Annotated in this window: 60 protein-coding genes (1 of these 60 only partly in view); 40 read left to right on the plus strand and 20 right to left on the minus strand. The window is 70.8% G+C overall.

What is annotated here, in order from left to right; translation table 11 throughout:
• Positions 1-378: 378 nt before the first annotated feature.
• Positions 379-1,266: a LysR family transcriptional regulator gene (locus VFZ92_RS33850; protein WP_330880698.1), complete on the minus strand. Its 888-nt coding sequence runs from the start codon at positions 1,264-1,266 to the stop codon at positions 379-381.
• A 56-nt stretch (positions 1,267-1,322) separates the two neighbouring features.
• On the opposite strand from VFZ92_RS33850, the gene VFZ92_RS33855 reads away from it, so the two are divergent.
• Complete coding sequence (locus tag VFZ92_RS33855; protein ID WP_330880541.1) at positions 1,323-2,612, plus strand: MFS transporter; 1,290 nt, start codon at positions 1,323-1,325, stop codon at positions 2,610-2,612.
• Between the two features lie 1,382 nt (positions 2,613-3,994).
• On the opposite strand, the gene glgA is transcribed toward VFZ92_RS33855, so the two are convergent.
• Positions 3,995-5,152 (minus strand): glycogen synthase, encoded by a 1,158-nt coding sequence (gene glgA, locus VFZ92_RS33860; protein WP_330880543.1) that lies wholly within the window; start codon positions 5,150-5,152, stop codon positions 3,995-3,997.
• A gap of 113 nt (positions 5,153-5,265) precedes the next feature.
• Between glgA and glgC the strand changes: the two genes are divergently transcribed.
• Positions 5,266-6,480: a glucose-1-phosphate adenylyltransferase gene (glgC, locus tag VFZ92_RS33865; protein ID WP_259625262.1), complete on the plus strand. Its 1,215-nt coding sequence runs from the start codon at positions 5,266-5,268 to the stop codon at positions 6,478-6,480.
• Between the two features lie 130 nt (positions 6,481-6,610).
• Here glgC and VFZ92_RS33870 read toward each other — a convergent pair whose 3' ends face one another.
• Positions 6,611-7,243 carry an O-methyltransferase gene (locus VFZ92_RS33870; RefSeq protein ID WP_330880548.1) on the minus strand — a complete coding sequence of 211 codons (633 nt, stop codon included), beginning with the start codon at positions 7,241-7,243 and terminating at the stop codon, positions 6,611-6,613.
• Between the two features lie 271 nt (positions 7,244-7,514).
• Between VFZ92_RS33870 and sigE the strand changes: the two genes are divergently transcribed.
• The 4 genes from sigE to tatB all read left to right on the plus strand — a co-directional run bounded on the left by sigE (position 7,515) and on the right by tatB (position 10,790).
• Complete coding sequence (sigE, locus tag VFZ92_RS33875) at positions 7,515-8,120, plus strand: RNA polymerase sigma factor SigE (protein ID WP_330880550.1); 606 nt, start codon at positions 7,515-7,517, stop codon at positions 8,118-8,120.
• 20 nt (positions 8,121-8,140) lie between these two features.
• Positions 8,141-8,749, plus strand: coding sequence for an anti-sigma factor family protein (locus VFZ92_RS33880; RefSeq protein WP_414720090.1), 609 nt, complete (start codon positions 8,141-8,143; stop codon positions 8,747-8,749).
• Positions 8,750-8,835: 86 nt separating this feature from the next.
• Positions 8,836-10,371, plus strand: a complete 1,536-nt coding sequence (locus tag VFZ92_RS33885) for a S1C family serine protease (RefSeq protein ID WP_330880554.1) — start codon at positions 8,836-8,838, stop codon at positions 10,369-10,371.
• A gap of 44 nt (positions 10,372-10,415) precedes the next feature.
• Positions 10,416-10,790: a Sec-independent protein translocase protein TatB gene (gene tatB / locus VFZ92_RS33890; protein WP_330880556.1), complete on the plus strand. Its 375-nt coding sequence runs from the start codon at positions 10,416-10,418 to the stop codon at positions 10,788-10,790.
• 225 nt (positions 10,791-11,015) lie between these two features.
• On the opposite strand, the gene VFZ92_RS33895 is transcribed toward tatB, so the two are convergent.
• Positions 11,016-12,161, minus strand: coding sequence for an Mrp/NBP35 family ATP-binding protein (locus VFZ92_RS33895; protein WP_330880558.1), 1,146 nt, complete (start codon positions 12,159-12,161; stop codon positions 11,016-11,018).
• Positions 12,162-12,333: 172 nt separating this feature from the next.
• Here VFZ92_RS33895 and VFZ92_RS33900 point away from each other — a divergent pair, with 172 nt between their 5' ends.
• Together VFZ92_RS33900 and VFZ92_RS33905 are read left to right on the plus strand one after the other, a co-directional pair.
• Positions 12,334-12,795, plus strand: coding sequence for a MarR family winged helix-turn-helix transcriptional regulator (locus tag VFZ92_RS33900; protein WP_330880560.1), 462 nt, complete (start codon positions 12,334-12,336; stop codon positions 12,793-12,795).
• Complete coding sequence (locus tag VFZ92_RS33905) at positions 12,792-13,199, plus strand: NUDIX domain-containing protein (protein WP_330880562.1); 408 nt, start codon at positions 12,792-12,794, stop codon at positions 13,197-13,199. The genes VFZ92_RS33900 and VFZ92_RS33905 overlap by 4 nt, the downstream gene beginning before the upstream one ends.
• On the opposite strand, the gene VFZ92_RS33910 is transcribed toward VFZ92_RS33905, so the two are convergent.
• The 4 genes from VFZ92_RS33910 to VFZ92_RS33925 form a co-directional block, all read right to left on the minus strand.
• Positions 13,194-13,727 carry a DUF1003 domain-containing protein gene (locus VFZ92_RS33910; RefSeq protein ID WP_330880564.1) on the minus strand — a complete coding sequence of 178 codons (534 nt, stop codon included), beginning with the start codon at positions 13,725-13,727 and terminating at the stop codon, positions 13,194-13,196. The genes VFZ92_RS33905 and VFZ92_RS33910 overlap by 6 nt on opposite strands.
• Complete coding sequence (locus VFZ92_RS33915) at positions 13,720-14,973, minus strand: magnesium transporter MgtE N-terminal domain-containing protein (RefSeq protein ID WP_330880566.1); 1,254 nt, start codon at positions 14,971-14,973, stop codon at positions 13,720-13,722. The genes VFZ92_RS33910 and VFZ92_RS33915 overlap by 8 nt, the downstream gene beginning before the upstream one ends.
• 65 nt (positions 14,974-15,038) lie before the next feature.
• Complete coding sequence (locus VFZ92_RS33920; RefSeq protein WP_330880568.1) at positions 15,039-15,899, minus strand: aminoglycoside phosphotransferase family protein; 861 nt, start codon at positions 15,897-15,899, stop codon at positions 15,039-15,041.
• Positions 15,896-16,228 carry a hypothetical protein gene (locus tag VFZ92_RS33925; protein WP_330880570.1) on the minus strand — a complete coding sequence of 111 codons (333 nt, stop codon included), beginning with the start codon at positions 16,226-16,228 and terminating at the stop codon, positions 15,896-15,898. Before VFZ92_RS33925 ends, VFZ92_RS33920 begins: the two co-directional genes overlap by 4 nt.
• 115 nt (positions 16,229-16,343) lie before the next feature.
• Between VFZ92_RS33925 and VFZ92_RS33930 the strand changes: the two genes are divergently transcribed.
• The 10 genes from VFZ92_RS33930 to VFZ92_RS33975 all read left to right on the plus strand — a co-directional run bounded on the left by VFZ92_RS33930 (position 16,344) and on the right by VFZ92_RS33975 (position 26,562).
• Positions 16,344-17,303 (plus strand): CoA ester lyase, encoded by a 960-nt coding sequence (locus tag VFZ92_RS33930; RefSeq protein WP_330880572.1) that lies wholly within the window; start codon positions 16,344-16,346, stop codon positions 17,301-17,303.
• A gap of 184 nt (positions 17,304-17,487) precedes the next feature.
• Positions 17,488-17,661: a hypothetical protein gene (locus VFZ92_RS33935; protein ID WP_330880574.1), complete on the plus strand. Its 174-nt coding sequence runs from the start codon at positions 17,488-17,490 to the stop codon at positions 17,659-17,661.
• A gap of 117 nt (positions 17,662-17,778) precedes the next feature.
• The gene (locus tag VFZ92_RS33940; RefSeq protein WP_330880576.1) at positions 17,779-18,975 is read left to right on the plus strand and encodes an acyl-CoA dehydrogenase family protein; all 1,197 of its coding nucleotides are present in this window, start codon (positions 17,779-17,781) and stop codon (positions 18,973-18,975) included.
• An 86-nt stretch (positions 18,976-19,061) separates the two neighbouring features.
• Positions 19,062-19,604: a general stress protein gene (locus VFZ92_RS33945; protein ID WP_414720091.1), complete on the plus strand. Its 543-nt coding sequence runs from the start codon at positions 19,062-19,064 to the stop codon at positions 19,602-19,604.
• 203 nt (positions 19,605-19,807) lie between these two features.
• Positions 19,808-21,085, plus strand: coding sequence for an ABC transporter substrate-binding protein (locus VFZ92_RS33950; RefSeq protein ID WP_330880580.1), 1,278 nt, complete (start codon positions 19,808-19,810; stop codon positions 21,083-21,085).
• Positions 21,082-22,032 carry a carbohydrate ABC transporter permease gene (locus VFZ92_RS33955; RefSeq protein ID WP_414720092.1) on the plus strand — a complete coding sequence of 317 codons (951 nt, stop codon included), beginning with the start codon at positions 21,082-21,084 and terminating at the stop codon, positions 22,030-22,032. The genes VFZ92_RS33950 and VFZ92_RS33955 overlap by 4 nt, the downstream gene beginning before the upstream one ends.
• Positions 22,032-22,877 carry a carbohydrate ABC transporter permease gene (locus tag VFZ92_RS33960; protein WP_330880582.1) on the plus strand — a complete coding sequence of 282 codons (846 nt, stop codon included), beginning with the start codon at positions 22,032-22,034 and terminating at the stop codon, positions 22,875-22,877. The genes VFZ92_RS33955 and VFZ92_RS33960 overlap by 1 nt, the downstream gene beginning before the upstream one ends.
• Before the next feature lie 7 nt (positions 22,878-22,884).
• Positions 22,885-24,072: a sn-glycerol-3-phosphate ABC transporter ATP-binding protein UgpC gene (locus tag VFZ92_RS33965; protein ID WP_330880584.1), complete on the plus strand. Its 1,188-nt coding sequence runs from the start codon at positions 22,885-22,887 to the stop codon at positions 24,070-24,072.
• 260 nt (positions 24,073-24,332) lie between these two features.
• Complete coding sequence (locus VFZ92_RS33970; RefSeq protein WP_330880586.1) at positions 24,333-25,223, plus strand: SDR family oxidoreductase; 891 nt, start codon at positions 24,333-24,335, stop codon at positions 25,221-25,223.
• Positions 25,224-25,590: 367 nt separating this feature from the next.
• On the plus strand, positions 25,591-26,562 hold the full coding sequence (locus VFZ92_RS33975) for a hypothetical protein (protein WP_330880588.1): 972 nt from the start codon (positions 25,591-25,593) through the stop codon (positions 26,560-26,562).
• On the opposite strand, the gene VFZ92_RS33980 is transcribed toward VFZ92_RS33975, so the two are convergent.
• On the minus strand, positions 26,543-27,340 hold the full coding sequence (locus tag VFZ92_RS33980; RefSeq protein WP_330880701.1) for a chromosome partitioning protein ParB: 798 nt from the start codon (positions 27,338-27,340) through the stop codon (positions 26,543-26,545). The genes VFZ92_RS33975 and VFZ92_RS33980 overlap by 20 nt on opposite strands.
• A gap of 43 nt (positions 27,341-27,383) precedes the next feature.
• A complete protein-coding gene (locus VFZ92_RS33985; protein WP_330880590.1) occupies positions 27,384-28,064 on the minus strand; it encodes a metallophosphoesterase family protein in 681 nt (226 codons plus the stop codon).
• Between the two features lie 98 nt (positions 28,065-28,162).
• Here VFZ92_RS33985 and VFZ92_RS33990 point away from each other — a divergent pair, with 98 nt between their 5' ends.
• The 4 genes from VFZ92_RS33990 to VFZ92_RS34005 are packed head-to-tail and all read left to right on the plus strand — an operon-like array spanning position 28,163 to position 31,681.
• Positions 28,163-29,383: a PPE domain-containing protein gene (locus tag VFZ92_RS33990; protein ID WP_330880592.1), complete on the plus strand. Its 1,221-nt coding sequence runs from the start codon at positions 28,163-28,165 to the stop codon at positions 29,381-29,383.
• Between the two features lie 22 nt (positions 29,384-29,405).
• Positions 29,406-29,750: a hypothetical protein gene (locus VFZ92_RS33995; protein ID WP_330880594.1), complete on the plus strand. Its 345-nt coding sequence runs from the start codon at positions 29,406-29,408 to the stop codon at positions 29,748-29,750.
• Positions 29,747-30,547, plus strand: coding sequence for an ESX secretion-associated protein EspG (locus tag VFZ92_RS34000; protein ID WP_330880596.1), 801 nt, complete (start codon positions 29,747-29,749; stop codon positions 30,545-30,547). Before VFZ92_RS33995 ends, VFZ92_RS34000 begins: the two co-directional genes overlap by 4 nt.
• A gap of 51 nt (positions 30,548-30,598) precedes the next feature.
• Positions 30,599-31,681: a DUF2332 domain-containing protein gene (locus VFZ92_RS34005; RefSeq protein ID WP_330880599.1), complete on the plus strand. Its 1,083-nt coding sequence runs from the start codon at positions 30,599-30,601 to the stop codon at positions 31,679-31,681.
• Positions 31,682-31,834: 153 nt separating this feature from the next.
• On the opposite strand, the gene corA is transcribed toward VFZ92_RS34005, so the two are convergent.
• Positions 31,835-32,920, minus strand: coding sequence for a magnesium/cobalt transporter CorA (corA, locus tag VFZ92_RS34010; RefSeq protein WP_330880601.1), 1,086 nt, complete (start codon positions 32,918-32,920; stop codon positions 31,835-31,837).
• A 338-nt stretch (positions 32,921-33,258) separates the two neighbouring features.
• On the opposite strand from corA, the gene VFZ92_RS34015 reads away from it, so the two are divergent.
• Together VFZ92_RS34015 and VFZ92_RS34020 are read left to right on the plus strand one after the other, a co-directional pair.
• A complete protein-coding gene (locus VFZ92_RS34015) occupies positions 33,259-33,762 on the plus strand; it encodes a MaoC family dehydratase (RefSeq protein ID WP_330880603.1) in 504 nt (167 codons plus the stop codon).
• 1 nt (position 33,763) lies between these two features.
• Positions 33,764-34,873 carry a DUF2332 domain-containing protein gene (locus VFZ92_RS34020; RefSeq protein WP_330880605.1) on the plus strand — a complete coding sequence of 370 codons (1,110 nt, stop codon included), beginning with the start codon at positions 33,764-33,766 and terminating at the stop codon, positions 34,871-34,873.
• Between the two features lie 49 nt (positions 34,874-34,922).
• Here VFZ92_RS34020 and VFZ92_RS34025 read toward each other — a convergent pair whose 3' ends face one another.
• Positions 34,923-35,348 (minus strand): NUDIX hydrolase, encoded by a 426-nt coding sequence (locus tag VFZ92_RS34025; protein WP_330880607.1) that lies wholly within the window; start codon positions 35,346-35,348, stop codon positions 34,923-34,925.
• 144 nt (positions 35,349-35,492) lie between these two features.
• On the opposite strand from VFZ92_RS34025, the gene VFZ92_RS34030 reads away from it, so the two are divergent.
• Genes VFZ92_RS34030 through VFZ92_RS34040 form a run of 3 tightly spaced genes read left to right on the plus strand, consistent with a single transcriptional unit; the run spans position 35,493 to position 37,143 of the window.
• The gene (locus VFZ92_RS34030) at positions 35,493-35,651 is read left to right on the plus strand and encodes a hypothetical protein (RefSeq protein WP_170155688.1); all 159 of its coding nucleotides are present in this window, start codon (positions 35,493-35,495) and stop codon (positions 35,649-35,651) included.
• A gap of 38 nt (positions 35,652-35,689) precedes the next feature.
• Positions 35,690-36,250, plus strand: coding sequence for a PH domain-containing protein (locus VFZ92_RS34035; protein ID WP_330880611.1), 561 nt, complete (start codon positions 35,690-35,692; stop codon positions 36,248-36,250).
• A 35-nt stretch (positions 36,251-36,285) separates the two neighbouring features.
• A complete protein-coding gene (locus VFZ92_RS34040; RefSeq protein ID WP_330880613.1) occupies positions 36,286-37,143 on the plus strand; it encodes a PHP domain-containing protein in 858 nt (285 codons plus the stop codon).
• A gap of 111 nt (positions 37,144-37,254) precedes the next feature.
• Here VFZ92_RS34040 and VFZ92_RS34045 read toward each other — a convergent pair whose 3' ends face one another.
• Entirely contained in the window at positions 37,255-37,596 is a 342-nt protein-coding gene (locus VFZ92_RS34045; RefSeq protein WP_330880615.1) for an ArsC/Spx/MgsR family protein, read from the minus strand.
• 64 nt (positions 37,597-37,660) lie between these two features.
• On the opposite strand from VFZ92_RS34045, the gene VFZ92_RS34050 reads away from it, so the two are divergent.
• Positions 37,661-38,500 (plus strand): PD-(D/E)XK nuclease family protein, encoded by an 840-nt coding sequence (locus VFZ92_RS34050; protein WP_330880617.1) that lies wholly within the window; start codon positions 37,661-37,663, stop codon positions 38,498-38,500.
• A gap of 9 nt (positions 38,501-38,509) precedes the next feature.
• Complete coding sequence (locus VFZ92_RS34055) at positions 38,510-38,842, plus strand: hypothetical protein (protein ID WP_330880620.1); 333 nt, start codon at positions 38,510-38,512, stop codon at positions 38,840-38,842.
• 659 nt (positions 38,843-39,501) lie between these two features.
• Here VFZ92_RS34055 and VFZ92_RS34060 read toward each other — a convergent pair.
• The 3 genes from VFZ92_RS34060 to VFZ92_RS34070 form a co-directional block, all read right to left on the minus strand.
• Positions 39,502-40,377 carry an alpha/beta hydrolase gene (locus VFZ92_RS34060; RefSeq protein ID WP_330880622.1) on the minus strand — a complete coding sequence of 292 codons (876 nt, stop codon included), beginning with the start codon at positions 40,375-40,377 and terminating at the stop codon, positions 39,502-39,504.
• A 50-nt stretch (positions 40,378-40,427) separates the two neighbouring features.
• A complete protein-coding gene (locus tag VFZ92_RS34065) occupies positions 40,428-41,696 on the minus strand; it encodes a hypothetical protein (protein ID WP_330880624.1) in 1,269 nt (422 codons plus the stop codon).
• A 123-nt stretch (positions 41,697-41,819) separates the two neighbouring features.
• Entirely contained in the window at positions 41,820-43,544 is a 1,725-nt protein-coding gene (locus tag VFZ92_RS34070; protein WP_330880626.1) for a DEAD/DEAH box helicase, read from the minus strand.
• A 337-nt stretch (positions 43,545-43,881) separates the two neighbouring features.
• Here VFZ92_RS34070 and VFZ92_RS34075 point away from each other — a divergent pair, with 337 nt between their 5' ends.
• Together VFZ92_RS34075 and VFZ92_RS34080 are read left to right on the plus strand one after the other, a co-directional pair.
• Complete coding sequence (locus VFZ92_RS34075; protein WP_330880628.1) at positions 43,882-44,559, plus strand: ferritin-like fold-containing protein; 678 nt, start codon at positions 43,882-43,884, stop codon at positions 44,557-44,559.
• A 66-nt stretch (positions 44,560-44,625) separates the two neighbouring features.
• Entirely contained in the window at positions 44,626-44,856 is a 231-nt protein-coding gene (locus VFZ92_RS34080; RefSeq protein WP_330880630.1) for a DUF3107 domain-containing protein, read from the plus strand.
• A 260-nt stretch (positions 44,857-45,116) separates the two neighbouring features.
• Here the strand turns inward: VFZ92_RS34080 and VFZ92_RS34085 are convergent, their stop codons facing one another.
• Both VFZ92_RS34085 and VFZ92_RS34090 read right to left on the minus strand, forming a co-directional pair.
• Positions 45,117-45,407: a DUF4873 domain-containing protein gene (locus VFZ92_RS34085; protein ID WP_330880632.1), complete on the minus strand. Its 291-nt coding sequence runs from the start codon at positions 45,405-45,407 to the stop codon at positions 45,117-45,119.
• Complete coding sequence (locus VFZ92_RS34090; protein WP_330880634.1) at positions 45,404-46,126, minus strand: TetR/AcrR family transcriptional regulator; 723 nt, start codon at positions 46,124-46,126, stop codon at positions 45,404-45,406. The genes VFZ92_RS34085 and VFZ92_RS34090 overlap by 4 nt, the downstream gene beginning before the upstream one ends.
• Before the next feature lie 63 nt (positions 46,127-46,189).
• Between VFZ92_RS34090 and VFZ92_RS34095 the strand changes: the two genes are divergently transcribed.
• Complete coding sequence (locus tag VFZ92_RS34095; RefSeq protein ID WP_330880636.1) at positions 46,190-47,089, plus strand: diiron oxygenase; 900 nt, start codon at positions 46,190-46,192, stop codon at positions 47,087-47,089.
• 26 nt (positions 47,090-47,115) lie between these two features.
• Positions 47,116-47,871: an alpha/beta hydrolase gene (locus VFZ92_RS34100; protein ID WP_330880703.1), complete on the plus strand. Its 756-nt coding sequence runs from the start codon at positions 47,116-47,118 to the stop codon at positions 47,869-47,871.
• Between the two features lie 246 nt (positions 47,872-48,117).
• Here the strand turns inward: VFZ92_RS34100 and VFZ92_RS34105 are convergent, their stop codons facing one another.
• Positions 48,118-48,768, minus strand: coding sequence for a TetR/AcrR family transcriptional regulator (locus VFZ92_RS34105; protein ID WP_330880638.1), 651 nt, complete (start codon positions 48,766-48,768; stop codon positions 48,118-48,120).
• A 146-nt stretch (positions 48,769-48,914) separates the two neighbouring features.
• On the opposite strand from VFZ92_RS34105, the gene VFZ92_RS34110 reads away from it, so the two are divergent.
• From VFZ92_RS34110 to VFZ92_RS34125, 4 genes are all read left to right on the plus strand, one after another.
• Complete coding sequence (locus VFZ92_RS34110; protein WP_330880640.1) at positions 48,915-49,898, plus strand: alpha/beta hydrolase; 984 nt, start codon at positions 48,915-48,917, stop codon at positions 49,896-49,898.
• 43 nt (positions 49,899-49,941) lie between these two features.
• Positions 49,942-51,042, plus strand: coding sequence for a DUF3152 domain-containing protein (locus VFZ92_RS34115; protein ID WP_330880642.1), 1,101 nt, complete (start codon positions 49,942-49,944; stop codon positions 51,040-51,042).
• A 97-nt stretch (positions 51,043-51,139) separates the two neighbouring features.
• Positions 51,140-52,312: an adenylyltransferase/sulfurtransferase MoeZ gene (moeZ, locus tag VFZ92_RS34120; RefSeq protein WP_330880644.1), complete on the plus strand. Its 1,173-nt coding sequence runs from the start codon at positions 51,140-51,142 to the stop codon at positions 52,310-52,312.
• 55 nt (positions 52,313-52,367) lie between these two features.
• Complete coding sequence (locus VFZ92_RS34125) at positions 52,368-52,514, plus strand: hypothetical protein (protein WP_330880647.1); 147 nt, start codon at positions 52,368-52,370, stop codon at positions 52,512-52,514.
• A gap of 103 nt (positions 52,515-52,617) precedes the next feature.
• Here the strand turns inward: VFZ92_RS34125 and VFZ92_RS34130 are convergent, their stop codons facing one another.
• Positions 52,618-53,196: a snapalysin family zinc-dependent metalloprotease gene (locus VFZ92_RS34130; RefSeq protein WP_414720093.1), complete on the minus strand. Its 579-nt coding sequence runs from the start codon at positions 53,194-53,196 to the stop codon at positions 52,618-52,620.
• Positions 53,197-53,387: 191 nt separating this feature from the next.
• Between VFZ92_RS34130 and VFZ92_RS34135 the strand changes: the two genes are divergently transcribed.
• From VFZ92_RS34135 to VFZ92_RS34145, 3 genes are all read left to right on the plus strand, one after another.
• Entirely contained in the window at positions 53,388-53,606 is a 219-nt protein-coding gene (locus VFZ92_RS34135; RefSeq protein ID WP_330880649.1) for a hypothetical protein, read from the plus strand.
• Positions 53,607-53,675: 69 nt separating this feature from the next.
• Positions 53,676-54,473: a TIGR02569 family protein gene (locus tag VFZ92_RS34140; protein WP_330880651.1), complete on the plus strand. Its 798-nt coding sequence runs from the start codon at positions 53,676-53,678 to the stop codon at positions 54,471-54,473.
• 137 nt (positions 54,474-54,610) lie between these two features.
• Positions 54,611-55,875, plus strand: partial view of a molybdopterin oxidoreductase family protein gene (locus tag VFZ92_RS34145; protein WP_330880707.1) — the 5' portion only. 718 nt of this gene lie beyond the right edge of the window; the window shows 1,265 of its 1,983 coding nt (coding positions 1-1,265); the start codon lies at positions 54,611-54,613; its stop codon lies off the right edge, out of view.

A 55,875-nucleotide genomic window follows, 5' to 3' on the forward strand; every position in this document is an offset into this window, starting at 1 on the left:
CGGACACCCAGAACGCCGCCGCCCTCTCCGACGGGCAGGCGGCGTTCTGCGCTGCCGGAAAGCCGCAGCACCTCACCACACGGCGCCAACAACCCCCGCCGACCGCCCAACCGACCGGCGTCCCGAGCGGGGCCAACCGACCGGTGTCCCGAGCAGGGCCAACCGACTCGGGCCAAGCCCAGCCCTCTCCCTGCCCCCGATCCGAAGCGCCCTCACGGCCGGCCGTGCCGTGTCAAGGCATCTTTCCAGCCTTGACACGGTGCGTACGGCCATGAAGACAATCACGCGAGCGGGGGGAGGATCGCCCACGCCCACGCCCACGCCCACAGCCGGAGCCGGAGCCGGAGCCGCAGCCGGAGCCGCAGCACCTGCCCTCCATCACCGAGGGATCCGCTCCTCCGCATGTCCCCGAAAGGCCACCACGGCGGGCGGCAGCGGAATCCCGGCCCGCCAGGCCAGCGCGAACGTCCGAGTAGCCCGAGGCGTGATCGGCAGCTCCACCACGTCCGGAGCGGCCACCACCTCCGCCCGCGTCAGCAGCGCCACCCCCAGCCCCGCCCCGACCAACCCGCGCACCGTCTCCATCTCCTGCCCCTCGAACGTCACCCTGGGCACGAACCCGGCCTCCGCGCAGAGGTCGTCCGTGATCTGCCGCAGCCCGTACCCGTGCTCCAGCACCACGAAGTCCTCGTCGGCCAGTTCGGCCAGCCGCACCCCCGCCCGCCCGGCCAGCCGGTGCCCGGCGGGCACGACCAGCACCAGCTCCTGCTCGTGCAGCAGCACGGCCTCGAACTCCGGCGCCACCGGTGGCGGCGCCACCAGTGCGAGGTCGATGTCGCCGCGGGCCAGTGCGTCGAGCACCACCTGCCGCGAGTTCTGCACCAGCCGGAACCGCACGTGCGGGTGGGCGGTCCGGAACCCGCGGACGAGTTCCGGCACCAGCGACCGCCCCAGCATGTGCAGGAACCCCAGCACCACCTGCCCGCGCTCGGGGTCGACCTCCTCGGCGGCCGACCGCCACCCGGCCTCCAGCACGGCCATGGACCGCTCGGCGGCCTCGGCCAGCAGCCGTCCGGCGCGCGTCAGCCGCACCCCGCGCCCGGCCCGCTCCACGATCGGCGCACCCAGCTCGTCCCCGATCGCCGCCAGCCACCGGCTGACGGTCGGCTGCGGCAGTCCCACGACCTCGGCCACGCGGGTCACGTGCTCCTCGTGGGCGAGGGCGCGCAGCACGGCCAACCGGGGAGCCAGCGACATCTCATCCATCACCGTATGGATTTTGGCAGAATTCCGTATTGGACGCATGGGTTAGCGTCGAAGACGTGACACGCAGAAGGCGAATCACGCTCGCCGCGACCGCAGCGGGACTGGGCTCGTTCGCACTCCTCTACGCCCCCCAACCGGTGCTCCCGCAGCTGGCGGCCGAGTTCCACCTGACCCCCGGCGGCGCCTCGCTGGCCATCAGCGCGGCAACGGGCGCGCTCGCCCTCGTCGTGGTCCCGATCGCGATGCTCTCCGAGCGCGTCGGCCGCAGGCGGGTCATCGTGGCCGCCGTGGCCGCGGCTGCCCTGATGGCCCTGCTCCTGCCGTTCGCCCCGACCTTCTCCGCGCTGATCGCCCTGCGGGTCCTCCAGGGGGTCGCCGTGGCGGGGGTGCCCGCGGTGGCGATGGCGTACCTGGCCGACGAGGTGGGTCCGGCCGGGGTGGGAGCGGCCATCGGCGCCCTCATCGCGGGCAACAGCGCGGGCGGCATGATCGGCAGGCTGGTCGCCGGGATCGGCGTCGACTGGCTGGACTGGCGCGGTGCGCTGGCCGCCGTGGCCGGCTTGGGCGTGGTCTGCGCCGCGGTCGTCGCCGCCACCCTCCCGCCGGACAGCCGCAAGCCCACCAGGGTCCCGCGCGGCCTCCGGACGGCGCTGGGCGACCGGGTCCTCCTCTGCCAGTACGCCATCGCGGCGCTCGCCGTGGGCGCGTTCATCTCCCTCTTCAACGTGATCGGCTTCCGCCTGGCCGCTCCGCCGCTGGAACTCCCCGCGCGCTTCGCGGCCCTCGTCTTCCTCGCCTACGCCGCGGGCGGCGTCTGCTCCGCCGTCGCAGGCCGCCTGGCCGACCGGCTGGGCCGGGCACGGGTCGCGCTGGCCGCGCTGGGCGTGGCGGCGGGCGGAGCCCTGCTCACGCTGCCGGACTCGCTGGTCTTCGTCGCCGCGGGCCTGGCCCTGTTCACCGGCGGCTTCTTCGCCGCGCACTCGGTCGCCAGCGGCTGGGTCGGCGCGCGGGCGCCGTCGAACGCGAAGGGGCAGGCCTCCGGTGTGTACCTGTTCGCGTTCTACGTCGGCAGCAGCGCGGGCGGCACGGCGGGCAGCGCCGTGTTCGGCGCGTGGGGCTGGGGTGCGCTGGTGGCCGCCGTCGTGGGCTGGCTGGCCCTGGCGGGCGTGGCCGTGCTGGTCGCTCAGAAGTCCAGCGGCACGGTCACGGGTCCGTCGAGCGGCCGGATCGACGTCGAGCCCGCGATCGGCAGCGCCACGTCGCCCTCGGTCAGCTCGAGGGTCGCGGACTTGAGCTGCGCGGGCACCTCGACGACCAGGGCGACCGGGAAGACGCCGCCGTCGTAGCGGATGCCGACCTGCGGCGCCTCGGAGCCGTCCGGCAGCCGGACCGTGAACATGCCCTTCGTCAGGTCACCGCCGACGGTGTCCGGGAAGCCGTCGCCCCTGGCGCTGATCCGCAGCTCCAGCAGCGCCTTGTCCGGCGCGGACGCGGTGGCCACCTGGTAGTCGCCGTTGACCTTCACCGGGCGCTGGCGGCCGAGCCGCACGCCGAGCACCTTCAGCTCGCCCGCCTTGCCGCCGACCTCGATCCTCTGCTTGCCGTCGACGGACTTCCCCGGCTGGGCGTTCCGGCGCAGCACGGCGGGGATCTCGGTCGTCGCCCGGCCCGACGGCATCTCCACCCGCTGCTCCAGCGACTTCGTGCCGATGGTGTTGAGCGCGAGCACCTCGCCGCCCTGCGTGCCGGTCGCGACGGTGTAGACGACGAACACCGTGTCGTTCTCCGGCAGCCGGTCGGCGGGCAGCTGCTGCCGCCTGCCGGGCAGCTCCAGCGCCAGCTCCGACGGCTGCGGCGTGTAGCCCTGCCACGGGAGCTGGTCGAACGCCGGGTCGGTCGAGAGCAGGCGCTCGACCTTGAGCCGCAGCACCCGCAGCTGGAGACCGGGACCGGGCTTGAGGACGGTCTTGCCCTCCGGGAAGCTCTCCGGCGAGCCCCAGCCGGTCGCGGTCGCGCTGAGGAGGTCGTCGCGCACCTTCAGGTCGTTCGCGTCGGAGAGCCCGAGGTCCTCGTTGGACTTCTCGTGGTCGTCCGGCAGCACGGCCAGGAAGTCCGGACCCGCCTCGGTGCTGGTCGTCTCCTCCTTGTTCGGGTCGGTCTCGGTGCCGTCCGAGCGCACCAGCGAACCGACCGGGGAACTGCGCGTGCCCTGCTCGGGGATCTGCGGCGGCTGCACCTCGAACCGAGCGCCGTCGGACTCCTGCCCGGTCTCCTTGAGCGGGACGGGCACCCAGTCCGCCGACGCCGCGGTGCCCGGCACCTGCACCGGGCCGCACCACAGCCTGGTGTCGACCTCGGTGTCGGCGTTGGTGCGGGCGAACCAGCAGTCGACCGGCTTGCTGCCGGTGCGGGACACGTAGCCGAAGTTGAGGGTGAACGTCAGCTCGGCCTCGGCCTGCGACTGGAGCAGCTCACCGTCCAGCACCGCCTTGCCGCCGATGGTGAGCTTCTCCGGCTCGGGCGCGCTCCGGGCTGGAGGGGTCGCGCAGCCCGCCGCAGCGAGGGCCACGGCGACCAAGCCCAACGAGACGCGTCCGAAACGCACAGCGGGTACCCCCGGTAGATGGGTGAAAGTCCTACTACCGGTTTAAAGGCGGTTACTGGACGTCGCGGTTGCACTCGGACGAGTGTGACTCAGCTCACGTTTTAAAACTCGCTGGTGAGAGGTCTAAATGTGAAGAGCCTCTCGGTAGACCTCTACCGTCTGCTCGGCCACGGTCGACCACGAGAACTCGTCGACCGCCCGCTGCCTGCCCGCCGCGCCGAACGCCGCGGCCCTCGCAGGATCCGCCAGCACCTCGTTGATCGCGTCCGCCAGCTCGGCCCGGTACTTCGACGTGTCCGCCTCGTCGTAGTGCACCAGCAGGCCGGTCCTGCCGTGGTCGACGACCTCCGGGATGCCGCCGACGTCCGACGCGACGACCGCCGTGCCGCACGCCATGGCCTCCAGGTTCACGATCCCGAGCGGCTCGTACACCGACGGGCACACGAACACCGCCGCGTGGCTGAGGATCTGCCGCACCTCGGCGGGCTGGAGCATCTGCTGGATCCAGAACACGCCCGAGCGCACCGCGGCCAGCTCGGCGACCGCGAGCCGGGTCTCCTCGGCGATCTCCGGGGTGTCCGGCGCGCCCGCGCACAGCACGACCTGGGCCTCCGGCGCGATGTGGTGGGCCGCCGCGACCAGGTGGCCGACGCCCTTCTGCCGGGTGATCCTGCCCACGAACGCGACGATCGGCCGGTCCGGGTCGATCCCGTGGCGTTCGAGCGCGTCCGTCTCGGTCACCGGGTGGTAGGCCTCGGTGTCGATGCCGTTGCGCACGACGTGCACGCGGGCCGGGTCGAGGTCCGGGTAGCAGGCGAGCACGTCCAGCCGCATCCCCTCGCTGACCGCGATGATCGCGTCCGCCGCCTCGTACGCGGTCTTCTCCACCCAGGACGAGACCCGGTAGCCGCCGCCGAGCTGCTCGGCCTTCCACGGCCTGCGCGGCTCCAGCGAGTGCGCCGTCACGACGTGCGGCACGCCGTGCAGCAGCTTCGCCAGGTGACCGGCCATGTTCGCGTACCAGGTGTGCGAGTGCACCAGTTCGGCCCCCGCCACCGCCGCGGCCATCTCCAGGTCGACCGACAGGGTCCGCAGCGCCGCGTTCGCGCTGTCCAACCCCTTCGCGGCCTCGTGGGCGTGGGCGTCGGGCCGTGGACCGCCGAAGCAGTGCACGTCGACGTCGATCAGCTCGCGGAGGCGGGGAACCAGGAATCCGACGTGGACTCCGGCTCCGCCGTACACCTCCGGGGGGTACTCCCGTGTCAGCAGTCCTACTCGCACGGGCCTCACCGTAACCCCGGAAGTGGGGCAGCCGGGTGAACGGACCCGGAAAACGTGAGATCCGCCGCGCCGCACCGTTGGTGGCCCCGCTTCCGCACCGTTAGGGTCAGGGCGTGAAAGGGCAGCCGCACGTACTCGGAATTGTCCTGGCAGGCGGGGAAGGGAAGCGGCTCTGGCCGCTGACAGCCGACCGGGCCAAACCCGCGGTGCCGTTCGCGGGCAACTACCGCTTGGTCGACTTCGTGCTGTCCAACCTCGTCAACGCGGGAATGGTCAAGCTCTGCGTGTTGACGCAGTACAAGTCGCACTCGCTCGACAAGCACATCTCCACGACGTGGCGGCTCTCGAACGTCCTGGGCCAGTACGTGACGCCGGTCCCGGCCCAGCAGCGGCTCGGCCCGCGCTGGTACACCGGCAGCGCTGACGCGATTTTCCAGAGCCTCAACCTCGTCCAGGACGAGAAGCCGGACCACATCGCGGTCTTCGGCGCGGACAACGTGTACCGCATGGACCCCGGCCAGATGCTGGAGCAGCACGTCGACAGCGGCGCGGGCGTCACCGTCGCGGGGATGCGCGTGCCGAGGGCCGAGGCGAAGGCGTTCGGCTGCATCGACTCGGACTCCACCGGGCTGATCACCCAGTTCCTGGAGAAGCCGTCCGACCCGCCGCACGTGCCGGACGACCCCGAGGTCACGTTCGCGTCGATGGGCAACTACATCTTCACGACCGAGGCGCTGCTCGACGCGCTGCGGTCCGACGCCGCCAACCCGGACTCCGACCACGACATGGGCGGCGACATCATCCCCATGCTGGTCGACGCGGGGAAGGCGCACGTCTACGACTTCGCGGACAACGTCGTGCCGGGCGAGAGCGAGCGCGACCGCGGCTACTGGCGCGACGTGGGGACCATCGACGCCTACTACGAGGCGCACATGGACCTGGTCTCCGTCCGCCCGGTGTTCAACCTCTACAACCAGGCGTGGCCCATCCGCACCGCCACCCCGCCGCTGCCGCCCGCCAAGTTCATCGCGGGGGGGAGCGCCGAGGACTCCATGGTCGGGCCCGGCTCGATCATCTCCGGGACGATCCACGGGTCGGTGATCAGCTCGGACGTGGTCGTCGAGGTCGGGTCCGTCGTGCAGGGGAGCGTGCTGCTGCCGGGCGTGCGGATCGGCAAGGGCGCGGTGGTCAGGAGGGCCATCCTGGACAAGAACGTCGTCGTCCCGGACGGGGCCCTCATCGGCGTCGACCAGGCGATGGACCGCCAGCGCTACACGATCAGCGCCGGGGGCGTGACGGTCCTGGGCAAGAACGTGAGGGCCGAGTAGGGCCCACCCCCCGCCGATCCACCCGCGAGGGCGCGTCGGCAGGTCGGTCACCACCTCCTCGGCGTCGGCGGCGAAGCCCCCGGCGTCGAGGAGGTCGGGGGGCCGAACCGCCGACTCCGGACGGCCGGTGTCACCGCTTCTTGGCGGCGACCAGCAGACCGTCGCCCAGGGGCAGGAGCACGGGGACGAGCCTGTCGTCCTCCCGGACCGAGCGCGCCACCTCGCGCATGGCCGTCGTGTCCTGGTCCCGGTTGCTCGGGTCCACGACGCGGCCGTCCCACAGGACGTTGTCGAACGCGATCACGCCGCCCGGCCGGAGCAGGCGGACGCCCTCGTCCAGGTAGCGCGGGTACTCGGCCTTCGCGCCGTCGACGAACACCAGGTCGTAGGCGCCGTCGGTCAGCCGCGGCAGCACGTCCAGCGCGTGACCCATGATCAGCCGCGTGCGGCTGACCTGGACCTTCGCCTCGGTGAACGCCTTGCGGGCCGCCCGCTGGTGCTCCGGGTCGACGTCGATCGACGTCAGGACGCCCGCCACGGGCATCCCGCCGAGCAGGTAGAGGCCGCTCACCCCCGCGCCCGTGCCGACCTCGACGACCGCCTTGGCCTGGAGCGCGGCGGCCAGGAACCGCAGGGCCGCCCCGCCGCCGCTGCCGATCGGCACGCAGCCCAGTTCGACACCCCTGCTCCGGGCGGCCGTCAGCACGTCGTCCTCGGGGAGGAAGTGCTCCACGTAGTCCCGAAGCGGCGAATCCGGTGTCACAAGGCAGGAGGTTAGCGCCGCAAGGGGTGAAATCGGGTGAACCCGCCGTGAAGTGCGCCGCCGTTGCGCGCCGGGATCCACCCGCCAGGGTGTCATCCGGAACCCGGATGGGTACATCCCGATTCTCAGCGTGCTCTCAGGGGACTCTCACGATGGTTATAAGCAAGACCGGCACGCTGGTGTCAGATCAGAACACGGGAACACTGGGAACCGAACCTACGTTGACCTGTGCACAGGGCTAGCCAGCCCACTGGAGGTGCTTCACCGCCCGATGCGCACGCAGCCGACTTCGCCGGTGGCGTTGTCCCCCGCCGCCCCCACGCCGACCGTCGCCACCATCGAGTCGGCGGACTGGACGCCGCCCTCATGGGACGAGGTCGTCCGTGAGCACGCCGACCGGGTGTACCGGCTGGCCTACCGGTTGACCGGTAACCAGCACGACGCCGAGGACCTCACCCAGGAGACGTTCATCCGGGTGTTCCGCTCGCTCGCCTCCTACAAGCCGGGCACGTTCGAGGGTTGGCTGCACCGCATCACCACCAACCTCTTCCTCGACATGGCGCGCCGCCGCTCGCGGCTGCGCATGGAGGGGCTGCCCGAGGACACCGACCGGCTCGCGGGCGACGACCCGAGCCCCGAGCAGGTCTACTCCGACACCCACCTCGACCCCGACCTCCAGGCCGCTCTCGACGAGCTGCCGCCGGAGTTCCGCGCCGCCGTGGTCCTGTGCGACGTCGAAGGCCTGTCGTACGAGGAGATCGGTGCCACCCTCGGGGTGAAACTGGGTACCGTGAGGAGTCGGATCCACCGGGGCCGCCAGGCCCTGCGGTCCGCGTTGGAACGCCGTCGGGAGCAAGTGCTGGAGGACTCTGCATGACCGACCTGCGAGGTTGGGGATTGTCGGAGCAACACCTGCTGCCCGACGTGGTGGTGGCCTTCGTCGACGGCGAGCTGTCGTCCACGGCGCACGGCCGGGCCACCGCGCACCTGGCCCGGTGTCCGCTCTGCTCGGCTGAAGCCGCCTACCAGCAGCAGGTCCGCCTCGCGGTCCGCGCCGCCGGGATGCCCAACTGCGCATCGGGGTTCCTCGACCGGCTGCGGGCCATCCCGCAGGAGGTCGACCTGCCCAGCGCCCCGGACGGCCTCGCCGTCACGGAGGACGGGCAGCTCGTGACGGTGCTCCGCCCCGACCGCGTGCCCGCCGGTTTCGGCACCGGTCCCGTGCTCGGCGAGTCGAGGCCGCTCGGCACCGGCTCCTCGGTGCTGGGGCGCTTCGGCGCCCGGCGCGCGCGCAACAGCGCGGGTGCCGTGGTGTCCGGTCTGGTGCTCGGAGCGCTGGTGCTGGTCGCGCCGGTCGGGGAGACCTCACCCGAGGCCCGGCCGACGCCCTCCCTCGATCCGGGGACACCCACCGTCGCGGTGCGGCCCGCGCCCGCCGTGGGGCCGCTCCAGCACGACGAGAACGCCCGCCTTGACCTGCTCCGATCCGTCGCCAACGGGCGTTGAGGACCCGCGTACGCGGACTTCACCGGGCACCAGGCAGGCTTGCCCCCACAGCGTGAGCCAGTCCAGGCGGAACCATTCGGGGAGCGATGAGCCAGCCAGAGCAGGGCAACGGTCGGACGCCCGCGACCCCGGTGTCGGGGGTCGACGACGGGGAACACCGCAGGCTCGCGCCGCGTCCCCTGGACCGCCCCGCCGTCGATCCGTCGCTCACGGCCGCGTTCGGTCGCCCCCAGGGCGTCGACACCGCGTTCGACGCGCGGCGCCCGCCGCTCAACGGCCAGGTGCCCATGGCCCCGCCCCCGCCCGAGGCGCTGTCCACGGCGTTCGGCAGGCCCGTCGGCGGCGACGACCTCAAGCTCCAGCGGCCCCCCGGTGCCGACCACGCGGTCGACCCGGACATCGACCCCGTCTTCTGGGACGGCAAACCCGCCGGCGACCCGTGGCGCGATCCGGGTTCCGGTGCCGTGATCGGACCGCCCGCCGTGGGCGAGAAGTCCTCCGGCCCCTCGTCCGCGAAAGCCGCACCCGGTCCTCAGCTGAGCGTTCCGGAACTGCTGTTCGGCAGGCGGGTCAAGCCCGTCGGCCTCGTCCTGCTGCTGGTGGCCGCCCTCCTGGTCGGCACCGCCGGCGGACTCGTCGGCTGGTTCTTCGGCAGGGCCGGGAACCCGCTGACGGACGGCGGCGTGACGCTGGCCGAGGTGAAGCCCGCCAAGGAGCGGCCGGTCGGGTCGGTCTCGGACATCGCGAACCGGACCACGCCCGGTGTGGTGTCGATCGAGTTCAAGGGGTCCAACGTCGCGGGCGTCGGCTCCGGCGTCGTGATCGACGGCGAGGGCTACATCCTGACCAACGACCACGTCGTCGCCCCCGCCGTGCAGGACGCGTCGGCGAAGCTGACGGTCGTCTTCACCGACGGCAAGAGGGCCGTCGCCCGGATCGTGGGGCGCGACTCGAAGACCGACCTCGCCGTCATCAAGGTCGAGGTGACCAACCCGACGGTGATCCAGTTCGGCAACTCCGACGACCTGGAGGTCGGCGACTCGGTCATCGCGATCGGATCGCCGCTGTCGCTGTCGAACACCGTGACGCAGGGGATCGTCAGCGCGTTGAACCGACCCGTGACGGCCGCGGGGGAGAACGGCGGACCGCAGGTCACCTACGACGCGATCCAGACCGACGCGGCCATCAACCCCGGCAACTCGGGCGGCGCGCTGGTCGACTCGTCGGGCGCGCTGGTGGGGATCAACTCCTCCATCCAGACCCAGACCGGCAACTCCGTGGGGCTCGGGTTCGCCATCTCCGGCAACTACGCGCGCAAGATCTCCGAGGCGCTCATCCAGACCGGCGAGGTCAAGCACGCGGACATGAACGTGAACGCGCGGTCCGCGTCCGCCGAGACCGCCGAGGGCGCTCAGGTGCAGAACGTGCCCGCTGGTGGGGCCGCCGCCGCCGCCGGGATCGTCGAGGGCGACGTGATCACCCGCGTCGGTGACCGGATGGTGCGCAACGCGGCCGAGCTGACGGTGGCCGTGCGGGAGCACGAGATCGGGGAGACGGTGCCCGTCGTGCTGGCCCGGCAGGGGCGCGAATTGACGCTGCAGGTCACGCTCAAGTCGGACTGAGCTGCGGCTAGTCTGGCTTCAGGGCTAACGGTGGAGGCGCCGACGTGTTCGACAGCATCGGGTGGGTGGAAATCCTCATCATCATCGTCGCTGGGCTGTTCATCCTCGGGCCTGAGCGGCTGCCCGAGGCCGCGGGCTGGGTGGGGCGGACGATCCGGCAGGTGCGGGACTACGCCACCGGTGCTCGGGAGCAGCTGAAGCAGGAGATGGGGCCGGAGTTCGAGCAGTTGCGCAAGCCGTTGGAGGATTTGCGGGAGCTGCGCAGCTTCGACCCGAAGAAGGCTGTGACGAAGCACCTCTTCGACGATGCTCCGGCCGAGTCGAGCAAGCCGAACGGGTATCCGGTTGCTTCGCCCGCTCCCGTGGAGAGGCCGTTGAACCCAGGGGAGCGGGCTCCTTACGATCCTGACGCCACGTGAGGTGGCGTTTTCGCGGGATCGGGTAGCTGCCGGTCCCGGCGTGGTGGCCGATTTGACTCGGGGGGCCCTGGATTCGCCCCTGTGATCGGCTGAGGGCAGGTGGTGACCACCTGCCCGATCCACCGGGGCAAGGGGCGAATCCCCCGAGCAAAATCGGCCACTGCTGTCGGGAAGGCCGTGGCTCTCGTTCGTCGTGGGTACTGAGGGTGTTCGTTGCCGGGCTGGCTATCGGCCTGCTGGGGTGACGTTCAACAGCCTGCCCGCCAGTCCACGTGACCGTACTGAGAGCTTCTTCGCCACCTCTGCCAGTACTTTTGCTGCTGCCGAGTCCGGGTGCGCCAGGACGATGGGGGTGCCTTCGTCGCCCTGTTCGCGCAGGCGGGGGTCCAGGGGGACCTGGCCCAGCAGGGGCACTTCCGAACCCACCGCCTTGGTGAGGGAGTCTGCTACCGCTTGGCCGCCGCCTGAGCCGAAGACGTCCATCTTCGAGCCGTCCGGCATTTCGAGCCACGACATGTTCTCCACCACGCCCGCGATTCGTTGGCGGGTTTGCAGTGCGATCGAGCCCGCTCGTTCCGCGACCTCCGCCGCCGCCTGCTGGGGTGTCGTCACCACGAGGATCTCGCCGTTGGGGACCAGCTGGGCCACGGAGATCGCCACGTCGCCGGTGCCCGGCGGGAGGTCGAGGAGCAGGACGTCCAGGTCGCCCCAGAAGACGTCCGCGAGGAACTGCTGGAGTGCGCGGTGGAGCATGGGGCCGCGCCAGACCACCGGGGCGTTTCCGGGGGTGAACATGCCGATGCTGATCAGCTTCACCCCGTGGGACTGGGGCGGCATGATCATTTTTTCTACCTGCGTTGGCCTGGCGTCGGTGCCGAGCATGCGGGGGATCGAGTGGCCGTAGATGTCGGCGTCGACCACGCCCACCGAGAGGCCTCGGGCGGCCATGGCCACGGCGAGGTTCACCGTGACGCTGGACTTGCCGACGCCGCCCTTGCCGGACGCCACGCAGTAGACCCTGGTGAGCGAGCCCGGCTGGGCGAAGGGGATCACCGGTTCCTCGGTGCCGCCGCGCAGGTTCTTCCGCAGGTCGGTGCGCTGCTGGTCGCTCATGACGTCCAGTTCGACCGCCACGTCGGTGACGCCGGGGAGGGCGGTCACCGCGGCGGTGACGTCCTTGGTGATCTTGTCGCGCATCGGGCAGCCCGCGACGGTCAGGTAGACGCCCACGGCGACCGCGCCATCCGGTGACACGGTGACGTCCTTGACCATCCCGAGTTCGGTGATGGGGCGCCTGATCTCGGGGTCCTGGACTCCGGACAGCGCCTTTCGGACCTCATCGGCGGTGGGGGTGGTGGGCGTGGTGGTCACGGGATCGAGCACCGACCTTCGTGGACTGGTGATGGTCTTGCCGGGAAACGTCTGCCGACGTCTGGACAGCCATGCTACGGCGACGGGGGATGCCTCCAAGCTACCGGTCGGTCACCTACCAGTGCGGGGGCAGCGGTGAGGTGGTCCAGTGCTTTCCGTAACATCCGGCTCCGTGCCGGAATCGGGTAGTGCCCGGTTGCCCAACCACGTCGAGCTCGTGGTGTGGCAATCGTTCCTCCGCGCGCATGCCCGCATCACTCGGACCCTCGAGGCCGAGCTGATCGCTGAGCAGCGCTTATCGCTCGCCGCCTACGACGTGCTGGTCCAACTGGCCGAAGCGCCGCACCACCGGCTGCGCATGACCGAGTTGGCCGACGCCGTCCTGCTGTCCCGCTCGGGGGTGACGCGGCTCGTGGACCGACTGGAGCGGGCCGGTCTGGTGGGGCGGGAACGGGCCGACGGCGACGGGCGGGGCATCGTCGCCGTGTTGACACCGGCGGGCGAGGAGCGGCTCCGGGTCGCGTCCGGCACGCACCTCGCCGGGGTCGCCCGGCACTTCGCCGGGGGGTTCTCCGAGGTCGAGCTGGAGGCGTTCGGCGTGACGTGCCGCAGGCTCGCGGACGAGAACGCGTGACCGCGCCGGTCATCTCGGTGGTCGGGCTGGTGCACGTGCGGGACGGGCGGTTGCTGGTGGTGCGGTCGCGCACCAAGGGGGCGTTCTACCTGCCCGGCGGGAAGCTCGAACCGGGGGAGACGCCCGAGCAGGCGCTGCACCGGGAGGTGCGGGAGGAACTGGGCGTGGGGCTGGTCGACGTGGCCCCGCACCGGCGGTACCTGGAGCCCGCGTACGGCGAAGGACCGGACACGCTGGTCGACATGGCCTGCTACACCGGCGAGCTGGACGGGCGGCCGGTGCCGAGCGGGGAGATCGCCGAACTGCGGCTCGTCACGGCCGCCGAGTACGCCGCGCACCCCGAGACGGCACCCGCGATCGTGCGGCTGCTGGCCGACCTGGTGTCCGCCGACCTGGTGTCATGACGGGACGTCGTTCCAGCGCGGGTCGTCCCTGAGCACCTCCGGTGACGGGTTCTTGCGGCGCTGCTTGGCGTTCTCCCGGAACACCCGGTCCAGCTCGCCGCGCAGGAAGTCGCGGGTCGCGACCTCGCCGAGCGCCAGCCGGACCGCGGCCAGCTCCCGCGCCAGGAACTCGGTGTCGGCCTTCGTCTGGGCCGACCTCGCCCGGTCCTCCTCCAGCGACACGCGGTCGCGGTCGTCCTGGCGGTTCTGCGCCAGCAGGATCAGCGGGGCGGCGTAGGCGGCCTGCGTGGAGAACGCCAGGTTCAGCAGGATGAAGGGGTACGGGTCCCAGCGCAGCGACACGGCGAACAGGTTCAGCGCGATCCACGCGATCACCAGGAGCGACTGCCAGAACAGGAACTTGCCCGTCCCGAGGAAGCGCGCGAGCCGCTCGGAGACGCGGCCGAACGCCTCGGGGTCGATGGCGAACCGGAACCTGCCGGTGCGCTTGGGCTGGTCGAGTCGGCGACCCGGTGGCAGTTCAGGCATGGGAGAGCCCCGTTTCGCGCCAGTTGTCCGGCAGCAGGTGGTCGAGCACGTCGTCCACGGTGACCGCGCCCAGCAGGTGGTCGGTCTCGTCGACGACGGGTGCGCAGACCAGGTTGTACGCGGCGAAGTAGCGGGTGACCTCGGCCAGCGACGCGTCCGGCCCCAGCCGGGCCAGGTCGGTGTCGAGCACGCCCGCCACCAGGTCGAACGGCGGTTCGCGCAGCAGCCGCTGGATGTGCACGCAGCCGAGGTAGCGGCCGGTCGGGGTCGCGGTCGGCGCGCGGCAGACGAACACCATGCTCGCCAGCGCGGGCGTCAGGTCGGGGTTGCGGACGCGGGCCAGCGCTTCGGCGACCGTCGCGTCCGGGGCCAGCACCACCGGCTCCGGCGTCATCAGACCGCCCGCGGTGTCGAAGTTGTACTCCAGCAACCGCTTCACCGGCTCGGACTCCTCCGGCTCCATCAGCCCGAGCAGCCGGTCCTTGTCGAACTCCGACAGCTCGGCCAGCAGGTCGGCCGCGTCGTCCGGGTCCATCGTCTCCAGGATGTCGGCGGCGCGCTCGTCGTCGAGGTAGGCGAGGAGGTCCTTCTGGTCCTCCTCCGGCAGTTCCTCGATGACGTCGGCGAGCCGCTCGTCGTCCATCGCGTCCGCGACCTCGTACCGCCGCTTGGCGGGCAGGTCGTGCATCGTCGTCGCCACGTCGACCGCCCGCATGGTCTCGAAGACCGCCAGCAGCTGCTGCGCGCCCTGCGGCTGCCCGGCCAGCTCGGACACGCTGACGCCGCTGATCTCCTCCCACCGCAGGACCTGGAGCGGACCGCGCCGCGCCAGCCTCCCGGTGCGCTCCCGCACGGCGACCTTGACGACCCGCCAGTCCCTGGTGCGCGTCGGCTCCATCGCGGCGTCGACCAGCACCGCCGGACTGCCGGAGTCCAGGGAGACCCGCGCGTCCAGGAGCTGCCCGACCACCAGGACCTCGTTCGCGCGCTGGTGGAACCGCCGCAGGCTCACCGACCCGGTCGCCAGCGTCACGGCGTTCGGCTCGATCGAGTTCACCCGCAGCATCGGGACGAAGATCCGCTGGCGGGTCGCCAGTTCGACGACCATGCCGAGCACTCGGGGAGGCTGCCGGTCGATGCGCAGGCCGATGACGATGTCGCGGGCCTTGCCGATGGATTCGCCGTCCGGTCCGAAGACCGGGAGACCGGCGAGCTGAGCGGCGAAAACCCTGTTCACGGCAACCACGTCGCCAGGTTAGCCGTCGCGGGGGGAAAGCGCGGCTTCCGCCACCGCGTCCCTCCACAGTGGCCTCAGGGCCGGACGAGCCGCTCCGCCAGCGCCCGGCACGTGTCGCGGAACCCGGTGTCGCCCACCCTCAGCGCCCACAGCTCACCCTCGACCGCCCGCACCAGCCCCCACGCGCGGGCCCGCTCGACGTCGAGCCCCCCGATGTCGGCCAGCGCCCGCAGCCGGTCCCACGTCCCGCGGTGCCCGTCCATCTCGCCGAACCTGTTCCACAGCAACGGGAGCACGCTGAACTCGGGGTCGCCCGCGAGCGGCTTCGGGTCGATCATCAGCCACGGCGCGCGGTCGCCCGCCAGCACGTTGCCGTAGTGCAGGTCGCCGTTGACCAGGGTGCGGCCCGCGTCGGCCGTCAGGTCGCGGACCAGCGCGACCGCCGCGTCCAGCAGCGGCGCGGGCACCGGGTGGCCGTGCGCGGCGTTGTCGGCCGCGAAGTCGCGGAAGCCGACCGGGCCGACCTCCGGCGGGGCCGGGAGGCGCAGGTCGCGCAGCAGCCCGCCGGTCACCTGCACGGCGGTCTCGACGGGGGCGGTCATCAGCGTGCGGGTGTGGTCGAGGCGTTCCAGCAGCAGCGCGCCGTGCTCGTCGTCGTGCTCCAGCAGGCGGACGACGCCCCGGCCGTCCCACAGGCGCAGGGCCAGCGCCTCGTGCTCGGTCTCGGTGTCCCGCCAGGTCAGCTTCAGCGCCGCAGGCGTCCCGTCGGCCCGGCGCACCGGCAGGACGACCGCCACGTAGCCGTTCAGCAGGGCTCCGTCCGGGGCCAGGCGCCAGCGCGCGCAGAACTCCGTCGCCAGCTTCGGCAGCGTTCCGACCCATTCGGGGGCGCCCTCGCCGAGGCCGTCGCCGAAGCCCTCCGGCACGGTGATCACGGCAGGTCCAGGCGGTAGACCCCGGTCCACGTCGCCGGGCCGTTGAGCCTGGCCGCCCGCAGCGCGGCCTCCACGTCCCCGTCCGGTTCGACGAGGTGCGCCACGGCCGGGGTCTCCAGCAGGAAGGAGTGCGTGGTGGGCGAGCGCACCGTGATCGTGACGGGCTGACCGTCGGCCAGTCCCGGCACCTCCTGGTCGCCGCCCACGGCGACCCACACGGACCCGTCGCGCCACAGCGCCCACACGAGCCGACCCCTCCGGCCGGGCACCGCGACCCACAGCGCGGCGGCCTTGCGCAGGGCCGCGTCCATCACCTGTGCCGTCTCCACCGATCAAGCGTCCCACGGACCTGTGAATCGTGACTCAGTGCCGGGCGGCGCCAGTTCGGTCGTGCCACGGTGGGCGCCTACAGGTTGTTACCGGCTGGTACGAGGAGGTACCCCAGTGGTCGATCAGCAGCGTCCCCGTCGCTCGTGCCTCGCTGTTCCGGGGTCTAGTCAGAAGATGATCGACAAGGCGCGCACGCTGCCCGCGGACCAGGTCTTCCTCGACCTGGAGGACGCCTGCGCGCCGCTGGCCAAGCCGGACGCCCGCAAGACCATCGTGGCCTCGCTCAACGAGGGCGGCTGGGGCGACAAGACCCGCGTCGTGCGGGTCAACGACTGGACCACCGAGTGGACCTACCGGGACGTGACCGAGGTCGTCGAGGGCGCGGGCGCGAACCTCGACTGCGTCATGCTGCCGAAGGTCCAGACGGCCGAGCAGGTCCACGCCCTCGACCTGCTGCTCACCCAGATCGAGAAGACCATGGGCTACGAGGTCGGCGGTATCGGCATCGAGGCGCAGATCGAGAACGCGCAGGGCCTGGTGAACGTCAACGCCATCGCCACGGCGTCCCCGCGCGTCGAGACGATCATCTTCGGACCGGCCGACTTCATGGCGAGCATCAACATGAAGTCGCTCGTGGTGGGGGAGCAGCCGCCCGGCTACGACGTCGGCGACGCCTACCACCACATCCTCATGCAGATCCTGATGGCCGCCCGCGCCAACGACCTCCAGGCGATCGACGGCCCGTACCTCCAGATCCGCGACGTCGACGGCTTCAAGCGGGTGGCGGGCCGGTCGGCCGCGCTGGGCTTCGACGGCAAGTGGGTCCTGCACCCCGGCCAGATCGACGCGGCCAACGAGACCTACAGCCCCTTGCAGGAGGACTACGAGCACGCCGAGAACATCCTCGACGCGTACGAGTACTTCACCTCGGAGGCGGGCGGACGGCGCGGAGCGGTCATGCTCGGCGACGAGATGATCGACGAGGCGTCCCGCAAGATGGCCCTCGTGATCTCGTCCAAGGGCCGTGCCGCGGGGATGGAGCGCACCTCCCCGTGGAGCCCGCCGGAGGCGTGAGAACTCCCCGTTCCGGGTTCGCGATCCGGGCCCGGAACGGGTGTTAGCCGTTGTGGCGCAGGTCATCACCACCACTACTCGCGAGTACGGCGTCGTCACGGGTTGCGTCCGCTTCAGGTGAGTCGGCGCACAAAACGGCCCGCGGAGTGGCGATCCGAGGGGGCCTGCTGGGCAGACTGCCGGTATGTCACGAGCACGTCACGCCCAGGCCCGGCAGGGGTTCCGCCTGTTCCGCAAGCGCAAGGACGACCTGCTGGAGCGCAGCATCCGCACCTGCCCCGGCTGCGACGCCGCCGTCCACGTCTTCGCCGACGTCTGCCGCCACTGCGGTGGCGCGCTGGAGGTCTTCGCCGCCTGACCCGCACCTCGGAGGCCTTTTTCGGTTCAGGGGGTGGGGTGGGCCACCTTGCCGGCGCGAACGGGCGTTAACCGGTCCATACTCACCGGTAACCCAAGGCTACGAAGGGAAAGTGCGATGGCGCGCCTGGCCCAGACCGCTGGACTCACCGACATCCAGGAAGAGATCCTGTCGACCGTCCGGACCTTCGTGGACAAGGAGATCATCCCGCACGCCCAGGCGCTGGAGCACGGCGACACCTACCCGGCGGACATCGTCGAGGGCATGAAGGAGATGGGCCTGTTCGGGCTCACCATCCCCGAGGAGTTCGGCGGGCTCGGCGAGTCGCTGCTGACCTACGCGCTGGTGGTCGAGCAGATCGCGCGCGGCTGGATGAGCGTCTCCGGGGTGATCAACACGCACTTCATCGTGGCGCACATGCTGAAGCAGCACGGCACCGAGGAGCAGAAGGCCCGGTACCTGCCGCGCATGGCCACGGGCGAGGTGCGCGGGTCGTTCTCCATGTCCGAGCCCGAGCTGGGTTCCGACGTCGCCGCCATCCGCACCCGCGCCGCCCGCGACGGCGACGACTACGTGATCAACGGCCAGAAGATGTGGCTGACCAACGGCGGCAGCTCGAACCTCACGGCCGTCCTGGTGAAGACCGACGAGGGCGCGGACAAGGCGCACAAGAACCTCACCGCGTTCCTGGTGGAGAAGCCGGAGGGCTTCGGCGAGGTCGCCCCCGGCCTCACGATCCCCGGCAAGATCGACAAGATGGGCTACAAGGGCGTCGACACCACCGAGATGGTGTTCGACGGCTTCCGGATCAGCCCCGAGCAGGTGCTCGGCGGGCAGACCGGCCAGGGCTTCAGCCAGATGATGGACGGCGTCGAGGTCGGGCGGGTCAACGTGGCCGCTCGGGCGTGCGGGATCGCCATCCGGTCCTTCGAGCTGGCGATCGAGTACGCGCAGCAGCGCAAGACGTTCGGCAAGCCGATCGTCGAGCACCAGGCCATCGCCTTCAAGCTCGCCGAGATGGCCACCAAGGTCGAGGCGGCCCACCTGATGATGGTCAACGCCGCCCGCCTGAAGGACTCCGGCGCGCGCAACGACGTCGAGGCCGGCATGGCGAAGCTGATCGCCTCCGAGTTCTGCGCGGAGGTGACCCAGGAGGCGTTCCGCATCCACGGCGGCTACGGGTATTCGAAGGAGTACGAGATCGAGCGCCTGATGCGCGAGGCGCCGTTCCTGCTGATCGGCGAGGGCACCAGCGAGATCCAGAAGACGATCATCAGCCGGGGGCTGCTGCGGGACTACCGCACCCGCGGCTGACGATCACGATCGCGTCTTGTTCGGCGAACCCGCTTCGCGCTGTTTGCCCGGTGTTGGCAGGATGGGGTGATCAGCACCGCGAAGAGGTGGTCACCTTGACGAGTCAGTTCTCCGGTCAGAACCGACCAGGGGTTCCACCCCGGTTGCCCACGCCGCCAACCGGCTGGCCGATCGGGTCCTACGCCACCTACGAGGAGGCCCAGCGCGCGGTCGACTTCCTGGCCGACGGCGACTTCACGGTCCAGGACGTGACGATCGTCGGGGTCGACCTGATGCTGGTGGAACGGGTGACGGGCCGCCTGTCGTGGGGTCGCGTGCTGGGCACGGGCGCCGCGTCGGGCGCCTGGTTCGGCCTGTTCGTCGGCGTCCTGCTCAGCCTGTTCAACAGCAGCCCCGGAGCCAGCGCGGGGCCGATCCTGGTCGGGCTCACGATCGGCGTGGTGTTCGGTCTCGTGTTCGCCGCCGTCGGGTACGGCTCGACGCGCGGCAAGCGCGACTTCCAGTCCGCGAGCCAGCTCGTCGCGGGCCGCTACGACGTCCTGTGCCAACCCCGTTCGGCCGAACGGGGGCGCGACCTGCTGGCCAAGCTGGCCATGCGCCCGGTGGGGCCGAAAGACTCGAAAGATTAGGGGTTTAGCGGCACTCTTGATCGGGTAGAGGCTGCTCGCGACTGAATCGTTGCCTCCTTTGGTTGCGGCTCGTGATCACCAGGCCTAGGTTTCTTCCACCGGTCCACGGGCTGCGACTGCAGTCCGGGGCCGGTTGGGCACGACGGGGTGCCGGACCCAGCGAGTCTGGCTCCTCCGTGGTTTGTCGGAAGGAGGCAAGGCCGATGAGGGACGTCGACCGGTCAGGTCGTAGCCGAAAACCACGCCATCGGATCGCCGCGGCTCTGGGGGCCGCGATCGTCGCGGCTCCGGTGCTCGTGGCATGCGGGTCCAGCGATGGCGGGGTCACCATCAACGTGTACAAGTACCCGCAGGAGAGTTTTCAAAAGATCGTCGACCAGTGCAACTCGAAGTCCGGCGGTCGCTACGACATCGTCTACCACAAGCTCCCGCGCGAGGCCGACGGCCAGCGCGAGCAGATGGTGCGGCGGCTGGCCGCCGAGGACACCAGCATGGACGTGCTGGGCCTCGACGTCACGTGGACCGCCGAGCTGGCCAAGGCGGGCTGGATCAAGGAGTTCACCGGCTCGGCGAAGTCCGAGGTGGAGGACGGGACGCTCCAGACACCCCTGGACACCGCGCGGTACGAGGGCAAGCTCTACGGGGCTCCGGACAACACGAACGTCCAGCTCCTCTGGTACCGGGGCGACCTGGTGCCCACACCGCCGAAGACCTGGGACGAGATGATCCAGATGGCGGAGCAGTTGCAGTCCCAGGGCAAGCCGGGGCTGATCGAGGGCCAGGGCAAGCAGTACGAGGGCCTCGTCGTCCTCTACAACACCCTGGTCAACTCCGCTGGCGGCAAGATCCTCGACGAGAACGGCACCAAGGCGATCGTCGACGACGGCGCCGTGAAGGCGTTGGAGACGTTGAAGAAGTTCGCGACGTCCAGTGTGGTCGACCCGTCGTTCTCCAACGCGGCCGAGGACGACGCGCGGCTCGCGATGGAGGCGGGCAAGGCGGCCTTCATGCTGAACTGGCCGTACGTCTACGCGGCGGGCGCGAAGAACCCCGACTACATCAAGAACCTGAAGTGGGCGCCGTACCCGTCGGTCGGCAGCGGTGACTCCAAGGTCACCGTCGGCGGGATCAACTACGCGGTGAGCAGCTACACCGAGCACCCGGACGAGTCGTTCGACGCGGTGACGTGCCTGCGCAGCGCGGAGAGCCAGAAGTACGCGGCCATCAACGACGGTGTCCCGCCGACCATCGAGTCCGTCTACGACGACCCGGAGATGGCGAAGCCGTACCCGATGAAGGACGCGATCCTGGAGACGTTGAAGACCGCGAGCGTCCGCCCGCGGACCCCCGCGTACCAGAACGTCTCCACGGTCATCTCGACCATCCTCTCGCCGCCCGCGAGCATCGACCCGCAGGCGACGGCAGACCGCCTGCGCTCCGAGCTCCAGGACGCGCTCGACTCCAAGGGGGTGCTGCCGTGAGCCAGGCGACGACCGAGAAGTCCGGCGCGGCGGTGAAGGCCGCCGAGCCCAAGAAGAAGGTGGTGCTGAGCGAGGGCAAGAAGGCCGAGCGGAAGCTCGGGCTGCTGCTCTGCGCACCCGCCGCGATCATCATGATCGCGGTCACCGCGTGGCCGATCATCTACTCCGTCTACCTGTCGCTCCAGCGCTACGACCTGAAGTTCCCCGACCGGCAGGAGTTCGTCGGGCTGGACAACTACGTCACCGTCCTCTCCAGCCCGTACTGGTGGAACGCGGTGTGGGTGACGGTCGTGCTGACGGTCGTGTCCGTCGTCATCGAACTGGTGCTGGGCATGGCGCTGGCGCTGATCATGCACCGCACGCTGGTCGGCCGCGGCGTCGTCCGCACGTCGACGCTGATCCCGTACGGCATCGTCACGGTCGTGGCGGCCTTCTCGTGGCGGTACGCGTGGACGCCCGGCACCGGCTACCTGGCCGAGCTGATGGGCGGCGACCCCGTGCTGACGGAGAAGATCCCGGCGCTCGCCGTGGTCATCCTGGCCGAGGTGTGGAAGACGACGCCGTTCATGGCGCTGCTGCTGATGGCGGGCCTGGCGCTCGTGCCGGACGACCTGCTCAAGGCCGCGGCCCTCGACGGCGCGTCGGGCTGGCAGCGGTTCACCAAGGTGATCCTGCCGCTGATGAAGCCCGCGATCCTCGTCGCGCTGCTGTTCCGCACGCTCGACGCGTTCCGCATCTTCGACAACCTGTTCGTGCTCACCGGCGGGTCCCAGGGGACGTCGTCGGTGTCGATGCTGACGTACAACAACCTCATCAAGGGGCTGAACCTCGGCATCGGTTCGACGATGTCGGTGCTCATCTTCATCGCCGTCGCGATCATCGCGTTCATCTTCATCAAGCTGTTCGGCACGGCTGCCCCTGGTAGCGACGACGGGGGGAAGCGCTGATGGCGGGCATCGGTGGGGCCGAGACGACGGCCAAGAAGACCCGGTGGGGCATCCTCAACGCGATCGTGGTGATCTACGCGCTGTTCCCGGTGCTGTGGATCGTGTCGCTGTCGTTCAAGTCCAAGGAAACCCTGGCGGACGGCAACTTCATCCCGCGCGACTGGACGTTCGACAACTACTCGAACATCTTCGCCACCACGGAGTTCGTGCGGGCGCTGGCGAACTCGATCGGCATCGCGCTGATCGCGACCGCCGTCGCCGTCGTGTTCGGCACGATGGCGGCGTACGCCATCGCCAGGCTCGACTTCCCCGGCAAGTCGCTGCTCGTCGGCGTCTCCCTGCTGATCGCGATGTTCCCGCAGGTGTCGCTGGTGTCCCCGCTGTTCGAGATCGAGCGCTCGCTCGGCCTCTTCGACACGTGGCCCGGCCTGATCCTGCCGTACATCACGTTCGCGCTGCCGCTGGCGATCTACACGCTGTCGGCGTTCTTCCGGGAGATCCCGTGGGAACTGGAGAAGGCCGCCAAGATGGACGGCGCCACCCCGGGGCAGGCCTTCCGCAGGGTCATCGCCCCGCTGGCCGCGCCCGGTGTGTTCACCACCGCCATCCTGGTGTTCATCTTCTGCTGGAACGACTTCCTGTTCGCGATCTCGCTGACCTCGACCGAGAAGTCGAGGACGGTCCCCGTCGCGCTGTCGTTCTTCACCGGCAGCTCCCAGTTCGAGGACCCGACCGGCTCGATCGCCGCGGCCGCCGTGGTGATCACGATCCCGATCATCCTGTTCGTTCTGTTCTTCCAGCGCCGAATCGTCGCGGGGCTGACCTCCGGCGCCGTCAAGGGGTGAGTTGCACATGGCCGAAATCGTTCTGGACAAGGTGACCAAGAAGTACCCGGACGGTGCCCTGGCCGTCCAGGAGGTGGACATCGAGATCGCCGACGGCGAGTTCATCATCCTGGTCGGCCCGTCCGGCTGCGGGAAGTCCACCACCCTCAACATGATCGCCGGGCTGGAGGACATCACCACCGGCGAGCTGCGCATCGGCGGCGAGCGCGTCAACGAGCGCGCGCCGAAGGACCGGGACATCGCGATGGTGTTCCAGTCCTACGCCCTGTACCCGCACATGACCGTGCGGGAGAACATGGCGTTCCCGCTGCGACTGGCCAAGGTGGACGACGCGACCGTCGAGAAGAAGGTGAACGACGCCGCGGAGATCCTCGACCTCGGCCAGCACCTCGACCGCAAGCCGTCCAACCTCTCCGGTGGTCAGCGGCAGCGCGTCGCGATGGGCCGGGCGATCGTCCGCAGCCCCAAGGCGTTCCTCATGGACGAGCCGCTGTCCAACCTGGACGCGAAGCTGCGCGTCCAGATGCGGACCTCGGTGTCGCGGTTGCAGAAGCAGCTCGGCACGACCATGGTCTACGTGACGCACGACCAGACCGAGGCGATGACGCTCGGCGACCGCGTGGTGGTCATGCGGGGCGGCGCGGTGCAGCAGATCGGCGCCCCGCAGTACCTCTACGACCACCCGGCCAACCTGTTCGTCGCCGGGTTCATCGGCTCGCCGTCGATGAACTTCGTCCCGGCCGGGCTGGAGGACGGCGTGCTGCGCTCGCCGCTGGGCGACGTGCCGCTCAGCGACCGCGTCCGCCGCATGGCCGAGGCCGCCGACGCGCCCCGCGAGGTGATCGTCGGCATCCGCCCCGAGCACTTCGAGGACTCGCGGCTCGTCGAGGAGCACCAGCGCGGCGGCGGGCACACGTTCACCAGCAACGTCGACGTGCTGGAGTCCATGGGCTCGGACAAGTTCGCCTACTTCACCCTCTCCGGTGAGCAGGCGACGTCCGCCGAGCTGGCCGAGCTGGCCGCCGACTCGGGCACGGCCGACGCGGGGAGCAGCGCGGGCGTCCCGCTCGTCACCCGCATCTCCGCGGCCTCCGGGGCCAAGGAGGGCGAGCAGGCGGAGATCTGGTTCAACGCCGACAAGGTGCAGCTCTTCGACCCGGCCACCGGCCGGAACCTCACGTTTTCCGAGGACTAGTCCGAATTAGTTGTCGAAACAAGGAAAGCGGGTCACTCACGAGTGGCCCGCTTTCTCTTTGGTGAACTCTGCGTCACGGTCGGTTACTGACTAGTCGCCTTCACTAGCCCGGACGAAGATCCCACGGCCATTCAGCGCAGCCCGACGACTTCTCGTCGAAACCAGAGCGGGACACCTTCGGAACCGGCTCACGCTGGTCGAAGGCGGAAACATCCCGGCTGGGTTTTCGTCGGGGAACCGGGACGAGAGTTGGGCGCGCTATGGGGATTCTTGACGGAAAAGTAGTGGTCATCACGGGGGCCGGCCGAGGTCTGGGTGAGGCCTACGCGATGCACGCGGCTCTGGCCGGTGCCTCCGTGGTGGTCAACGACAACGACGGTGACCTGGCCGAACAGGTCGCGAAGCACATCAGGGACCACGGCGGCACGGCGGTGGCCAGCACGCACACCGTCGCCGATCCGAGCGAGGCCGAGAAGATCGTGGGTCTCGCCCTTTCGGAATTCGGCAGGCTCGACGGTCTGGTGAACAACGCGGGGTTGAACTACGAGACCCACCCGTGGGAGGACGACCCCGAGACGATCCGCCAGGTCGTCGAGGTGAACCTCCTCGGGGTCATCTACACCGGCATGGCCGCCATGCGCGCCATGCGCGAACACGGCGGCGGCGGGTCGATCGTGAACATCTCCTCCGGCGCTTTCCTGGGCCAGCGGAAACTCGCCACCTATTCCGCGACCAAGGGCGCCGTGGCGTCCCTCAGCTCCTCGTGGGCACTGGACCTGGAGGGCGAGGGGATCCGCGTCAACGCGGTCTGCCCGGTCGCGCACACGAGGATGGTGTGGAAGTCCGAGCGGTCCCTGCGGGCGATCCCCGCCGACCGCCTGCCGGGCAAGGTCGCCCCGCTGGTGATGTTCCTGCTGTCGGAGGCCTCGGTCGGCATCACCGGGCAGATCATCCGCTGCAACGGCCGCCAGCTGCACCTGGTCGGGCACCCGTACTTCAAGCAGCCGATCCTGGAGAGCGACACCTGGGACACCGCGAGCGTCGAGCGGGCGTTCACCGGGGTCTTCCAGGCCCACCTGGAGCCGTTCGGGCTGGAGAAGCGCATGCCGCCGCGGCTGCGCGAGATCGTGGAGCCGTCGCAGACGGCGTGAGCCGAACGGGGTGCGCCGGACCGTTCGGCGCACCCACCCGACCAGCCCGGCGGGTCGGCGCGGGAGGGACCGCGACCGCCGTGCGGTCGGGCCTGGTGGCTTCGGTGCCGGGCTCCGGGACCGCTGGTCCACATCGGTCAGCGGGACGCGCCGCCGTCACCGTCGGTGAGCACGGCGGCCGGGCCGGGGTCCGGGTGGGCAGGTCGGACCACGGGTCCAGCCCGTCGTGCTCGGGCGGCCGGACACGCGCCCGGTGGCCGCGCTCCACGTCCGCAGGCTCGCAGTGGGATGAATTCGACGGGATTCGCGGCCGGCCACACGTTCGGGTGATCGCTTTTCTGTCGGTGCCCGGTGCCACCATCACTGCATGGGCGAGCGCACTCCGAAGGTGAGCGACTGGCGGCTGGTCGTGCAGTCGCGGCTGGACCGCGTCCGGGCCGACCTGGCGGCGCTGGGCCCTCCCGACCCGCTCGACCCGGAGGGCACGGTGTGGAGGGAGACGGCCGAGCGCGAGGCGGCCGTCGTGGAGGACATGCTGACCCGCAAGGAGTCGCGGTGGAAGGGCGTCGCGTCCTGGTGGTCCGGCTGGCACATCGAGCGGGCCTGGCGGTCGCTGCACGAGGCGGAGATCGCGACCGTCGCGGCGGAGAAGGGGTTGCTGGGGCGCATGCCGGGCCTGAGGGCGAGGGTGTCCGCCAACCTGGCGGAGGACGACCCGAGGCGGAGAGCCCTGGAGGAGCTGCGGCCCGGTGAGTTCACGCCCGCGATCGAGCGGGCGATCGTGGTGGACGCGCTGCGCGCCGCGTTCGACAACTCCGACTTCGCCCACGCCGGGTCGCGAGCCTTGCGCAACAAGCTGATCGCGGCGTCCGCGGTGCTGTTCCTGATCAACACCGTGCTGGGCGTCGTGGGGCTGGTGAAGCCGGGGCTGCTGCCGATGTGCGTCAGCTCCGAGCGGCTCCCGATGGTCTGCCCCGGAGGCCGGGCGTCGTCGGCGGCGGACGTGTGGCTGATCCAGCTGCTGGGCGCGTTCGGTGCCGTCCTCGCCGCCGTCGTGCTGCTGCTGCGCCGCAGACCGAGCCTCTCCCCGTACGTGATGATCGGCTACCAGGCCGCCATCAAGATCCTGCTCGGCTCCGCGCTCGCGGTGGTCGGCATCCTGGCGCTCGGCGCCGGCGTGACGACGGGGCTGATCGGGATCGCGTCGCAGGCCGCCCTGCTGCTGTGGGCGGTCATCCTCGGGTACTCGCAGCAGCTCGCGACGCGCCTGCTGGACAGCTACGCGGACAAGGTGATGGACCAGGCCAGACCGCTGCCCGCTACCGAGGCACCTCGGTAGTCGCGCGCAGGGCGTCGATCACGTCGTTGTCCCACCGGTGGTTGCGGATCAGCCGGTAGCGCTCGCCCGCCACCCACATGTAGGCCTCCGTCTCCGGTCGGGCGCCCACCATGTCGGCCTGCCGCAGCAGCTCGACCACCGGGCGGTACTCCTCGGCGTACCAGCGCCGCGCGACGGTCGCGCGGTCCAGGAACGCGCCCTCGTCCTGCATGAGGCGGAAGCCCCAGGCCTCGACGTGCTCGCCGAGCTTGGCGTAGTCCCACGAGTCGGCCAGCACGACCGAGGCGCGGGCCTCGCCGGTGAGGGGCACGCGCTCCAGGAACAGCCGCCGGTAGTCCTTGACGATGAGGTCGCCGCGGTGGCGGATGCCGTGCGCGTCGATCCGCGTGACGACCTCCGTCACGTAGGCGTCGATGACGTCCAGCCCCAGGGCGTGCGCGACGGACACCCGGTGGTGTCCGTCCACGATGAAGTGGAGGTCGCCGACGCGGTACACGTCGATCGGCGGCACGGACTCGCCCCGCCGCGCCGCCAGCGCCAGGCGCTGCCAGCGCTCCCGCACCCGCGCGGACGTGGGGCGGAAGCGGCGGTCGAAGTCGCGGGTGCGGTCGACGCTGCCGACGATCGAGTCCAGCCGGATCGTCTGCATGCCGACGCGGCGCTCGCTGACCCGGCCGAGGGCCTCCACGACCTCGTCGAACGGCAGCATGATGTTCACGTCGTCCGGCTCGCGGCGCAGCCAGGTCGAGAGCCGCGACAGCACCTGCTGCCGCCGCATCCTGGTGAAGTCGTTCTCCGCGTCGGCGACGGGGAACCCGGTGTCACGGCGCACCGCGCGCCTCCGAGGTGGTCGAGGGGATGTCCAGCACCTTGTAGCCCACGACGTTCACCACGCGGGTGTCGCCGAGGTGGCGATCGGGTTTCCGCTCGCCGTGGGGGTGGATGTGCCCGTGCAGCAGGAGCGGCGGCCGGAGCCTGCGGACGGTGGAGTGCAGGCACGCGAACCCGCGGTGCGGGGCGTCCTGCTCGTCGCCGCAGTCGCGCGGCGGGGAGTGGGTGAGCAGCACGTCGACGCCGCGGCCGTCGCGCAGCTTCCGCCAGCCCGCCTGGCGGACCATCCGGCGCGACCGCCTCGCCTGCTGGCGCTCGGTCCACTGGTTCGGGCCCTCGTTGTACCGGATCGACCCGCCCAGCCCGGCGATCCGCAGGCCCGCGACGTCGACGACCCGCTGGTCGGCGTTCGTGCCGCCGTCCGGGCCTGGCCAGCGCGACGGGATCCCGGCCCTGGTCCACAGCCCCCGCACGTTGGCGTAGCCGGTCAGGTCGGTGTCGTGGTTGCCCGGCACGAACACGCACGGCTTGTCCAGTGCCGACGAGAGGTGCTCCAGGTAGTCGAACGGCAGGTCGCCCGCGGCGACGATCAGGTCGACGTCGTGCTTGCGGACCTGGTCGGTCCAGAGCTGTTCGACCACTTCATCGGCCACGGCGAGAACCTTCGGCATCCCCCGAGGGTAGTTCGGATTCGGCGGAACTGACCTGTCGTGCGCGGCGTCGGATCCGCTAGCTTGCAGGTTCGACATCTATGCCGGGGGAGACGGACGTGGTGCAAAGCGGTGGGCTGTTCCAGGGCCTGTTCACCTTCGTGGTGCAGGCGGCGCGGGAGTTCTCCGAGTCGCGGGCGCACGGTCGGGAGGACGACCGGTACGTGGTCGGCGGGACGCACTGGGACGGGTTCAGCCACAAGGCCCTGTTCAAGATGGTCTGGGAGAACGCCGACCCGGTCAACGTGGAACGGCTGGCCGACACGTGGACCCGGCAGGGCGAGAGCATCGCGAACCGCTCCGAGGAGCTCCAGCGCTCGCTCGACAAGCTCATGCGCTTCTGGTCGGGCAGCGCCGCCGACCAGGCCGCGGCGACGGTGAAGAGCAACGTCTCCTGGCTGAACGACCTCGGTGAGACCGCGGCGAGGATGGCGGGCCCGATCGACAGCGCGGCGGGCGCACTGCGCTCCGCCCAGCAGCAGATGCCCGCTCCCCCCGGTGGCTTCAGCTGGTCGGCGCTCGGCGGCGGCGCGGCGGCGGGCTTCGCGGTCGGCGGCCCGATCGGCGCGGGCATCGGCGCCATGATCGGCGGCATCGGCTCGGTGTTCGGCGGGGCCAGCAAGAAGCGGAAGCTGAAGCGGCGGGCCGTGCAGACGATGCAGCGGTTCGAGAACGCGGCGATGGACGTCGACGGCACCACCCCCGCGTTCACGGGGCCCGCGACGGGTCCCGGTGGCGGCGCGGGCGGGCTCCCGCCCGGTGGCGGCAGCGGCGGTGTCGGCACGCTCCCCGGTGACCACCAGCCCCTGCCCGGTGGTGGCGGCGGTCCGTCCGGTGGCGACACCGGCACGTCCGGCGGCAGGGGCACCACGATCCCGAGCTTCGCGGGCGGTGGCCACGACCCGCGCTGGGCGGCGTTGACCGGTGGTCCGAACGCGCTGGGCGCGGACGCCCTCGGTCGGGGCGCGGGCGCCGGTGGTCTCGCGGGTGCGGGCAAGTTCGGCTTCGGCGGTCCGTTCGGCGGCCCCGGTGGCCTGCTGGGCGCGCTGCCGCCCGGCCGTGGCGCGGGCGGCGTCGGAGCCGGGGCGCGGGACATGCTGCGCGGCGGCAACCGGTTCGGCGCGGGCGGACGGCTCGGCGGGGGCGTCGGCATGGCCGGTGGTCCGCTGGCGGGCCGAGGCCAGGGCGACGAGGACCGCGAGTACGACCGGCGCTTCCCGCTGGAGGAAGACCTGTTCAGCAGCGACCAGAAAGCCGCACCGCCGGTCATCGGCCTGTAGAACCCGTGGAGGAGCAAGGATCGTGTACACCCAGGAATCGAGTTCCGCGGGCGGCTGGCAGGTCGAGCCGGATCAGGTCAAGGAGTTCGCCCTCGCCGTCGCGGAGGTGCGCGCCCACTTCGAGGCGATGCGCCGCGACGCCGAGGAGCTGATGCACCCGGCCAACAGCCCGCACATGGGCACGAGCCCGGTCGGCAGCGCCCTGTCGGACAAGTTCACCGACCGGCTCGCCGGTGCGGACGGCCTGCTCGACCAGCTCGGCGTCGCGCTCACGCGGATGGACGAGTTCGTGGACAGCGCCGAGCAGACCGTCGCCCGCTACCGCGCCGACGACGCCAACGCCGCTCACTCGCTGCGCACGACGTGAGCGAGCTGCACCCCTACGAGGTCGACCTCCTCTGCACGTACGCCGAGGTCGAGCCGCCGTTCCCGCTGGAGGTCCCGTCCAGCGGCACGACCGAGCTGGAGCGGTCGGTCGTGTTCCAGGCCGCGCAGCAGACCCTCGAAGCCCGCGGCCTGGCGAACGAGGGCGGCCCGCTCGGGGCCGCCGAGGAGTTCGTGCGGCTGCTGCGCGACCGCGGTGGCGCGCTGGACGTCGTCGTCGTGGACGACAAGACGACGACCCGCGCCGTCGCCATGGTCGACGGGCACACGGCGCTGCTGGCCGTGCAGCGCTCCGACGAGGAGGACGAGGTCGTCCGGCTGCGGTCGATGCCGATCGACCGCGCGGTGGACGCGCTCGTCCGGCTCGTCCCGGACGTGGAGCAGGCGGGGTCGAGCCCGATCAGCGTGCCGCTGCGGGCGCTGCGGGCCGCCGAGTCCGAGATGGCGAGGCGGATCGAGGACGGCGAGGAGTTCCGCGAGTCCGAGCTGCCGGACCTGCTGGAGCACAACGGCGTCGACGAGCGCGTGCTGCGCCGGATGATCGCGCACCTGCAACCCGTGCTCGGCCAGGGCCAGCTCGGCGCCAGCAGGCCGAACGGGCTGCACGGCGAGGACCGCGAGGACGTCCGGTTCGGCGCCGAGCTGTCCTGGCTGGACACCCCGCGCGGGCGCTACCGGGTGTCGCAGGACGGCGAGTGGGTCAGCGCGAACCCGTTGTCCCGCGAGGACCTGCGCAACGCTGTGCGACGACTGCTGGCGCCGTTGCGCCGGGACGGGTGAAATAGCGTGTTCCGGCCGTCGGAGCGCGGTGAACGGGGTTAGCGTCTGGTGGTGCTCGCCCAGCTTTTCACCGACGCGGCCAAGAGCTGCGAGGGGTCAAGTCCCCTCACCGAGTCCCTGCTCCTGAGCGCCGCGGCCGACCACGGAGCTGGCGGCGTGACCACCCGCGTGATGGCGGGCCACGAGTGCGACCGCAGGGGCACGGTGCCCGGCCTGCGGTTCGCGGCGGCCCTGCACCGGCTCGTCCTGGAGGGTCGGGCTCCCGGCCTGGCCGAGCACTACCCGACCGTCGGCGGCAGCCCGCGCCTGGAGACGCTGTGGGAGGCCGCGCTCCCGGTGCTGCACGAGCACACCGACGAGCTGAGGGCCCGCATCGGCGCGACGGTCGTGCAGACCAACGAGCCCGGCCGCAGCGCGCCGCTGTTCGGCGGCCTCCAGGTCGCCGCGCACGCCGCGGCGCTCGCGGCGGGCCGGTCGACGCCGTTCGCCGTGCGCCTGCTGGAGATCGGCGCCAGCGCGGGCCTCAACCTGCACCCGGACCGCATCGCCTACCGGCTCGGCGCCGACGAGGTCGTCGGCGACCGGGACAGCCCGTTCGAGCTCGACGCGCGGTGGACGGGGCGGCCCGCCGTCGACCTGTCGCGGCCGCTGCGGATCGTCGAGCGGGAGGGCTGCGACCTCAACCCGATCGACGTGTCCACAGAGGACGGCAGGTTGGCGCTGTCGTCGTTCGTGTGGGCCGACCAGCTCGACCGCTGGGAGCGGTTGCAGACCGCGCTGGCGCTCGCCGCGGTCGCCCCGGCGCCCGTGCGGCGGACGACCGGTCCGCAGTGGCTCGCGGACCGGCTCGCCGACAGCGCGCCGGACGTGCTGACCGTGGTCTGGCACTCCGTGGTGTGGCAGTACGTCTCGTCGGCCGACAGGGCCGAGGGCCGCGCGATCCTGGCTGACGCCGTCGCGCGCGCGACCCCCGGAGCCCCGCTGGCGCTGCTGGTGTTCGAGCCCCGACGCACGCACACCGGCTACGAGTTCCACCTGCTGCTGAAGACCTGGCCCGCGGGGGTCTCGCTGCGACTGGGCAGCGGCAGCGGGCACGGCATCCCGTTCACGTGGGACCAGCAGGCGTGGGACTAGGAGCGTTCCGGACGGAGATCAGGGCTGCTGCGCGATGATCGTGGTGATCATCGTGAGCCAGGCCATGAGGAAGGCGAGCACCCAGAAGCGGGGGTTCGAGAGGATTCTGGTCATGGTGGGGACATCCCGTCGGGTCGGGTGGGGACTGGGGGGCTAGAGCCAGCGGTTCCGACGAAATATTCGGTAGAGGATCAGGCACGCCACGATGACCGCGGAGACCACCAGCGGGTAGCCGTACTTCCACTTGAGTTCGGGCATGTTCTCGAAGTTCATCCCGTAGACGCCGACCACCATCGTCGGCACCGAGATGATCGCGACCCACGCGGAGATCTTCCGCATGTCCGAGTTCTGCTGGAGGGTGATCTTCGCCAGCGTCGCGTCGACGAGCGTGGTGAGCAGCTCGTCGAAGTTGGTGACCCGCTCCGACACCTCGATGAGGTGGTCGTCCACGTCGCGGAAGTACGAGCGCACCTGCTCCGGGATCAGCGGCGTGTAGCCCTCAGCCAAGCGCCGCAACGGGATCGCGAGCGGCATGACCGCGCGCCGCAGCTCCAGCACCTCGCGCTTCATGAGGTAGATCTGGTCCGCGCTGACCCGGCTGCGCGGCGCGAACACCATCGCCTCCATCTGGTCGATGTCGTCCTCGATCCGGGACGTCACGTCGAGGTAGTTGTCCACGACGTGGTCCGAGATCGAGTACAGCACCGCGGCCGGGCCCACCCGCAGCTTCTCCGCGTCGCACTCCAGGTCGTGCCGGACGGCGCTGAGGCCCGAGTGGTTGCCGTGCCGCACCGTGACGACGAAGTCGCGCCCGAGGAACACCATGATCTCGCCGCTCTCGACGATCTCGTTCGCGGTGTCCGGCGACGCGTTCTGCACGTACTTCACGGTCTTGAGCACCATGAACAGCGTGTTGTCGTAGCGCTCCAGCTTCGGCCGCTGGTGCGCGTGCACCGCGTCCTCGACGGCCAGCTCGTGCAGCCCGAACGTCTCGGCGACGCCCTGGATCTGCTCCTCGTCCGGCTCGTGCAGACCGATCCACACGAAGCCGTCGCCGCGCTCGCGGACCTCCTCCACCGCCGCCGTGTGCGTCCAGCGGCCGGGCAGGCGCTTCCCGTCGACGTAGACCGCGCAGTCCACGACGTAGGCCGACAGCGGCACGGGGACGGGGACGGCCCGCGGGGCGGCGCGGCGGGGCGCGCGGCCTCTCAGGCCGCCCAGCGAAGGCAGGTTGCGCATTGGTCCTCCAGGCACACGTCGTGAACTCGCTGACGACGCGCCGGAGCCTCGCTGACTTGCTGGGAGAGGGGCTCCGACACCGGAGCGTCCCGACCGGTACCGCAGGGGCCGACCGCTAGAGGTGGACCCAACCGGAGGGGACGCGGGTGGTACTCGCAGGATGGGGGTCCTTGTTCATGGGTGCGTCCTCACCTCCTCGGGTCGACGGCCACGAGCGGTGGATTCGCTCACAGACCAGTTGCCGAGGGTACTCCCTTGGTGTTTCTACTGTCTCCCCGGTCGGATTCCCGGTCCGCCCGACCGGTGGGGTTCGGATCACACACCACTGGAGGCGTGCGGTGCAGTTCGGTCGTTACTACGAGGAGTTCGAGGTCGGCGCCGTCTACAAGCACTGGCCTGGCAAGACCGTGACGGAGTACGACGACCACCTGTTCTGCCTGCTCACGATGAACCACCACCCGCTGCACATGGACGCGCACTACGCGTCGGAGACGACCGACTTCGGCAAGAACGTCGTCGTCGGCAACTACGTGTACTCGCTGCTGCTGGGCATGTCCGTGCCGGACGTCTCGGGGAAGGCGATCGCGAACCTGGAGGTCGAGTCCCTCAAGCACATCAAGCCGACCTTCCACGGCGACACCATCTACGGTGAGACCGAGGTGCTCGACAAGACCCCGTCGAAGTCGAAGGACGACCGGGGCATCGTGCACGTGGAGACCCGCGGGTACAAGCAGGACGGCACGGTCGTCTGCGTGTTCCGGCGCAAGGTCATGGTGCCGAAGGAGTCCTACGGCGCGAGCCGCGGTGGCGAGCAGCCGGGTAGGCCTGAACCGAAGGAGTGACGTGACCTCTCTGGACCTGGTGCGGAGCAAGCTGCGGCGGTTCGCGGAGGTGGAGGCCGCGGGGGTCTCGCCGCTGTACGAGCACCTCGCGCTGAAGGCCGCCGACGATCCGGAGGTCGCCGGTCTGCTGGCCGCCGCGCCGGAGGGGTTCGGGCACCCGACGCTCCTCCTCGCGGCGGCCCACCGGCTGCTCCAGGCCGAACCGTTCCACGAGCTGTCGAACTACTACCCGTCGCTGGGCGGCACGTACGGCGCCGACGAGCGCACGTGGCCGCTGTTCCGCGACTTCGTCCTCCAGCGCGCGGAGAAGGTGCGCGCGCTCGTCACGACCCGGACCACGCAGACCAACGAGGTCCGCCGGGCCGCGCTGCTGTTCCCGGCCGTCGCCGCGGTGGCGAAGCAGGCGGGGTCGCCGCTGGGGCTGCTGGAGGTCGGCACGAGCGCGGGCCTGCTGCTCGGGCTCGACCAGTACGGCTACCGGTACCAGACCCTCCAGGCCGGGCAGCTCGTCAGCGGCCCGCCGAAGGCCCTGCTCGGGCTGCACTGCGCGCTGGAGGTCGCTCCCGGCGTCGAGCTGCCGAAGCTGCCCAAGACGGTCAAGGTGGCCGCGAAGGTCGGTCTGGACCTCGCCCCCGTCGACCTGACCGACGAGGACGCCTACGCGTGGCTGGAGGCCTGCATCTGGGCCGACCAGCCCGAGCGGCTGCGGTACTTCGGCGTGGCCGCCACCGTGCAGCGCAAGGCGCCACCGGTGTTCGTCGAGGGCGACGCCGTCGACGACCTGGCGAGGGCCGCCGCGCTCGTGCCCGCCGAGCTGCCGCTCGTGGTGATCACCAGCACCCTGATGCCGTACCTGCCCGAGGGGAGGCGCGCGGAGTTCGTGGCCGCGCTCGGCGACCTCGGCCGCCCGGTGTGGTGGATCAGCCACGAGGCCTACGGCGCGGGCCTCGCGCACGTGCTGCCGGGCCGCGACGACCTGCGGCCGGGGGACCGCGAACCGGCGTTCGGCGTGCTCGGCACGGCGCACTGGGACGGCACCGGCGCGCCGCCCGTCGCGCGGGCGCTGGCGAAGACGGGGCTGCACGGCCAGCGGCTCGTCTGGCTGGCGTGATGCGTTCCCACATCGTGGGAGTGAACCGAACCCGATCGGGCGAAGCCGCTCAGCTCCGCGGCAGCTGTCCCCACTCGTCAAGAGCGGTGTAGAGGCCCTCGGTGAGTAGATCGGCCTCCCGAAGTGTGGTCAAGATCGCAGTGGAGCACCAGCGTGCATCCGATGCGTCGTCCCCCGCTAGGAGCACACCCGATTCGACCTGGCAGAGGTAGTCGTGGATCTCGTAGGCGCCGCCTGCGGCCGGACGGGTGACGGTGCCGACCCACCGGTCGACGGTGACGGAGAGTCCCGTCTCCTCGGCCAGTTCGCGCCTCACGGCCTCGTCATCGGCCTCTCCGGGCTCCACTCGGCCGCCGGGGATCGACCACAGTCCCTCACCTGGTGGATTGAGCCGTCGCACAAGTAGTAGTCGCCCGTCGGTGTCGAACACGATCCCACCAACGCACCGGATGCTCGGTCCAACGCTCCGCGTCACGGTTACCGAACGTAGTCGTACCGGATCGGTGGTGCACCGCACTGACCCATGTGCGGTACAAATCCTCCAACGTGCCGCGGAGTGCGGTACAACGGTTTTCATCTGGCGCCAACAGGGTGCGGGTAGCGGACGGGGTTGATCATTGTGAATCTGAAGAAGATTCTCACCTTCGCAGGGGTCGGCTTGCTGCTGTTCTTCCTCATCGCCGAGCCACAGCAAGCGGCTCAGCTGGTGCAGAACATCCTGGCCACGCTCCGGGGAGCAGCTGAGGCGCTGATCACTTTCGTGAAACAATTGTTCTGAGTCGCCCGGCTCCCTCCGACGGCGAGAGGCGGTAGGCCGTGTTCGCTCCGAGAGACCCCGACGAGTACCTGCTCGGTACCGAGCGTCGGGTCATCAGGGTGCGCAGGCACTGGAGCAGCTTGCTGTGGGACATCCTCGAAGCGGCGGCTCTGCTCGCCGGCGCGATGATGATCTCCTACCTGCTGCCCGACAACGCGGGGATCGTCCAGAACGTGCTCTGGTACGCCGCGCTGTTCGTGCTGCTCCGGCTGGCCTACTTCGTCATGGAGTGGTGGGTCGAGCGGATCGTGGTGACCGACAAGCGGTTCATGATCTCCTCCGGGGTCTTCGAGACCAAGGTGGCGATGATGCCGATCACCAAGGTCACCGACCTCACCTACGAGCGGACGGTGCTGGGCCGGATGTTCGGCTACGGCACCCTGGTCGTGGAGTCGGCGGGGCAGATCCAGGCGTTGAACCGGATCGAGTTCCTGCCGAACCCCGAGCAGGTGTACGACGCCATCTCGGAACTGACCTTCGGCGACAAGAAGGCCCAGGCCGACCGCTTCTCGATGATCAAGGCTCAACGGGTCGCGCGAGGCAAGAAGATGGTGCCGTAGGAGCGGTGGTCGAGGCCGTCGGCCACACTGCACGGGTGCGCATCGACCTGCACGCCCATTCAAGTCAGTCCGACGGCACCGACACGCCCGCGGAACTGGTGGCCGCCGCGGCGGCCACCGGGCTCCACGCGGTCGCGATCACCGACCACGACACGTCAGCGGGGTGGCAGGAAGCCGCCGCCGCGCTGCCGCCCGGTCTGCGGCTCGTCCGCGGTGCCGAGCTGTCGTGCGCCTCGATGGACGGCCTGGGGCGGCTGATCACAGTCCACCTGCTGGCCTACCTCTACGACCCCACCTCGGTGGCGATCATCGAGGAGCAGCTCAGGCTGAGGTCCGAGCGCAGACACCGGGTCCGCGTGATGGCGGCCCGCATGGTCGAGGACGGCTTCCCCATCGACCCCGACGAACTCATGGCCGCGCTGCCGGAGGACGCTCCGGCGGGCAGGCCCCACCTGGCGATGGCGCTGATGCGCGCGGGCGTGGTCGAGAGCGTCAACGAGGCGTTCGCCAAGTACCTCACCGGCGGCCGGTACTACGTGCCGAAGACCGACACACCCGTCGAGCGGGCGATCGAGATGATCACCGACGCGGGCGGCGTGACGGTCCTGGCCCACCCGTTCGCCGTGTCGCGCGGTCCGATCGTGACCGACCAGGTCGTGGCGGACCTGGCGGGCAAGGGGCTGACGGGGGTCGAGGTGGACCACCCGGACCACGACACCGCGACCCGCGACCGGCTCCGCTCGCTCGCGGGCGACCTGGGCCTGCTGGTGACCGGGTCCAGCGACTACCACGGGACCAACAAGACCGTCCGGCTGGGCGCGGAGACCACCGCGCCGGAGATGCTGGACGCCCTGGCCGACCGCGCGACGGGCAGCAAGGTCCTCGTCGGCTAGGCGCGGGTGGAGCCGGGCCGGGGTTCGGGTCGAGCGCCCGGCCACGGTGCGTGAGCGGTACCAGGGTCTTCCGGGTGATCACCCGGTCGGCCGTGCCTCCGGGCCCGACCGTCACCGCAGCGACGCGAGCGCCTCGTCCGTCCGGGCGACGAACGCCGTGGTGTCCGTGATGACGATCGGGCGCTCGATGAGGACCGGGTTCGCCGCCAGCACCTCCAGCCAGGCGTCGCGGTCACGGGCGAGCGTCGCCAGCCCGAGCTCCTTGGCGCGGGCCTCGCCGAGCCGGGTGATGTCCCACGGCTCGGCGCCCATCTTGTCCAGCACGGCCGCGATTTCGACGGCCGTCGGGGCGTCGTCGAGGTAGCGGCGCTCGACGTGGTCGATGGTCGCGGCGTCCAGCGCCTGCTTGGCGGCGCGGGACTTCGAGCAGCGCGGGTTGTGCCAGATCTCCATGTCGACATCCTGCCGGTGGGTGCTCGTGGCGGCACTGTCGGTGTCCTTGCGTAGCCTTGGCCGGGTGCAGGAGCAGCTCGGGTTCGATTTCGGAAGCTTGCCGCGCAAGCTCGTTCGGGTGACGCCGTCGAAGCTGGCCAACTGGGCGGACTGCCCACGCCGGTACCGCATGGCGTACCTGGACAGGCCCACGCCACCGCGCGGCGGAGCGTGGGCGCACAACACGTTGGGCGCGGTGGTGCACAACGCGTTGAAGGCCCTGTTCGACCTGCCCGCCGCCAAGCGCACCCCGGACCAGGCCGTGGCGCTGGTGCACCGGCAGTGGAAGGACGACGGCTTCCGCGACGCCCAGCAGGCGGCGGTCTACCGCGAGCGCGCGGACGGCTGGGTGCGCGACTACGTGAGCGAGCTGGACACGACCATCGAGCCCGTCGGGATCGAGCGCTGGGTCTCCACCTCGACGTCGAAGATCGTCGCCGAGGGCCGGGTGGACCGCATCGACCTGCGCGACGGCGAACTCGTCATCGTCGACTACAAGACCGGTAGGCACGCGTTGACGGTCGACGACGCCCGTGGTTCGTTGGCCTTGGCGCTCTACGCGCTCGCCGCGCGGCGGACGCTCCGCAAGCCCTGCCACCGCGTCGAACTGCACCACCTGCCGACCGGGACCGTCTCGGCGTGGGACCACACCGACGAGAGCCTGGGCAGGCACGTGTCGCGGGCGGAGGAAGCCGCTGACGAGCTGAGCCTGGCAGCCGATACCTTGGCCGCCGGCGGAGACCCGGAAATCCTGTTCCCGCCGCGCACCGGCAGGCAGTGCACCTGGTGCGACTTCCGGCGCAGCTGCCCGGAAGGCCAGCAGGCCGCACCCTCGCTGGACCCGTGGGCCATGCTCGCACCCTGAGGAGGCTTCATGAGCGAACCGATCACGGTTGAACTCCACACACCCGAAGCGAGACCGCGCCGCGAACGACTCGTCGCGCGCGCCTGGCGCGGCATCAGCGGGGCGTTCGCGGTGGGTCTGGTGCTGCTGGCCGTGGCGACGGTGGCGGTGCAGTGGTACGCGGGAGGCCGAAACCTGCCGGGCCTCGGGTGGGGAGTGGTGATCGGCCACTGGGTGGTGGCGGCACTGGCCGTCGTCTGCCAGATCTTCGCGGACAGACGCCGAGGCTGGACAGCGGCCCTGTTCTCACTCGGAGTGCTGCTGGTGGGCTTCACGGGCTTGTGGATCTACTGGTGGGCCTGAGGCCTCACCGACCGCAGTCGCTGCCGGCGCATGACCAGAGGGGCCAACGGGACCGGCACACCCGAGGCGAGGGCGAAGCCCGACCCGCAGCCCGACACCGCACAGGCGTGGACCACCAGGGCGGGACTCCCACCGAGCCCACGACGAGGCACGGCAACGGAGCCGAGGCACCTTCACGGCGGGACTCTCAACCCGCCCAAACCCGAAGCACGGCAACGCAACTGGGCCACCTCCAGTCACGGCGACGAAGCCGAGCGACCTTCAGCCCGGCAATGGAGCCGAGGCACCTCCAAACACGGCAACGCAACTGGGCCACCTTTTCAAGCTCGGCGACGGAGCCGAGGCACCTCCAAACACGACAACGCAACCGGGCCACCTTTTCAAGGCATCCCCTGCCAACCAGCCCCACCACCCAACCCGGAGCCTCAAACCTCCCACCCTCCACCGCCCCGGTCGACAAGCGACCTCACGGTTTCCGGAGTTTGTCAAGGCATCTTTCCCGCCTTGACAAACTCCGGAAACCGTACGAGACAATCGCGCGAGCGGGGTGGTGGAAGGGAACGACCCAGACCCCCTCGATCGAACTTGCCAACAGAAGCGGCGGCCTGCCCGATCAACTCCCACCTACCGTCGCGAACCACGTCACGTCGCGAACCACGTCACGACGTGAGCCACGCACGCCAGGTGGGCAGCAGGGTGGTCAGCAGGGCTTCCGGCGTTTCCGTGTTCGGTGAGTGGATCGCCCCCGGTAGTACCGCGAAGTCCGCGTCCAGGCGTTCTGCCATGTCTCGTTGGCCCGCCGGTGACCAGGCATCGTCCGCCTCCCCGCACACGACCAGGCAGGGGACCTGCGCCGTGCGCAGGGTGCGGGCCAGTTTCGCCACCAGGTCCGGCTCCGTGCGGATCGCCGCCCCCATGCCCAGCAGACTCTGCGGAGCCGATTTCAGGAAGCGGTCTCGCAGGAGCGCACGGAGCCGCTCCGGCGGGTTCTGCCATTTCGGGCTTCGCGAGGAACTCTGCTCCGCGATCTTCTGCGCCGCTTCCACGCCCAATTCCCGCATGATGATCTCGCTGTGGTCCAGGGCGGTTCGGCGTTCACCCGAGGGGAGTTCACCGGCACCGGAGGACATCAGGGTCAGACCGGCGATCGGGGCGCCCGCGAACACCGCGCCGCGTGCCACCAGTCCGCCGAAGGAATGACCGAGCAGGAGGACCCGACGGCCCTCGGCCGCCAGTTTCGCCGCCAGTTCCGCCAGTGCTTCTCCCAGCACCGACGGCCGGTAGTCGGCTTCCGCCGTCGGGCCCGCTGATTCGTACTGGCCCGGCAGGTCGATCGCCACGACGTCCAGACCGGAGTCCGACAGCGGGTCGACCAGCGGGGCGAAGTCCTCCTTGGAACCGGTGAAGCCCGGTACGAGCAGGGCCGTGGCACCCAGGTCGGTGCCTACCGGGGTGGCGCGCAAGGCCGCCACCGGACCGTAGCGGCCCGGCAGGTCGACCCTGCTGGCGCGGTGGGGGCTGATCTGCGAGTACACGGCTTCAGTCTGCCGCAACGGGGCTGGTTCGGTCTGGTGAACCGCGACCGTCAGCGCAGGGCCACCAGGGTGCCGCCGCGTTGCTCCAGGACCACCGGGCCGATCGTGCTGGACTGGATGCTGCCCTCGTAGCCCTTGCGGTTCACCGGGACCGTGCCGATCTCGGTGCCGGTCAGCTGGTCGAGCACCTTGAGGCCGTCCTCGACGGGGATCAGGACCTGGCCCGCCAGGGTGCTGCCCGCGCCGATCGTGTCCTGCGCGGTCCACTTCGGACCGAGGTCTTCCAGCGACAGGGCGATCGTGCGGGACCCGGTGAACCAGTAGACGTTCGCCGTGCTGACGGTGATCGGCACGACGCCGCCGGGCGCGTCGCCCGCGAGGTCGGATTCGGGCAGGTCCAGCGGGTACTCGTTGACCAGGCCGCCGGTGTCGGCGTCGAACACGGACAGCTTGGCGGGGGTGCCGGGCGTGGCGACGGCGACGCGGTTGGTCGTCACGGCGACGACGCGGGCGCCCTTGGTGCCGAGCACGACGCTGCTGATGACCTCGGGGGAGTCCGACTTCTCCGGGTTGGGCTTCAGCACGGTGAGGCGGTCCGACGGGTCGTTCGCGTAGCAGCGCTCGATCATCGCGATCTTGCCGGTCGTGACGGCGAAGGAGCTGTACTCGCAGCCGGTGCGGGGCTGCTTGTTCGGGTTCACGATGGCCCGCAGCTTGCCGTACTCCAGGGAGCGGACCAGGTCGTCCTTGCGGTAGACCTCGACGTACTCCTTGCCGGTGGTCAGGACGTGCGAGCCCTCGGTGAGCAGGCGCGAACCCAGCTCGGCGTCACCGTTGCGCTGGGGGCCGCGAGCGCCGCTCACGGGGTCCAGCGAGGTGATCTCGGAGCAGCCGGTGCCCTTGCTGTAGGACACCAGCGCCTTGTCCCAGGCCGCGGTGATCGTGCACAGCGGCAGGTCGCGGCGGTAGCGCCAGCGGACGTCGCCGCTCAGCGGGTCGCGGCCGACGACCTCGCCACCGTCGCCGGTCACGACGACGCTGCCGATCCACGTCGGCGCCTGGGTGCCGCCGCTGGGCGCCCGCCAGATCTCGGCGAGCGACGGCGGCAGCTTGTCGGCCACCGGCAGTTCGGGCGCGGGCGCGGAGGTCGTCTCGGACGTCGTCGCCCGCGCGTCGCTGAACAGGTACACGAGCGACCCCGTCACCAGGACGACCACCGCCAGCAGCGCGGCGGCGATGAAGTCCCCGCGCGTGCGGAACGACCGCTCGGGCAGGTCCGGAGGGGGCTCCGGGGTGTCCGCCGAGGGCGCGACCAGCACGTCCTCGGGCGGAGGTGTAGCCCCGTTCGACTCGGGAGCCAGGAGTGCGGAATCCTCGACCTGCTCCGACTGTCCCACTGCCTGGCTCCCGATCGTTCGTTCGTGCACCGCTCGCGTCAGGTGTCAGTCTGCCGAGGACACGGCGTCGTTCGCAGCCGCCTCCGGGTTTCCGCCCGACTCGCCGCCCGCGCGCCGCCGCCTGCGGCGCCTCGCGGGACGCTCGCCGTTCTCGCCCGGCGCGCTCTCCGCCACTGCCTCGGGGGCCTGAGCTGCGGTTTCGCCCGTGACCGGTGCGCCGCCGCGGCTGCGCCGCCTGCGGGGACGGCGCTGGCCGTCCTCCTCACCCGGTTCGGCGGTCTTCGTCGCGGGGGTGCTCGACGTGCTCGCCTGCTGCTCGGTGCCCGCGGACGAACCGCCGGAGCGCGTCGTGCGGCTGCGGCTCCGCTTGCGCGCGCCGCCCTTCTTGTCGCCCTTGAGGTCTTCCTCGGGCTCCGAGTCCAGACCGGTGCGGGTCCGCTGGCCCAGCGGCAGCCTGCCCGTCGAACTCGGCGGGATGTCCAGGTCCGTGAACAGGTGGTCCGACGTCGAGTACGTCTCCACCGGCTCCGGCTTGCCGAGGTTCAGCGCGTCGCTGATCGACTTCCAGCGCGGCTCCTCGTCCCAGTCGACGAACGTGACCGCGACGCCCGTGCGGCCCGCGCGACCCGTGCGGCCGATGCGGTGCACGTAGGTCTTCTCGTCCTCGGGGCACTGGTAGTTGACGACGTGCGTCACGCCCGCCACGTCGATGCCGCGCGCGGCGACGTCCGTCGCGACCAGCACGTCCACCTTGCCCGCGCGGAACGCGCGCAGCGCCTGCTCACGGGCGCCCTGACCGAGGTCGCCGTGCACCGCCGCCGCGGCGAAACCGCGCTCGGCGAGGTCGTCGGAGATCTTCTGCGCGGTCCGCTTGGTGCGCGTGAAGATCATCGAGAGGCCGCGGTCCTTCGCCTGGAGCAGGCGGGCCAGCAGCTCCACCTTGTCCAGCGCGTGCGCGCGGTAGACGAACTGCTCCGTGCGCTCGTGGATCGCGCTGGCGTCGTTCTCCTCGGCCCTGATGTGCGTGGGCTGGGTGAGGAACGTGCGCGCGAGCGTGATGATCGGGCCCGGCATGGTCGCCGAGAACAGCATCGTCTGGCGCTCGTCCGGGACCATGCGCAGCACGCGCTCGATGTCGGGCAGGAAGCCCAGGTCGAGCATCTCGTCCGCCTCGTCCAGGACGAGGTTGCGGACCTTCCCGAGCACCAGGTGGCGCTGCTCGGCCAGGTCGAGCAGGCGGCCGGGCGTGCCGACGACCACGTCGACGCCCTTGCGCAGCGCCGCGATCTGGGGCTCGTAGGGACGGCCGCCGTAGATCGCCAGGACGGTGATGTCGAGGTACTTCGCGGCTTCGGTCAGGTCGCGGGTGACCTGGAGGCACAGCTCGCGGGTCGGGACCACCACGAGCGCCTGGGGCGTGCCGTCGCCGGGGGAGACGATGCGCTGGAGCAGCGGGATGCCGAAGCCCAGCGTCTTGCCGGTGCCCGTGCGGGCCTGGCCGATGACGTCGTCACCCGCCAGCGCGAGCGGGAGGGTCAGCTCCTGGATCGCGAACGTGCGTTCGATGCCCGCCTCGCCGAGCGCGCGCACGATCTCCTCGCGCACCCCCAGCTCGGCGAACGTCGGGGCGGTGTTCTCGACGGGCGCGTTGGCCATCAGCGGCTGCGAGGTGTCCTCGTCGGGGACACCGGCCTCGCTGTGCTCCAGTGCCACCGGGTCGAGATTGGTCAGGTCTTCATCGCTAGCGGTCAGGGTGATCGCCTCTCTCATACCAGCGCGCACGGGCCCTGGACGGGCCTCTCGACCGCACCACCGCCAGCGGGCCGGATCGGGAGTGGCCGGGCGTGGAGCGGGAGGGCCAGCGAGGTTTGTGCGCGCACCCTCACGTGGCGGCACCATGCCGCCGTGATCTGCAACCGCGGCTCCTCCACTGCCGCGAGCCCGTCGGCAGGCATGCCGACCTGGGCCGCGCAGCGTCGACCGCCGGGCGTCAAAGAGCGAGTCTACCCGCCGGGCACGTCGTTCGGGGTTTCCACGCGACTTCGACCACCGACCGAGACCTGCCGGTCACCGCCGCGCAACACCGCGCCCGACTAGGCTCGGACCCATGAGCGAGGCGGAGACGGCCGGGGTCGTCGAGGGCGGAAGCGTTGAGGAAGGTGTCGTCGACCTGCTCGGCGCGCTCGCGTACGGCGAGCTGTCGGCGTTCGACCGGCTGGCGGAAGATGCCCGCACAGCACCGACTCTGGCGGGCAGGGCCGACCTCTCGGCGATGGCGGCGGCCGAGATCGGCCACTACGCGCAGCTGGAGCGCTACCTCGCCGAGCGCGGTGTGGTGATCGAGGACGTGATGCGCCCGTTCGTCGCCGGCTTCGACAACTTCCACGCGTCCACGGCCCCCCGGTCGTGGCACGAGTCACTGGTCAAGGCCTACGTCGGCGACGGTCTGGCCGCCGATTTCTACCGCGAGATCGCCGAGTGGCTCGACGAGGGCACCAAGGCGCTGGTGCTCGCCGTGCTCGACGACACGGGCCACTCCGCGTTCGCCGAGCGCGAAGTCCGCGCCGCCTGCGCGGCCGACCCGAAGCTGAAGGACCGGCTCACGCTCTGGGGCCGCAGGCTGCTCGGAGAGGCGTTGACGCAGGCCCAGTACGTGGTGGCCGAACGCGACGGGCTCGCCGAGCTGATCATCCGAGGATCGGGCGACCTCGCGGGCATCGCCGGCCTGTTCCGGCGGCTCCAGCAGAGCCACACGCGGCGCATGGGGAACCTCGGGCTCGGCTAGGGTTGATGTCGGTCATGGTCGCCGGTTAGCCGGTTGAGCGTCGAATCTTTGTGCACGGAGGTCAGCGTGGAGGTCAGGGTCGGCATCGCGGACAGCCCGCGGGAGCTCGTCGTGTCCAGCGGTCTCACCCCTGACGAGGTTGAGTCGCTGGTCGCCGTCGCGTTCAAGGAGCAGAGCGGCCAGCTCGTGCTGGTGGACCAGAAGGGTGCCCGGTTCGTGGTGCCCACGACGCGCATCTCCTACGTCGAGATCGGGCCCAGCGACACGCGTCGGGTCGGGTTCGCTTCGGGGGACTAGGCTTTTCCTGCACAAGGGATCACCTGATCGGGTGGTCCCTTGTGGCATTTGTGGGGTGTGTTGCCAGTTGTCCGCCCGTGCCGTTGTGGTGTGGCCGGTTCGGCTCGGGGTCCCTCGATCGGGCTTGCGGGCAGGGGCGGTGGCCTGCCCGATCAACAAGGGTGAGGGGCGAATCCCCTGGTAAAACCGGTCACGCTTGCGTTGGGCACGGTCAGGTTGGTTGGGGTCCTCACCTTTGGAGGACCTCTGTCAGTCGTCTGTCAGTCGACCTTGAACGGTGGGGTGCTGGTGCCGCTCACCCGGTAGCGGTGCCACGGGTCCGGGTCGGTCAGGGCACCCTGCGCCTCGCCCGTCGGGGTGCGCAGCAGGGCCGTTCTGGTGCCCGATTCGGCGAGGGTGGTCACCTGGGCGTTCGCGGCTATCCGGCCGTACCAGTGGTAGCGGCCGTCGATCGGCTGGAAGAAGCCCCTCAGGTCCACGTCCACCTCGATCGTCTGGCCGTCCGCCAGCAGTTCCGCCCTGCCGGTGTAGCCCTCTTCGTCGGCGCTCACGCTTCCTCCGAGTTGATCAGGCGCAAGGTCGGTCCGGTGGTGAAGACGCTGCCCGGCAGGGGCGTGTCCGGGTCGACGGTGATGTTCGCCGAGCGGAGCAGGCCGTCGATGGCGTGCCAGATGATGGTGGCCAGGTACTCGCTGAGGCTCTGCCTGCTCATCGACTGGCGGTCCAGCCACCAGTCGCCCGCGTTCTGGACCATGCCGACCAGCGCGTGCGCCCACGGTTCCGCGCCGCCGGAGTCCATGTCGAACGCGCGCAGGTAGTCGCCGAGGATGCGGGCCAGGTTCGCGGCGATCAGGGCCTTGTCCTCGTGGACGACGTCCTGCTCCACCGGGCGGTCGGTGAACGAGCCGCGCACGACGAAGCGGTAGAGGTTGGGGTTCTCCTCGATGACGCACAGGTAGGCGTCGACGATGCCGCGGATCCGGTCGCGGATCGGGCCGTCCTTCTCGATGGCCGGGCCGAGGCGGTCCATGAGCATGTCGGTGCCGCGACGGCCGACGGCGAGGTAGAGGTCGGACTTGTCGGCGAAGTGCCGGTAGAGGACGGGCTTGCTGACGCCCGCCTCGGTCGCGATCTCGTCCATGCCCACGTCGGGACCGTGCTTGGCGACCGCCCTGATCGTCGCCTCGACGAACTCCGCACGCCTGGCCTCGCGGTGCCCCTTCCACCGTTCGCGGCGTGCGTCCGAACCACCCTTGACAGTGCGAGCCATGTGACGCACGCTACCAGAAGTAACCGTTACCTCAAGTAACACTTACTCCATGCGGAGGACCTGATGACGAGGCCCTTGAAGGTCGCCGATCGCGAGAAGACCGCGGAACGGCTGCTCAACTCCTCGGCAGACAAGTTCTACGACCCCGACGTGGACATCGACTGGGCCGCGCCGCTGGTCGACGGCCTGCGGTACACGCCGGAGCACCGCTGCTCGCTCTACGGCACGCCGCTGTGGGACCGGATGAGCGAGGACCAGCGCGTCGAGCTGAGCAAGCACGAGATCGCGAGCATCGCGAGCGTCGGGCTGTGGTTCGAGGTGCTCCTGATGCAGATGCTGCTCAAGGAGGTCTACCGGTCGGACCCGACGACGATGCACGTCCAGTACGCGCTGACCGAGATCGCCGACGAGTGCCGCCACTCGACGATGTTCGCGCGCATGGTGGACCGGATCGGGTGCCCGCCCTACGGGCCTCCCGCCCACGTGCACCGCCTGGGGCGGCTGCTGCCGGTCATCGGGTACGGGCCCGCCCTGTACGGGTCGATCCTGGTCGCCGAGGAGGTGCTCGACCGGTTGCAGCGCGAGACGATGGCCGACGAGACGGTGCAGCCGCTGGTGCGGATGGTGAACCGGATCCACGTGCTGGAGGAGGCGCGGCACGTGCGGTTCGCGCGGGAGGAGGTGGTGCGGGGGATGGCGTCGGTGTCGAAGGCGGAGCTGCCGTACCAGCGGTGGCTGCTGGCCACCGTGGCCATGTTCATCACCCGCAGCATCATCAACCCGAAGGCCTACGCCGCCGTCGGGCTGGACGTGGACGAGGCGCACCGGGCCGCGCTGGGGAACCCGGCCTGGCAGGAGACGATCAGGTGGTCGGGGGAGCGGATCATGAAGTTCCTGGACGAGGTAGGGCTCGTGGGGAAGCCGGGGATGCGCGCGTGGCGACGCTCGTTCCTGCTGCCGTGAGGGTCTCGGACGGAACCACGTTGAACGTGGTGGTGAGCGGCCCGCCGTCCGACGTGACGGTGGTGCTGCTGCACGGGTGGACGCTGGACCTGACGTCGTGGGACCGGGTCGCGGACGCTCTGCCGGGGCGGGTGCTGCGGTACGACCACCGCGGGCACGGCGCGTCCGGCGGTGGGACGGTGCGGACGCTCGACCAGCTCGCCGACGACCTGGCCGAGGTGCTGGAGGCGTGCGCGCCGGACGGTGAACTCGTCCTGGTCGGGCACTCGATGGGCGGCATGACGATGATGGCGCTCGCCGAGCGGCACCCCGCGGTGTACGACCGGGTGCGCGGCGCGGTGTTCGTGGCGACGTCCAGCGGTGGGCTGCCGCCGGTGCGGGCCGCGGAGAGGGTGCTGGGGCGGTGGCTGGGCCGCCGGGCGGTGCTGGGGTTCGCGCGCGTGATGCCGGTGGGGCTGCGGTGGATGCTGTTCGGGCGGCGGGCCTCGTGGAAGGACGTGGTGGCCGCGTCGAGGATGATCGCGCGGTGTGCCGGGGGCGCTTTCGTGGACTTCCGGAACGAGGTGGCCGCGCACGACCGGGGCAAGGCGTTGGCGGAGCTGGCCAGGGTGCCCGCTGTTGTGCTGGCGGGTGGGGCGGATTTGCTGACCCCGGTTCGGCATGCCCGTGTTGTCGCCGGGGAGTTGCCGCAGGCTGAGTTGGTCGTTCTCCCAGGAGCTGGGCACATGTTGCCCATGGAGAGGGCGGGGGAGGTGGGGGAGCGGATTCGGCGGTTTTTGTGAGGGGGCTTGGGGCTCCGGGTTGCTGCTGGGCCCGTCGGATCCGGCTGCTGGTTCTGTCGGATCGGGTAGCCGCTGGTTCCAGGGGATCGGGTGGCTGCCGGTTCCAGGGGATCGGGTGGCTGCTGGTCCTCGGGGACCGGGTGGCCACTGCTCCAGGGCGCTCGTCCTGGGTTTGTGGTGGGTCCGGCTTTCGTGGCGAGAGGGTCGCAGGCTGTTGCCTGCGACCCTCTCGTTGTTCGTTCTTCTTCAGTGCTGGAGGGGGAAGCCGCCGCCGATGCCTCGCCAGGCGAGGTTCGAGATGAGGTTCACCGCTTCTTCCTTCGGGACCTTGCGGTTGTCCGCCAGCCAGGCCCTCGCGGTTACCTGGCTCAGGCCCACCAGGCCCGTCGCCAGCAGTCTCGCCCGCGCTTCGTCCAGGCCCGCGTCCGCCGTGATGGTCTCGGTGATGGCGTCCACGCTGTCCGTGGTGGCTCGCTCCACCGCTTTGGCCACCGCCGGTTCGCCGCGGAGGTCCGATTCGAAGACCATGCGGAACGCCTGGCCCTCGCCGTCCACGAAGTCGTAGAACGCGGCCACCGCCGCGTGCACGCGGAGCTTGTTGTCCGTGCTGGACCCGATGGCGCCGCGGACCCTGGCCACGAGTTCGTCCACGTGGGAGTCGAGGAGCGCCATGTACAGCTCCAGCTTCCCCGGAAAGTGTTGGTACAGAACGGGTTTGCTGACGCCCGCGCGTTCGGCGATCTCGTCCATCGCGGCGGCGTGGTAGCCGTTCGTCACGAACACGTCCTGCGCCGCGGTGAGCAGTTGGGCGCGGCGCGCGGTGCGCGGGAGCCGCACTCCGCGTCCGGCCGGGGTGCTGCTCTGGTGCCCAACCGCAGTCTGGGCCGTCTCCGTCATCGTGCCTCCAGCCAGGTCATCGCAGAGCCTGCGAGGAGTGTGCCCCCCGCTGCCCGACGGCAACCTTACTCGCTGGTAGCCCTCTTTCGTGAACGGTCCTTCCCCCGATCTCGTCCGGCGAGCGGCTGACCAGGCATCCTGGAGTGATGACCGACATGTTGGAGACGGCACGGCCCGCCCTCACCCGTGTGCCGCTGTCCACCTCGCCGCTGCCGCCGCTCGACACGAGCGTCCGGCCGTACCCCGGTGAGTACGTGACGGCTCGCGAGCACCGGCTGTTCGTGCGCCGCACGCCCGGCGACCCGGCGGCCACCGCCGTCTACGTGCACGGGCTCGGCGGGTCCTCGACGAACTGGACGGACCTGTCGACGCAGCTCGCCGGGTACGCCGACGGGTACTCGCCCGACCTGCCCGGCTTCGGCCGGTCGGAGCCGGAGGCCGGGTACGACTACAGCATGGTCAGCCACGCCCGGACGATGATCGACTACATCGAGTCGCTCGACCGGGGCGCGGTGCACCTGGCCGGGAACTCCATGGGCGGCACCGTGTCCCTCATCGTGGCCGCCGTGCGGCCCGACCTGGTGCGGACGCTGACGCTCGTGTCGCCCGCCATGCCGGACCTGCGGCCCAGCCTGCGCCGGGTGTCCGACCCGCGGCTGCCGCTCACGGTGCTGCCGTTCATCGGGCGGTCCATGCAGCGCAGCCTGGACGCGCTCGGCGCGCGCGTGCGGACCGAGCAGGTGATGCGGCTCGTCTTCGCCGAGCCGGACGTGGTGCCGGAGCACCGGATCGTGGAGAGCATGGAGGAGGCCGCCGAGATGGGCGGGCAGCCGTGGGTGAACGCGGCGCTGAACGGGAGCACGCTGTCGCTGGTACGGCTGTGGGTGTCGGCCGGGCAGCGGTCGATGTGGCGGCTCGCCCGGCTGGTGCGGGCGCCGTCGCTGGTGGTGTGGGGTGCCGAAGACCGGTTGATCAGCGTCCGGCGGGCGCCGCGGACGGCCCGGTCGCTGCCGCGCGGCAGGCTGCTCGTGCTGCCGAACACCGGTCACGTGGCCCAGATGGAGCGGCCCAGGTCCGTCGCGCGTGCGGTGCTCGGCATGTGGGAGTCGGTGCGGGAGGGGACGTGGTGACGGTGTGCAGGCCACTGAACGGGCGATGTGGGACCCTGACGCGGTGAACCGGACGACACAGGGAGGCCGTGGCCCATCGGGCGAGCGACACCCGTCCGCGGACGGCCGGTCCTCGGCCCCGCCGACGTCGGAGGAGCGCTACCGCCGTGGCGCGCGCCGGACCAGCGCGGAGCCGCTGGCCGCCTCGTGGGAGCCGGACCCGGCGGAGGCCGAGGAGTACCGGCCGCGCAGGCGCCGCACGGGCGTCGCGGGCCTGGTGTCGAACTACGGCTGGCGCGTCTACGCGATCCCCGTGCTGCTCGTGCTGACGCTGCTGGTCGTGCTGGACAGCGCGGTGCCCGCCTCGTTCCAGATCGGCGCCGCGGGCCTGGGTGGCGGCGCTGACGAGGACGGTGGCGGTGGTGGCACCGAGCCCCGTTCCGACCTGACGTCGACGAACCAGGGGCCGCCCGCGGCGTCCGAGACGCCGCCGCCGAAGCTGGACCTGAACATCCCGACCGCCGTGCTGCCCGACGGCCCCGCGTACTCCGAGAACGGCGCGGGCACCTGGCAGGTCATCCCCGGCACGACCGACGTGGTCGGCCAGGGCAAGGTCTACACCTACGCCATCGCCATCGAGGACGGCGTCGAGCCCGCCGACTACGGCGGCGACAAGGACGCGTTCGCGCGGACCATCGCGTCGTTCCTCTCCGACAACCGGAGCTGGGTCGGCACCGGCGAGGTCGGGATGCAGCGCGTCGACGGCACCACGAAGGCCGACTTCACGATCAGCCTGACGAGCACGAACACGACCCACCAGATCTGCGGCTTCCAGATCCAGTACGAGTCGTCGTGCTGGGACCCGAACATCAAGCGGGTCATCATCAACAACGCCCGCTGGCTGCGCGGCGCGAAGGCGTTCAGCAACGACATCTCGTCCTACCGCCAGTACGCCATCAACCACGAGGTCGGCCACGCGCTCGGCCACGGCCACGAGGCGTGCCAGGAGGCCGGGGCGCCCGCGCCGGTGATGATGCAGCAGACGTTCGGCGTGTCCAACGACTACGTGGCCCAGCTCAACGAGGTCGACGAGAGCAACAAGGGCCGCGTCCCGGCGGACGGCAAGACCTGCACGACGAACGCGTTCCCGGTCGCGCCCAAGTAGCGACGTCCACCGGTTGGGACGACTTCCCATCCGGGAAGACGAACGGGCAGTCTGGTGTTGTCCGATTTACGAGGACATGTTTCGTCGAGGAGGACAGATGGCGCTTCCGCCGCTCGTGGAGCCCGCAGCGGAGCTGACCAAGGAAGAAGTCGCCCGGTACAGCCGGCACCTGATCATCCCGGACGTCGGGGTGGACGGGCAGAAGCGCCTGAAGAACGCGAAGGTGCTGGTCGTCGGCGCGGGTGGCCTTGGCAGTCCCGCTCTGCTCTACCTGGCCGCGGCCGGTGTGGGCACGTTGGGCGTTGTCGACTTCGACATCGTCGACGAGTCGAACCTGCAGCGCCAGGTCATCCACGGTCAGTCCGACGTGGGCAAGCCCAAGGCCGAGTCCGCTCGCGACTCCGTGGCCGAGATCAACCCGTTCGTGAAGGTCAACCTGCACCAGGTGCACCTGAACTCGGAGAACGCGCTCGACATCTTCCGCGACTACGACCTGATCCTGGACGGCACGGACAACTTCGCCACCAGGTACCTGGTCAACGACGCCGCGGTGCTGCTGGGCAAGCCCTACGTGTGGGGCTCGATCTTCCGCTTCGAGGGCCAGGTCAGCGTCTTCTGGGACGACGCCCCCGGCGGCCAGGGCCTGAACTACCGCGACCTCTACCCCGAGCCGCCACCGCCGGGCATGGTCCCGTCGTGCGCCGAGGGCGGCGTGCTGGGCGTGCTGTGCGCGTCCATCGGGTCGATCATGGTGACCGAGGCGATCAAGCTGCTCACCGGCATCGGCGACCCGCTGCTCGGGCGGCTCATGGTCTACGACGCGCTCGACATGACCTACCGGACCATCAAGATCCGGAAGGACCCGGAGAGCCCGAAGATCACCGAGCTGATCGACTACGACGCGTTCTGCGGTGTCGTCTCGACGGACGCGCAGGAGGCGGCGGCGGGCAGCACCATCACGCCGCTGGAGCTCAAGCACAAGCAGGACGCGGGCGAGAACTTCCTGCTCGTGGACGTGCGCGAGCCGCACGAGTTCGAGATCGTCCGCATCCCCGGCTCGGTCCTGATCCCGAAGGACCGGATCCTGTCCGGCGAGGCGTTCGCCGAGCTGCCGCAGGACAAGCAGATCGTGCTGCACTGCAAGTCGGGTGCGCGGTCCGCGGAGGCCCTGGCCGCACTGCACAAGGCGGGCTTCTCCGACGCCGTGCACGTGGGCGGCGGCGTGCTCTCGTGGGCCCGCGAGGTCGACCCGAGCCTGCCGACCTACTAGGTCGCGGACCGACCGCCGAAGAGGCCGCTCCCCGTGAGGGGGGCGGCCTCTTCTGATGATCGTCGAATTCATCGACAGCGCATTCGACGGTGTCAATTGTGAATTCGACGGGATCACCCGCACGTCGGCCCCGGAACTGTCGAACGATCTCGAACCGGAACAGGTCGAGGCTCGGGTGGAATTGGTGGAGCCTTTCCCCTGATCGCGATTTCCGCGCACTGGTGGGGCGCCGCGCGAGCGGTGCCGCGGCGACCGGCCGTGGGGGGCGACCTCAGGGGTGTCGCCCTCCACGGCCGGTCAGGTCGTCAGCCCGCGAGCGCCAGTGCGAGCGACGGGTCGAAGATCGTCGTCGTCCAGACGTCGGACTTCGTCGACGCGAGACCGTTGGCCCACAGGGAGTTCACCCTGGAGACCTCGGCGGAGTTCGGCACGGCGACCGTGCACGACGGGCCGGGGCCACCGCCGGACATCAGCTCGGAGCAGGGGCCCGAGTAGTGGTCCGGCAGCCCGAGCGCGTGGCCCGTCTCGTGGGCCGCGATGCGGGTGGGGTTGTACACCCGTGCCTGGCTGTAGTCGATGAAGATGTACCCGCGGCCGTGGCCGTTGGTGCTGGCGTAGGACCCGCGCGAGTCGTTGCCCTCGCGGTAGGTCAGGGTGGCGGCCGAGGCGTTCTCGACCAGCTTCACGTTGGTCACGCGCGCGTTCCAGTTGGCCGCGCCCTGCCGGATCACGCTCCGGAACGTGGGTGCGCTGGCGGTGCTGTAGTACACGGTGACCGCTGCCGCGCTGGGCGGCGCGGGCTGTGCGGAGGCCTGCACGGCGCTGAACGGGGTCAGGACGGCAGCCGCTGTCAGGGCGGCGGTCAGAAATGCTTTCTTGAACACAGGGTGTCTCCTCGCAAACAGGGAAAACGCAGGGAAGCCGCGAGGCTCAATTCCAAAGTAGGGGTCCTGGCAGATCCGGCAACCCGTCAAAAGGAGGAACCGCTGGGCGGCCCGCCGGCCGCTCAGGGGATTGACATTCCTCGATCAGGAAAATTCGGACACGACCGCGTCCGCGGGGATACGGTTCCCCCGTGGCGCCCAACCTGTCGCGGTTCCGCTCGACCTACGAACGCCTGCTGGACCGGCTCGCGCACTGGACGGTCTACCCGCTCGAACGCCTCAACGACCGGCTGGACGAGGTGGCGCGCGCCCGCGAGGACGGCGACCTGTCGCCGGTCGCGCTCGTCTCGTGGTGCGTGGTGAGCGGGTTCGGACTCGTCGCGATGGCGGTGCTGTTCACCCGCGGGTGATGTGGCACGCACCGTGACGGCCGCCTACCTCCACCACCTGAACGGCGGAGGCAGGTAGCGTGCCGAACCGTGACCCCAACTCCGGAGCCGCCCCCGTCGCACGTGCGTGCGGCCTTCGGCGCGAGAGACGCCGAGCCGGAGTTGATCGACGGCGGGCCAGTGTGGCGCTGCGGTGAGGCGGCGATCCGCCCGGCGGCCAACCCGGCCGAAGCCACCTGGGTGGCGAAGACCCTCGACGCGCTGTCGGTTCCCGACCTGCGGATCGGCCGCCCGCTGCGCTCGACCGACGGCCGGTACGTCGTCGGCGGCTGGGCGGCGACGAAGCACCTCTCCGGGCGGGCCGAGCCGCGCCACGACGAGGTGATCGCCGTGGCGGAACGCCTGCACCACGCGACCGCCGAACTGCCGAAACCGCGGTTCCTCGGCTCGCGGACGGGCCTGTTCGCCGTCGCGGACCGGTGCGCGTGGGGCGAGGAGAAGCCGGACCTCGACCCGGACCTCGGCGGCCGGATGTTCGAGGTGCTGGCCGTGTCGCGCAAGCCGGTGGCGACGAAGCCGCAGGTCGTGCACGGCGACCTGTTCGGCAACGTGCTGTTCTCCGGCTCGCAGCCGCCCGCGATCATCGACTTCGCCGCGTACTGGCGTCCGGCGGGCTGGGCGGCGGCCGTGGTGGTCGTCGACGCGCTGGCCTGGGGCGGAGCGGACCGGGGCATCGTGGAGCGCTGGGGCCACCTGCCGGACTGGCCGCAGGTGCTGCTGCGGGCGACGCTGTTCCGGCTGGCCGTGCACGCGCTGCACCCCAGGTCGAGCCGCCAGTCGCTCGGCGGGCTGGACCGGGCGGTGCACCTGGTGTCCGAGGTCCTCTAGCCTCACCGCGCCCCGGTGGGGCTAGAGCAGGCAAGTTCCCCTCCGCGAAACACGCTGCCTTCCAGCGTTAACAGGCCCTTCCTAGCGTCGGTCGGGTGACCGACACCCACTGCCCGTACTGCGCGCTCCAGTGCGCGATGACGCTGACGGACGGCGCGGTGTCGCCGCGGGAGTTCCCGACGAACCGCGGTGGCCTGTGCCAGAAGGGCTGGACGTCGGCCGCGCTGCTCACGTCGCCAGCCCGGCTGACGACGCCGCTGGTCCGACGGTGCGGCGTGCTGGAGCCCGCGAGCTGGGACGAGGCGCTCGACCTCGTGGCGGCGAGGCTCGGCGAGCTGCGGGCCGAGCACGGGCCGGACTCGGTCGGCGTGTTCGGCGGCGGAGGCCTGACGAACGAGAAGGCGTACGCGCTGGGCAAGTTCGCGCGGGTCGCCCTGGCCACCTCGCAGGTCGACTACAACGGCCGGTTCTGCATGTCGAGCGCCGCCGCGGGCGGGATGCGGGCGTTCGGGCTGGACCGCGGGATGCCGTTCCCGGTCGAGGACCTGGGCGGGGCCGACACGATCCTGCTGGTCGGGTCGAACCCGGCGGAGACCATGCCGCCGTTCCTCCAGCACCTGCGCCGGTCGAACCTGGTGGTCGTCGACCCCCGCCGCTCCGCCACCGCCGAGCTGGCGACGCTGCACCTGCGGCCCGCGCCCGGCACCGACCTGGCGCTGGCGCTGGGGCTGCTGCACGTCGTGGTCGCCGACGGCCACCTGGACAAGGACTACCTGGCCGAGCGCACGACCGGGTTCGAGGAGGCCTGGCGGGTCGTGGCGGGCTGGTGGCCGGAACGGGTCGAGCGCGTCACCGGGGTGTCGGTCGCCGACCAGCGCGCGGCCGTGCAGCTGCTGGCCGACGCCGACAACGCCTACGTCCTCACCGGGCGCGGCACCGAGCAGCACGCCAGCGGCTCGGACGCCGTGTCGGCGTGGATCAACCTCGCCCTCGCGCTGGGCCTGCCGGGCACCCGCGGCTCCGGCTACGGGTGCCTGACCGGCCAGGGCAACGGCCAGGGCGGGCGCGAGCACGGCCAGAAGGCCGACCAGCTGCCCGGCTACCGCAAGATCGACGACCCGGCGGCCCGCGCGCACGTCGGCGGCGTGTGGGGGATCGACCCCGACGACCTGCCGGGGCCCGGCCGGTCCGCCTACGAGCTGCTGGACGCGCTCGGCACGCCGACCGGGCCGAAGGCACTGCTGGTGTTCGGCAGCAACGTCGTGGTGTCCGCGCCGCGTTCCGACCACGTGGCCGACCGCCTGGCCGACCTGGACCTGCTGGTCGTGGCCGACCTCGTGCTGTCCGAGACCGCCGCGCTGGCCGACGTGGTGTTCCCGGTCACGCAGTGGGCCGAGGAGAG

Source organism: Umezawaea sp. (genome assembly GCF_036375055.1).
GTDB lineage: Bacteria > Actinomycetota > Actinomycetes > Mycobacteriales > Pseudonocardiaceae > Umezawaea.

What these genes read in the sequence shown, in the direction of transcription:
- VFZ92_RS33965 (WP_330880584.1), top strand. Translation starts at nt 22,885, where the DNA reads ATGGCCGAAATCGTTCTGGACAAGGTGACCAAGAAGTACCCGGACGGT.
- VFZ92_RS33960 (WP_330880582.1), top strand. Translation starts at nt 22,032, where the DNA reads ATGGCGGGCATCGGTGGGGCCGAGACGACGGCCAAGAAGACCCGGTGG.
- VFZ92_RS34045 (WP_330880615.1), bottom strand. Translation starts at nt 37,596, where the DNA reads ATGGAGATCTGGCACAACCCGCGCTGCTCGAAGTCCCGCGCCGCCAAG.
- VFZ92_RS34070 (WP_330880626.1), bottom strand. Translation starts at nt 43,544, where the DNA reads ATGAGAGAGGCGATCACCCTGACCGCTAGCGATGAAGACCTGACCAAT.
- VFZ92_RS33935 (WP_330880574.1), top strand. Translation starts at nt 17,488, where the DNA reads ATGTCACGAGCACGTCACGCCCAGGCCCGGCAGGGGTTCCGCCTGTTC.
- VFZ92_RS34110 (WP_330880640.1), top strand. Translation starts at nt 48,915, where the DNA reads ATGACCGACATGTTGGAGACGGCACGGCCCGCCCTCACCCGTGTGCCG.
- VFZ92_RS33985 (WP_330880590.1), bottom strand. Translation starts at nt 28,064, where the DNA reads ATGCCGAAGGTTCTCGCCGTGGCCGATGAAGTGGTCGAACAGCTCTGG.
- corA (WP_330880601.1), bottom strand. Translation starts at nt 32,920, where the DNA reads ATGCGCAACCTGCCTTCGCTGGGCGGCCTGAGAGGCCGCGCGCCCCGC.
- VFZ92_RS33850 (WP_330880698.1), bottom strand. Translation starts at nt 1,266, where the DNA reads ATGGATGAGATGTCGCTGGCTCCCCGGTTGGCCGTGCTGCGCGCCCTC.
- VFZ92_RS33885 (WP_330880554.1), top strand. Translation starts at nt 8,836, where the DNA reads ATGAGCCAGCCAGAGCAGGGCAACGGTCGGACGCCCGCGACCCCGGTG.
- VFZ92_RS33980 (WP_330880701.1), bottom strand. Translation starts at nt 27,340, where the DNA reads ATGCGGCGGCAGCAGGTGCTGTCGCGGCTCTCGACCTGGCTGCGCCGC.
- VFZ92_RS34105 (WP_330880638.1), bottom strand. Translation starts at nt 48,768, where the DNA reads ATGACGGAGACGGCCCAGACTGCGGTTGGGCACCAGAGCAGCACCCCG.
- VFZ92_RS33975 (WP_330880588.1), top strand. Translation starts at nt 25,591, where the DNA reads ATGGGCGAGCGCACTCCGAAGGTGAGCGACTGGCGGCTGGTCGTGCAG.
- VFZ92_RS34125 (WP_330880647.1), top strand. Translation starts at nt 52,368, where the DNA reads ATGATCGTCGAATTCATCGACAGCGCATTCGACGGTGTCAATTGTGAA.
- VFZ92_RS33970 (WP_330880586.1), top strand. Translation starts at nt 24,333, where the DNA reads ATGGGGATTCTTGACGGAAAAGTAGTGGTCATCACGGGGGCCGGCCGA.
- VFZ92_RS34055 (WP_330880620.1), top strand. Translation starts at nt 38,510, where the DNA reads ATGAGCGAACCGATCACGGTTGAACTCCACACACCCGAAGCGAGACCG.
- moeZ (WP_330880644.1), top strand. Translation starts at nt 51,140, where the DNA reads ATGGCGCTTCCGCCGCTCGTGGAGCCCGCAGCGGAGCTGACCAAGGAA.
- VFZ92_RS33910 (WP_330880564.1), bottom strand. Translation starts at nt 13,727, where the DNA reads ATGCCTGAACTGCCACCGGGTCGCCGACTCGACCAGCCCAAGCGCACC.
- VFZ92_RS34075 (WP_330880628.1), top strand. Translation starts at nt 43,882, where the DNA reads ATGAGCGAGGCGGAGACGGCCGGGGTCGTCGAGGGCGGAAGCGTTGAG.
- VFZ92_RS34095 (WP_330880636.1), top strand. Translation starts at nt 46,190, where the DNA reads ATGACGAGGCCCTTGAAGGTCGCCGATCGCGAGAAGACCGCGGAACGG.
- VFZ92_RS33940 (WP_330880576.1), top strand. Translation starts at nt 17,779, where the DNA reads ATGGCGCGCCTGGCCCAGACCGCTGGACTCACCGACATCCAGGAAGAG.
- VFZ92_RS33950 (WP_330880580.1), top strand. Translation starts at nt 19,808, where the DNA reads ATGAGGGACGTCGACCGGTCAGGTCGTAGCCGAAAACCACGCCATCGG.
- VFZ92_RS34090 (WP_330880634.1), bottom strand. Translation starts at nt 46,126, where the DNA reads ATGGCTCGCACTGTCAAGGGTGGTTCGGACGCACGCCGCGAACGGTGG.
- sigE (WP_330880550.1), top strand. Translation starts at nt 7,515, where the DNA reads ATGCGCACGCAGCCGACTTCGCCGGTGGCGTTGTCCCCCGCCGCCCCC.